At 57.6% G+C, this 57,671-nt stretch carries 52 protein-coding genes (1 of these 52 running past the window's edge); 30 read left to right on the forward strand and 22 right to left on the reverse strand.

The window, feature by feature from the left end:
• Positions 1-317 precede the first annotated feature (317 nt).
• The 3 genes from LU196_RS17445 (at position 318) to LU196_RS17455 (ending at position 1,886) form a co-directional block, all read left to right on the forward strand.
• Complete coding sequence (locus LU196_RS17445; RefSeq protein ID WP_232761186.1) at positions 318-533, forward strand: hypothetical protein; 216 nt, start codon at positions 318-320, stop codon at positions 531-533.
• Positions 534-771: 238 nt separating this feature from the next.
• A complete protein-coding gene (locus tag LU196_RS17450; protein WP_232761185.1) occupies positions 772-1,299 on the forward strand; it encodes a phenolic acid decarboxylase in 528 nt (175 codons plus the stop codon).
• Positions 1,300-1,691: 392 nt separating this feature from the next.
• Positions 1,692-1,886 carry a general stress protein gene (locus LU196_RS17455; RefSeq protein ID WP_232761184.1) on the forward strand — a complete coding sequence of 65 codons (195 nt, stop codon included), beginning with the start codon at positions 1,692-1,694 and terminating at the stop codon, positions 1,884-1,886.
• Positions 1,887-1,981: 95 nt separating this feature from the next.
• Here the strand turns inward: LU196_RS17455 and clcA are convergent, their stop codons facing one another.
• The 4 genes from clcA to LU196_RS17475 form a co-directional block, all read right to left on the reverse strand.
• Entirely contained in the window at positions 1,982-3,385 is a 1,404-nt protein-coding gene (gene clcA / locus LU196_RS17460) for a H(+)/Cl(-) exchange transporter ClcA (RefSeq protein WP_370641017.1), read from the reverse strand.
• A gap of 222 nt (positions 3,386-3,607) precedes the next feature.
• Entirely contained in the window at positions 3,608-4,006 is a 399-nt protein-coding gene (locus LU196_RS17465; protein ID WP_232778288.1) for an H-NS family nucleoid-associated regulatory protein, read from the reverse strand.
• 412 nt (positions 4,007-4,418) lie between these two features.
• Positions 4,419-5,528, reverse strand: coding sequence for an ABC transporter substrate-binding protein (locus LU196_RS17470; RefSeq protein WP_232761297.1), 1,110 nt, complete (start codon positions 5,526-5,528; stop codon positions 4,419-4,421).
• Between the two features lie 123 nt (positions 5,529-5,651).
• Complete coding sequence (locus tag LU196_RS17475) at positions 5,652-7,142, reverse strand: sensor domain-containing diguanylate cyclase (protein ID WP_232761296.1); 1,491 nt, start codon at positions 7,140-7,142, stop codon at positions 5,652-5,654.
• A 376-nt stretch (positions 7,143-7,518) separates the two neighbouring features.
• Here LU196_RS17475 and LU196_RS17480 point away from each other — a divergent pair, with 376 nt between their 5' ends.
• Both LU196_RS17480 and LU196_RS17485 read left to right on the forward strand, forming a co-directional pair.
• Positions 7,519-7,884: a hypothetical protein gene (locus LU196_RS17480; RefSeq protein WP_232761295.1), complete on the forward strand. Its 366-nt coding sequence runs from the start codon at positions 7,519-7,521 to the stop codon at positions 7,882-7,884.
• Positions 7,885-7,933: 49 nt separating this feature from the next.
• On the forward strand, positions 7,934-9,988 hold the full coding sequence (locus LU196_RS17485; RefSeq protein WP_255697919.1) for a pyrroloquinoline quinone-dependent dehydrogenase: 2,055 nt from the start codon (positions 7,934-7,936) through the stop codon (positions 9,986-9,988).
• An 82-nt stretch (positions 9,989-10,070) separates the two neighbouring features.
• On the opposite strand, the gene LU196_RS17490 is transcribed toward LU196_RS17485, so the two are convergent.
• The 3 genes from LU196_RS17490 to budA are packed head-to-tail and all read right to left on the reverse strand — an operon-like array spanning position 10,071 to position 13,345.
• Positions 10,071-10,844 carry a (S)-acetoin forming diacetyl reductase gene (locus LU196_RS17490; protein ID WP_232761293.1) on the reverse strand — a complete coding sequence of 258 codons (774 nt, stop codon included), beginning with the start codon at positions 10,842-10,844 and terminating at the stop codon, positions 10,071-10,073.
• Positions 10,845-10,868: 24 nt separating this feature from the next.
• The gene (gene alsS, locus LU196_RS17495; protein ID WP_232761292.1) at positions 10,869-12,548 is read right to left on the reverse strand and encodes an acetolactate synthase AlsS; all 1,680 of its coding nucleotides are present in this window, start codon (positions 12,546-12,548) and stop codon (positions 10,869-10,871) included.
• 14 nt (positions 12,549-12,562) lie between these two features.
• Positions 12,563-13,345, reverse strand: a complete 783-nt coding sequence (gene budA / locus LU196_RS17500; RefSeq protein WP_232761291.1) for an acetolactate decarboxylase — start codon at positions 13,343-13,345, stop codon at positions 12,563-12,565.
• Positions 13,346-13,449: 104 nt separating this feature from the next.
• On the opposite strand from budA, the gene LU196_RS17505 reads away from it, so the two are divergent.
• The 9 genes from LU196_RS17505 to LU196_RS17545 all read left to right on the forward strand — a co-directional run bounded on the left by LU196_RS17505 (position 13,450) and on the right by LU196_RS17545 (position 23,504).
• Positions 13,450-14,367 carry a LysR family transcriptional regulator gene (locus tag LU196_RS17505; RefSeq protein WP_232761290.1) on the forward strand — a complete coding sequence of 306 codons (918 nt, stop codon included), beginning with the start codon at positions 13,450-13,452 and terminating at the stop codon, positions 14,365-14,367.
• Positions 14,368-14,542: 175 nt separating this feature from the next.
• Positions 14,543-15,529: a DUF1852 domain-containing protein gene (locus tag LU196_RS17510; RefSeq protein WP_232761289.1), complete on the forward strand. Its 987-nt coding sequence runs from the start codon at positions 14,543-14,545 to the stop codon at positions 15,527-15,529.
• Positions 15,530-15,553: 24 nt separating this feature from the next.
• Positions 15,554-16,585 carry a methionine synthase gene (locus LU196_RS17515; RefSeq protein WP_232761288.1) on the forward strand — a complete coding sequence of 344 codons (1,032 nt, stop codon included), beginning with the start codon at positions 15,554-15,556 and terminating at the stop codon, positions 16,583-16,585.
• A 582-nt stretch (positions 16,586-17,167) separates the two neighbouring features.
• Positions 17,168-18,379: an SfnB family sulfur acquisition oxidoreductase gene (locus LU196_RS17520; RefSeq protein WP_232761287.1), complete on the forward strand. Its 1,212-nt coding sequence runs from the start codon at positions 17,168-17,170 to the stop codon at positions 18,377-18,379.
• Positions 18,380-18,388: 9 nt separating this feature from the next.
• The gene (locus LU196_RS17525) at positions 18,389-19,579 is read left to right on the forward strand and encodes an SfnB family sulfur acquisition oxidoreductase (protein WP_232761286.1); all 1,191 of its coding nucleotides are present in this window, start codon (positions 18,389-18,391) and stop codon (positions 19,577-19,579) included.
• The gene (locus LU196_RS17530; RefSeq protein ID WP_232761285.1) at positions 19,576-20,934 is read left to right on the forward strand and encodes an LLM class flavin-dependent oxidoreductase; all 1,359 of its coding nucleotides are present in this window, start codon (positions 19,576-19,578) and stop codon (positions 20,932-20,934) included. The genes LU196_RS17525 and LU196_RS17530 overlap by 4 nt, the downstream gene beginning before the upstream one ends.
• A gap of 26 nt (positions 20,935-20,960) precedes the next feature.
• Complete coding sequence (locus LU196_RS17535) at positions 20,961-21,767, forward strand: MetQ/NlpA family ABC transporter substrate-binding protein (protein WP_232761284.1); 807 nt, start codon at positions 20,961-20,963, stop codon at positions 21,765-21,767.
• 2 nt (positions 21,768-21,769) lie between these two features.
• Complete coding sequence (locus tag LU196_RS17540) at positions 21,770-22,870, forward strand: methionine ABC transporter ATP-binding protein (protein ID WP_232761283.1); 1,101 nt, start codon at positions 21,770-21,772, stop codon at positions 22,868-22,870.
• Positions 22,854-23,504 (forward strand): methionine ABC transporter permease, encoded by a 651-nt coding sequence (locus LU196_RS17545; protein WP_232761282.1) that lies wholly within the window; start codon positions 22,854-22,856, stop codon positions 23,502-23,504. The genes LU196_RS17540 and LU196_RS17545 overlap by 17 nt, the downstream gene beginning before the upstream one ends.
• Before the next feature lie 35 nt (positions 23,505-23,539).
• On the opposite strand, the gene LU196_RS17550 is transcribed toward LU196_RS17545, so the two are convergent.
• From LU196_RS17550 to ssuD, 5 genes are all read right to left on the reverse strand, one after another.
• Positions 23,540-24,757: an acyl-CoA dehydrogenase family protein gene (locus LU196_RS17550; protein WP_232761281.1), complete on the reverse strand. Its 1,218-nt coding sequence runs from the start codon at positions 24,755-24,757 to the stop codon at positions 23,540-23,542.
• The gene (locus tag LU196_RS17555) at positions 24,750-26,210 is read right to left on the reverse strand and encodes an MFS transporter (RefSeq protein ID WP_232761280.1); all 1,461 of its coding nucleotides are present in this window, start codon (positions 26,208-26,210) and stop codon (positions 24,750-24,752) included. The genes LU196_RS17550 and LU196_RS17555 overlap by 8 nt, the downstream gene beginning before the upstream one ends.
• A gap of 632 nt (positions 26,211-26,842) precedes the next feature.
• Positions 26,843-28,252: an LLM class flavin-dependent oxidoreductase gene (locus LU196_RS17560; RefSeq protein WP_232761279.1), complete on the reverse strand. Its 1,410-nt coding sequence runs from the start codon at positions 28,250-28,252 to the stop codon at positions 26,843-26,845.
• 68 nt (positions 28,253-28,320) lie between these two features.
• A complete protein-coding gene (locus LU196_RS17565; protein ID WP_232761278.1) occupies positions 28,321-29,733 on the reverse strand; it encodes an FAD/NAD(P)-binding protein in 1,413 nt (470 codons plus the stop codon).
• 34 nt (positions 29,734-29,767) lie between these two features.
• A complete protein-coding gene (gene ssuD / locus LU196_RS17570) occupies positions 29,768-30,925 on the reverse strand; it encodes an FMNH2-dependent alkanesulfonate monooxygenase (protein WP_232761277.1) in 1,158 nt (385 codons plus the stop codon).
• Between the two features lie 275 nt (positions 30,926-31,200).
• Here ssuD and LU196_RS17575 point away from each other — a divergent pair, with 275 nt between their 5' ends.
• Both LU196_RS17575 and LU196_RS17580 read left to right on the forward strand, forming a co-directional pair.
• Positions 31,201-33,090 (forward strand): sigma-54-dependent Fis family transcriptional regulator, encoded by a 1,890-nt coding sequence (locus LU196_RS17575; RefSeq protein WP_232761276.1) that lies wholly within the window; start codon positions 31,201-31,203, stop codon positions 33,088-33,090.
• Positions 33,091-33,184: 94 nt separating this feature from the next.
• Positions 33,185-34,132 carry a sulfonate ABC transporter substrate-binding protein gene (locus LU196_RS17580; protein ID WP_232761275.1) on the forward strand — a complete coding sequence of 316 codons (948 nt, stop codon included), beginning with the start codon at positions 33,185-33,187 and terminating at the stop codon, positions 34,130-34,132.
• 448 nt (positions 34,133-34,580) lie between these two features.
• On the opposite strand, the gene LU196_RS17585 is transcribed toward LU196_RS17580, so the two are convergent.
• From LU196_RS17585 to LU196_RS17595, 3 genes are all read right to left on the reverse strand, one after another.
• Positions 34,581-35,057: a DUF1348 family protein gene (locus LU196_RS17585; RefSeq protein WP_232761274.1), complete on the reverse strand. Its 477-nt coding sequence runs from the start codon at positions 35,055-35,057 to the stop codon at positions 34,581-34,583.
• Between the two features lie 64 nt (positions 35,058-35,121).
• A complete protein-coding gene (locus LU196_RS17590) occupies positions 35,122-35,688 on the reverse strand; it encodes a TetR/AcrR family transcriptional regulator (RefSeq protein WP_232761303.1) in 567 nt (188 codons plus the stop codon).
• A gap of 211 nt (positions 35,689-35,899) precedes the next feature.
• Entirely contained in the window at positions 35,900-36,910 is a 1,011-nt protein-coding gene (locus LU196_RS17595; RefSeq protein WP_232761273.1) for a GntR family transcriptional regulator, read from the reverse strand.
• 319 nt (positions 36,911-37,229) lie between these two features.
• Between LU196_RS17595 and LU196_RS17600 the strand changes: the two genes are divergently transcribed.
• Genes LU196_RS17600 through LU196_RS17635 form a run of 8 tightly spaced genes read left to right on the forward strand, consistent with a single transcriptional unit; the run spans position 37,230 to position 44,989 of the window.
• On the forward strand, positions 37,230-38,621 hold the full coding sequence (locus LU196_RS17600) for an amidase family protein (protein ID WP_232761272.1): 1,392 nt from the start codon (positions 37,230-37,232) through the stop codon (positions 38,619-38,621).
• Between the two features lie 12 nt (positions 38,622-38,633).
• Positions 38,634-39,515, forward strand: a complete 882-nt coding sequence (locus LU196_RS17605; RefSeq protein ID WP_232761271.1) for a polysaccharide deacetylase — start codon at positions 38,634-38,636, stop codon at positions 39,513-39,515.
• Between the two features lie 32 nt (positions 39,516-39,547).
• Positions 39,548-40,921 (forward strand): MFS transporter, encoded by a 1,374-nt coding sequence (locus LU196_RS17610; protein WP_232761270.1) that lies wholly within the window; start codon positions 39,548-39,550, stop codon positions 40,919-40,921.
• A gap of 9 nt (positions 40,922-40,930) precedes the next feature.
• On the forward strand, positions 40,931-41,704 hold the full coding sequence (locus tag LU196_RS17615) for an SDR family NAD(P)-dependent oxidoreductase (RefSeq protein WP_232761269.1): 774 nt from the start codon (positions 40,931-40,933) through the stop codon (positions 41,702-41,704).
• Positions 41,705-41,713: 9 nt separating this feature from the next.
• Complete coding sequence (locus LU196_RS17620; protein WP_232761268.1) at positions 41,714-42,460, forward strand: SDR family NAD(P)-dependent oxidoreductase; 747 nt, start codon at positions 41,714-41,716, stop codon at positions 42,458-42,460.
• Positions 42,461-42,470: 10 nt separating this feature from the next.
• Positions 42,471-42,767, forward strand: a complete 297-nt coding sequence (locus LU196_RS17625; RefSeq protein ID WP_232761267.1) for a hypothetical protein — start codon at positions 42,471-42,473, stop codon at positions 42,765-42,767.
• Positions 42,767-43,789 carry a GTP-binding protein gene (locus LU196_RS17630; RefSeq protein WP_232761266.1) on the forward strand — a complete coding sequence of 341 codons (1,023 nt, stop codon included), beginning with the start codon at positions 42,767-42,769 and terminating at the stop codon, positions 43,787-43,789. The genes LU196_RS17625 and LU196_RS17630 overlap by 1 nt, the downstream gene beginning before the upstream one ends.
• Positions 43,790-43,792: 3 nt before the next feature.
• Positions 43,793-44,989, forward strand: a complete 1,197-nt coding sequence (locus tag LU196_RS17635; RefSeq protein WP_232761265.1) for a PotD/PotF family extracellular solute-binding protein — start codon at positions 43,793-43,795, stop codon at positions 44,987-44,989.
• A 17-nt stretch (positions 44,990-45,006) separates the two neighbouring features.
• Here the strand turns inward: LU196_RS17635 and LU196_RS17640 are convergent, their stop codons facing one another.
• Complete coding sequence (locus LU196_RS17640) at positions 45,007-45,879, reverse strand: AraC family transcriptional regulator (protein ID WP_232761264.1); 873 nt, start codon at positions 45,877-45,879, stop codon at positions 45,007-45,009.
• Between the two features lie 149 nt (positions 45,880-46,028).
• On the opposite strand from LU196_RS17640, the gene LU196_RS17645 reads away from it, so the two are divergent.
• Complete coding sequence (locus LU196_RS17645) at positions 46,029-46,757, forward strand: SDR family oxidoreductase (protein ID WP_232761263.1); 729 nt, start codon at positions 46,029-46,031, stop codon at positions 46,755-46,757.
• A gap of 13 nt (positions 46,758-46,770) precedes the next feature.
• Here the strand turns inward: LU196_RS17645 and LU196_RS17650 are convergent, their stop codons facing one another.
• Positions 46,771-47,796: a tyrosine-type recombinase/integrase gene (locus tag LU196_RS17650; protein WP_232761262.1), complete on the reverse strand. Its 1,026-nt coding sequence runs from the start codon at positions 47,794-47,796 to the stop codon at positions 46,771-46,773.
• Between the two features lie 407 nt (positions 47,797-48,203).
• Here LU196_RS17650 and LU196_RS17655 point away from each other — a divergent pair, with 407 nt between their 5' ends.
• The 4 genes from LU196_RS17655 (at position 48,204) to paoC (ending at position 53,420) form a co-directional block, all read left to right on the forward strand.
• Positions 48,204-49,460: a hypothetical protein gene (locus LU196_RS17655; RefSeq protein ID WP_232761261.1), complete on the forward strand. Its 1,257-nt coding sequence runs from the start codon at positions 48,204-48,206 to the stop codon at positions 49,458-49,460.
• A gap of 233 nt (positions 49,461-49,693) precedes the next feature.
• The gene (paoA, locus tag LU196_RS17660; protein WP_232761260.1) at positions 49,694-50,272 is read left to right on the forward strand and encodes an aldehyde dehydrogenase iron-sulfur subunit PaoA; all 579 of its coding nucleotides are present in this window, start codon (positions 49,694-49,696) and stop codon (positions 50,270-50,272) included.
• The gene (locus LU196_RS17665; protein WP_232761259.1) at positions 50,269-51,225 is read left to right on the forward strand and encodes a xanthine dehydrogenase family protein subunit M; all 957 of its coding nucleotides are present in this window, start codon (positions 50,269-50,271) and stop codon (positions 51,223-51,225) included. The genes paoA and LU196_RS17665 overlap by 4 nt, the downstream gene beginning before the upstream one ends.
• Positions 51,222-53,420 (forward strand): aldehyde oxidoreductase molybdenum-binding subunit PaoC, encoded by a 2,199-nt coding sequence (paoC, locus tag LU196_RS17670; RefSeq protein ID WP_232761258.1) that lies wholly within the window; start codon positions 51,222-51,224, stop codon positions 53,418-53,420. Before LU196_RS17665 ends, paoC begins: the two co-directional genes overlap by 4 nt.
• Positions 53,421-53,454: 34 nt before the next feature.
• Here the strand turns inward: paoC and LU196_RS17675 are convergent, their stop codons facing one another.
• The 5 genes from LU196_RS17675 to uraH form a co-directional block, all read right to left on the reverse strand.
• Positions 53,455-54,030, reverse strand: a complete 576-nt coding sequence (locus LU196_RS17675; protein ID WP_232761257.1) for an NTP transferase domain-containing protein — start codon at positions 54,028-54,030, stop codon at positions 53,455-53,457.
• Positions 54,027-55,040 carry an XdhC family protein gene (locus LU196_RS17680; protein ID WP_232761256.1) on the reverse strand — a complete coding sequence of 338 codons (1,014 nt, stop codon included), beginning with the start codon at positions 55,038-55,040 and terminating at the stop codon, positions 54,027-54,029. Before LU196_RS17680 ends, LU196_RS17675 begins: the two co-directional genes overlap by 4 nt.
• Before the next feature lie 295 nt (positions 55,041-55,335).
• Complete coding sequence (locus tag LU196_RS17685; RefSeq protein WP_232761255.1) at positions 55,336-55,632, reverse strand: hypothetical protein; 297 nt, start codon at positions 55,630-55,632, stop codon at positions 55,336-55,338.
• Positions 55,633-55,700: 68 nt separating this feature from the next.
• The gene (locus LU196_RS17690; protein WP_232761254.1) at positions 55,701-56,186 is read right to left on the reverse strand and encodes an Hsp20 family protein; all 486 of its coding nucleotides are present in this window, start codon (positions 56,184-56,186) and stop codon (positions 55,701-55,703) included.
• A 261-nt stretch (positions 56,187-56,447) separates the two neighbouring features.
• Positions 56,448-56,861, reverse strand: coding sequence for a hydroxyisourate hydrolase (uraH, locus tag LU196_RS17695; protein WP_232761253.1), 414 nt, complete (start codon positions 56,859-56,861; stop codon positions 56,448-56,450).
• Positions 56,862-57,076: 215 nt separating this feature from the next.
• On the opposite strand from uraH, the gene LU196_RS17700 reads away from it, so the two are divergent.
• On the forward strand, positions 57,077-57,671 hold the 5' portion of the coding sequence (locus LU196_RS17700) for a LysR family transcriptional regulator (protein ID WP_232761252.1). The gene runs 338 nt beyond the window's last position; only the first 595 of its 933 coding nucleotides appear in the window; its start codon is at positions 57,077-57,079; the stop codon falls past the right edge of the window.

The following is a 57,671-nucleotide window of genomic DNA, read 5'->3' on the forward strand; positions in this document are numbered from 1 at the left end:
CGGGCCGGGCGGCGGCGGCTTTTCACAAGGGGCAATGTCGTTTATTCCTACACGCGTTTGGGGGAGGGGCTGGATTGTGCAGAATGGCATGGAGGTTTTACAACATCTCGTAATAGCTTGTTGTAACTAACAGCCTGATACCTGTCTCTGTGCTCACCCCCTCATAACGAACCGCTCCAGGAGGAATACGTGACTGATGACGCGATAAACCGTAACACGCCGTTACTAAGCATTTGCATTTATGCCTCCGTCCTTTCAGAGGCACCATTATTTGCTACGCTCAGCTCAATTTCACTCCGCTTAAGGAAGCGAACACAATGTTTAAATTTCCCGTTGTTGTAGCCGCAGCAACCGTGCTGCTGGTCATGAGCGCCCAGGTTGAAGCAAAAGGGTGCCTGAAAGGTGCGGTGGTGGGCGGTGTCGCGGGCCATATGGCACATCACGGCGTGGCGGGTGCAGCCGCAGGCTGTGCGGTGGGACATCACATGGCGAACAAAAAACAAAAAGAGCAAAACAGTAAGCAGCAGCAATAGCAGTAATGCTCGCTCGACCTGAGCCCGCTTTTTAGCTCAGGGCGAGCGATAAACGTCCCGCCTGTCCTTGATAACCTCTCTTTCCAAAGCCAATCTACTCCGTCTGCGAAACGGGTTCCCGCGATGAATTGCTATACTTTCTGGTGCCAAAACGTAACGGCAGCCCGCTTACTTGCGCGGCTCGGTATGAACGACCGCGTGCGTAATTTCTCACCTCTTTTCGATGGGGATATTAACCATGTCAGACAGTGATTATGTCGCGCAAACCCAGGATCTCACCTCTTTCGTCGGTATGCATTTTATCTACACCTATGCAAACGGCTGGAAATATGAATGGTATGCACGCAATGAAACCACTTGTGATTACCGTATTCATCAAGGCTTAGTCGGTGGGCGCTGGGTAACCCATCAAAAAATGCATGCCGTACAATTCGCGCCAGGTATTTTTCGCGCTGACTGGCATGAGCCAACCGGCACATGTGTCAGCCTGACGTTTGATATTGGTCAACGACATTTGCATGGCACGATTTTCTTTCCACAATGGATAGCTGGAGAAGGGCAGCATCCAGAAAAAACCATTTGCTATCAAAATGACTTTATCGAAGATATGCACCGCTTTCGCGACGAAGGACCGGCTTATCCCTACATCATTATTTCAGAGTTTGCTGAAATAACGCACATGACAAATCGGGGCGCCAATAATGATGACGTGATCAATGCAGCGCCGGGCCAATTGCCAAGTGATTTCTTCGAAACAGTTAAATAGCCGTGCGGTACAGCACTGCAAATAGACTGCAACTGAATATATTACCGCTGCGTTTATTAAGCTGTTAAGCGCAGCCGTAATATCCCGCCTGACATTTCCCGCACGGCAAAACTCCTCTCTTGTTTAAGACAGTATTCGCCCGTCATTGACCAGGAATACTCTTAATTTCTAACTTAATTAAACATGTACAAGGTGAAAAAATATGTACAAATATAATTTTATTGCCATTGCTTTATAAAGATAAATATTCTGTTATTTTCCCTTAATACCGGACCGTTCGTGCCTTTGTGGAAAATCGATGGCCATCTTGGCGGTGGATAAAGCCGTAATTCTGTACAACATTTAGCGCTGTAAGCGTTTTAATCTATTAACTTCAACGCGAGGAGAGAGAAATGAGCAATCGTCGAGGTGGCGCGGGAAATTTTGCAGAAAACCCAGAACGTGCGCGTGAAGCCGGCCGTAAAGGCGGCACGATAAGTGGTGGAAATTTTCGTAACAATCCCGAACGGGCGATCGAAGCGGGCCGCAAAGGCGGTAAAGTGAGCCGCAGAGTGAAGCCCACGGACAACAATGCGACCGCGGGTTAACATTCTGCACGATGCCGTGAGGTAATAATGCACTGCGCCCGGATGACGATACGCCGGGCGCGCCTGACAGTGCGGCACTGCCACTGAATTAAACATTAACGTGCGTCAGGCAATACCCGCTCAGGTAGCCCCTGTTTTGCCAACGTGCGCGCCAGCAGGGCCGAATAAAGCGGTTTACCGCCAAAGAACTGGGCAGTGAGTGTGGCACCCAAACAGGTAATGATCATCGGTAAAATCAGCTGATAGTTATCGGTCATCTCCAGCACCAGTACAATACCGGTCAACGGTGCCCTCACCGAGGCCGCAAACAGCGCCCCCATTCCCGCCACGGCGAAGGTCGCCGGATCCAGCTGCCAATCCGGAAAACAGCTATAACACAATTGCCCGTAGCACGTGCCTAATAGCGTTCCCAACGTCAACATCGGCGCGAAAATGCCGCCCGGTGCGCCCGATGAGAAACAGCACACTGTCACCAGCATCCGTAAGGCAAAAAGCAGGAATAATGTCTGCACGCCATACTGCCCAGAGGCAAAATCAGGGATCAACGCGATCCCCCCGCTGACCGCCTGCGGCACCACAGTACCCAGCAAACCGCACATCCCCGCCAGTATGCTGCCCCAGAGAACCCAGCGGCCCAACCGTCCCTTATGCAGCTGCATAAACTGGTCCTGCATCAGAAAAATCAGGCGATTAAACGCCACCCCAATAGCACCAAAGAGCGCGCCCAGCAGTAAATAGAGCCACAGCGTGACGGTCGGCGCGTTGCGAAGCTGGCCAATATGAATAATCGCCTCATCGCCGTTGCACAGGCGAAATACCACACTGGAGACAATGACGCCCACAAACACCGCTTTGATCGAGATAGGGTTATAGCGAAACTGCGGACGCATTTCCTCGATGATGAACAGGATCCCCGCCAGCGGTGCGTTAAAGGCCGCAGACAATCCGGCCGCCGCACCAGCGGCCAGCAGCGTATGCCGTGACTCAGCACTCCGTACGCGCAGCATATCGGCACACATTCCGCCAATATTTCCGCCAAGTTGCACCGTCGGCCCTTCACGCCCCAACACCATGCCGGATCCCAGCGCGCCCATGCCGCCGAAAAACTTCACCGGCAACACGCGCCACCAGCGGACCGGCCTTAGCCCCTCCAGCGCGCCTTCGATTTCCGGAATGCCAGAACCGCCCGCCTCAGGCGCAAAACGACGCACCAGAAAGTAACCAATAGCCCCCAGCACCGCAGCAGCGGCAAACGCGGTCACCGCGTGAAGAAGCAGGGATTCACCGACGCGATCGACTACGCTGCTGCGCATCTGACTCACCGCGTTAACGGCGCGATCAAAGGCAACGCCGACCACACCGGTGATCAACCCGACCATTGCCGCCATCATCAACAGCGTAACGGGCGTAGAGTCTCGGCGAAAAAGAGACTGCATAAGCAGAAAGCGTCCCGCCATCTGGCGCTGCAGAGGAGTGGATTTGTTGTTCACGCGTGACATCAGGATCCTTTCAACGTAACAAATGCGGCAATCGCATCATAAAGAGTGGGGCGTGCAGCATAGCGTGGATGAGCGCATTTATAACCGAATAATACGCAACTAAATTTTACGCACAGAGTACGGCGAGGAGGAGTAGGGAAAAAGCGGAGAACAGCAGGGATGTTGCGTAATATAAAACGCGGCGCCGATATTCCAGGCGCCGCGTTAACCGTATGCGAAAGGTTAGATCAGGAAATCATCAAGCGATTTACCGCCGTCGAGCGCAGCTTTAATTACCGCCGGTGTGCGACCCTGACCGGTCCACTGTTTTTCCTGCCCCTCTTCGACATATTTGTATTTTGCCGGACGCGGCGCGCGCTTTGCGCGCGCTTTACCGCTGCTTTGCAGTGCACCCAGCAGTTCATTCGGATCAATACCGTCCTGCATCAACAGCTCCCGGTATTTGGCCAATTTTTCTTCTTTTTCACGCACCGCGGCTTCGCTGGCGTTCACTTCTTCACGGCGCTCAGAAACAATGACGGAGAATTTTTCCAGCATTTCTTCCAGCTCAGCCAGCTGAACTTCACGCGCCTGCGCACGCAGTGTGCGAATATTATTTAATGCTTTAAGTGAATCACTCATTAACTTCTCCTGAAAAGGTTGTCGCAGAACGCTAAAGATAAATTTTTATACAAATTAAAAACGGTTTTCCTGGTGAGCGGAGTGATGATTAATCTCACTGAAATACAGTACATCACATCGCTATTCAATAATAAAGCGTGAAGCGCGCAGTTTTTAAGGGATTTTTATCGCGGGAACATAGCGCCTGTCGTGGCAGCCAGAAACGGGCCAGGTTAAATAGTCTTTTACCCTTGTGCGCCCCCGTTATGGAGACGACATAAGACAAGAATAAATTAGACATTTGACGAGACTGGATGGAGACGTTGCGCACTTAACGTTCGCATGCTGCCCGATTACGGGCGACATAAAATGACGATGCTCTCAACAACGAGCAGGGCATTGCCGGTTATTTCTTTCGGCAATGCCCGCCCCGTTATTGTTCTGATTGGAGCGAAATAGCGAATGTCCCGTTCGGGACAACCGGTAAATATTTCCTGTAGTAATCGAGGTAATTTTTTACCGGATCAACATCGGCAAATTGGGCCGGATAAAGCGACTTCGCAATAAACTGCACCATGGCAAAATCCGATAAGGTACGTGAAGCGCCTTGGTAAACAGCAAATACGCGGTGATTTTTTACCGCGGGGAAATCGCTCCAGCCTGGCCGTTGAGTAAATGCTGCGAGTTTAGCTTCCGCATCCGCTTTTTTTACACCAACGCCCATCGGCAGCGCAGAGGCGATGGCATTATCTTCTCTTCCTGAGAAGAACAGCACGTCGGGGCTGGATGCCAGCACTTTCTCCGGATTCAATTTTCCCCACCACTCAATATAGGGGGCAGCAATATTATCTCCCCCGGCCAGATCGAGCATGGCCCCCCACATATTTTTGCCGTAGGTAAAGGAGTACTCACCGGGCCCGCGATTGCCAAATTCAAAATAGACTTTGGGCTTGGCTTGGTGCGCTGCATTGACGCGTTTTTGCACGTCGGCGATGCTGGATTGATAAAAATCAGCCAGTTCATTTGCACGGGCATTATTACCGGTCAGCTGGCCAAAAATATGGGTTGATTTGACATGCTGTGCGACCGTCTGGGCATTGTAATCCACCACCACCACCGGAATATGAATTTTTTCCAGTTCGGCCACTTCGGCTTTTAGCGCAATATATTGCCAGTTAGCGAGGATCACCACATCTGGCTTCAGGCTAATCAGCTTCTCAATAGAGACATTGTGCAGGTCGACCTCGCCGATATCCGGAATATCCGCCAGAGAAGGGCGATGGTTAACGTACATATTCCAGTTTGCCGGCACCTTGCCGCGCCAGGCTTCACGTGAAATACCGACCACATGGTCGTAGGCCTTTTCACCGCCTACCGCCATATAATCTTCGAAATAGAAGCCCAGCACCGCGCGTTTAACCGGAACATCAACCTTCACGTCACGCCCAGCCGCATCATTGAGCGTAATAACCTCAGCGAAGACGGCTCCGCTGGTCAAGAGACAGCCTAATAACAGGACACCTTTCATCAGGTTGCGACCCATTTTATTCCCCTAAGTGAGCAAAAGAACCCCTGCAAGGCGAATAAGAATAATTGCCATTATCATTAAATGCCAGAGAATTCAGTGGGTCGCTCTAAAGACTATGACACGCAGCGCGATGATACTTCAGGTCGCTTCACAGGCACGATCGCGACCACTTCGCTTCGCCTGCTGGAGTGCCCGCTGAGCGGCTTTGATAAGCGTCTCCGCATCCGTCTCGTGACCTTCAGAAAACAGCGCGCTGCATCCCGCACTGATGGTGATAACGCCCGCAGGTAGGCCAGATGTCTCATGCGCGATACCCAACTCACGCACCGCAATGACCGCACGCTCGGCCACAATCATGGCTTCCGTTCGATCCGTATTGGGCATGATGAGGGCAAAGGCTTCCCCGCCGTAGCGCGCCACCACATCTCCCTGGTAGTGAACGCTCTCTTTTAACGCATGAGCGATATCTTGCAGGCACTCATCGGCGGCAACATGGCCGTAAGTCTCGTTGTAGAGTCGGAAATGATCGACATCAATCATCACCAGCGCCAGCGGGTCACCGCTTTTGTGCGATCGCAACAGCGCCTGCTCCAGCAGCGCGTCAAACTGGCGGCGGTTTGCGAGGCCCGTCAGGCCGTCGACCAGCGCCAGCGACTGCAGGGTGTGGTTGATACTGGTAAGCTCATCACGCACAAAGGTCAGCTCAATCTGACTCTTGGCGTTGGTGCCCACCTGGCGCAACACCATAATTCCCATGCCGGTAATGGCAAATAGCAGTGCCAGGTTCAACAGCACGTTAATCAGGTTGCTGGCCATCCAGTGCATGCGAATGGTATCGAGATCGTAGCCAGCGGTAACAATCAGTGGATAACGTTCCAGACGGGTGAAGCCAAATACCCGCACCACGCCGTCAAGCGTGGATCGCCACATGGCGTTGCCGCTGGACGATGCCTTGAGCTCCGTTTTAAACAGCGGACTGGCGGAGAGTACCCTTCCGATGTACGCATCCGGGAAGGGCCGCACGTAAAGCGCACTGGCATCCGCCAGAATGAGCCCCAGCGTGTCTTTATTGCCCAACGCAAAATAGCTGTAATACTGGCGAAAATAGTCCACGCGCACGGTGGCCAGCGCCACACCGGCAAAATTCCCTGCCGCATCGTTAAGCCGGACCGACACCGGGATCACCAGATCGCCCGTTGAACGGCTGCGTATCACTCGGCTGATCAGAAGGTTGGTGTCGTTATGCAGACGATGCCAAATGAAATAGTCGCGATCGGCGTTACTGGCATTGGTGGGAACAAAGTTGCCTGATGACGCGATCCAATGTCCCTGCGTGTCGTAAACAAACAAACCGTGCAGCTGCGGCAGCTTGCTTTGCTGCTCTTTCAGCTGGTGCAGAAATGCGGGCGTGGCCGCATAGTCATTTCCGCGCTGACGCAGCTGTCGAACGGCGTCAGCCAGGGTGATATCCACCTGCAAAAAGGCATCTTCTGCCTGCTTGGCTAACGAGACCGAAAGGTTGCGTGCATCATCCTTTTTCTCGCTGATGGTTTGTTGCCACGCGTTCCAGAGCGCCCAACCATTTATGGCAATCACAAACAGGCTGGTGAGCAGTAAAAACAGAGCCATGCTCTTGCCCAAAGGGGTCTTGAACAGCGTGAGGCCGCGGGCGCGCGGCGTAATTTTTCGCATAAGTTTCGGTTATGAGGGCAGGCAGCCGGAAATCATACATCAATTATGCGCATGGTCTAAGGTTATGACAGCGCCTATAGGACATTTTTCCCTTGCGGCGCCTCGCTTTGGCTGCCCGCCATGCGCCATCTGGCAGCCCAGGCTTCACGCGGCCCGTCGCTGAAAAGCGATTGCATGCGTCTTATCGATACTTCACGGCGTTTTCGCGTTGAACACGGCAAACGTGCTTCTACGCGCTCAACGCGCTCAACGCGCTCAACGCGCGCGCATGATTGCCGCTCTCTACGGCGTTTATTACAGGGGATAATTCAGTATGTTGCACACTTCAGCTTCTCGCCTGGGCAGCCTGCTGCTGCTGCTGGCGTCACTCGCGAGTGCTGGGCTCGCGCTCTATGCCTTGCTAACACCGTTAACCGGCGTAACCGGTACCCTCGGCGCGCTGGGCGTTGCCATCGCCAGCGTCGTCTTGGCGCTACTGACGTTTCTGGTGCGTCACACCGTGCACCGTGGTGCGCGCCGGTTCTGGATTATCGTCACGCTTTTTGTGCTGATCGGTATCGGATTTGCGGCCCTGCTACTGCATCAAGCCGTTATTACCGCTGCGATGGTGCTCGGTTTAGTGGGGTTAATTCTCCTCAGCCGCGGTACCACGCAATCAACACGCTACGTTAGAGTCTGAGGAGCCGCTCGTGTCACACATTCACATAACACCGCTGCTAAAATGCAGTATGACCGTTCTGGCGCTACTGATGACGCCGCTTACGTTACAGGCTCAGGATAACGCGACTGAAGCGTCGCAGGGCACCCAAGAGAAGCTTAATGTGGATGCCGCCGACCAACAATCACCGGGCACCACCCACACCACGGATGAAGCGACGTCTGGCGATACGGGGCAAGGCGCTGCCTCTGCCGCGCCTCCTGGCTCACCCTTGGTGCCGCAGAGCGCCACCTGGGACAGCTTTCACGGTCAGCTCAACGCACAAAAATACAGCCCCCTGAAGCAGATCACCGCAGAGAACGTCGGCAAGCTAAAAAAAGTGTGGGAGTTTCACACCGGCGACGTTTCAGATGGCGAAGGCGACACGCCTGCGACCGTCTGGTCGGCTACGCCTATTTTTGCCAATGAGACGATTTATATTGGAACACCTTTCGATCGGCTGATTGCGCTCGATCCCGGCACCGGCAAAGAGAAGTGGCACTACGACACAAAATCACCGCGCAAGGCACTGACGCAGCCGGTGCTGAAAAACCGCGGCGTTTCCTACTGGCAGGCTAAGCATCCGGTGGCTGGCGAAGCCTGTCAGAAAATCGTCTATATGGGCACGGTGGATGCCAAACTTTACGCACTTGATGCCGATTCCGGCAAACCGTGTGAACAATTCGCGGATGGCGGCGTGCTGAATGTTGATCAATGGAACACCGTGAATGCCAAATACCCGCTTTCACTGCTGCAGCCGCCTACCGTCGTCGGCGACCATCTGCTGATCGGCTGGGCAGGCAAAGACTGGGCCTACGCCGAAGCGCCTCCAGGCACGGTGTTCGCGATTAACGCCAAAACCGGGGAACGTGAATGGACATTCGAGGCTCTGCCCGCCGATATTCGCGCGCGTACCGGTACGGCCAACGTCTGGACGCATATGTCAGCAGACGAAGCAAACGGCCTGGTGTATCTGCCGGTTTCCTCACCGTCGCCTAACTATTGGGGCGGTAACCGCACCGCGCCTATCCCGCTGGCAACCTCAACCACCGCGCTGGATATCAACACCGGCAAGGTAGTGTGGTCGCGCCAGTGGGTGCACCATGACGTTTGGGATTACGATATCAACTCCGCGCCCACGCTGATGGATATCACCGTTAACGGCAAGCCGATCCCGGCGCTGATTCAGGCGACCAAGCAAGGCTTCCTGTTTGTGGTCAATCGCCTCACCGGCGAGGATGTATGGCCGATTGAGGAGCGGCCGGTGCCGCAGGGCGATGGTTCGGTACAGGGTGAAAAGCTTTCGCCTACCCAGCCGTTCCCAACCAAGCCCGCACCGCTGCTGGATCAGTCTAAAAAGCCGGCCATCTGGACACTGGCCGATATCGTGGGAGCCGGACAGTGTTCGCGCCTGTGGGACAAGCTGCGCTATGACGGCATGTACACGCCCCCTACCACGCAAGGCGAAGGGGCGTTGACCTATCCCGACAGCGCCGGCGGCGTACAGTGGGGCGGCGTGGCGTTTGACCCGCAGAGTCAAGTTGCCGTGGTCAATACGTCGCACATTGTTCAGTACGTGAAGCTCTACAGCCGTGAAGATTACGATAAGGCAGATAAAAACGCGGGTAACGAAAGCGGCTTTGCCCCACAGGAGGGCGCGCCTTACGGTCTGCGGCTGAATGTGGCCAATAACTGGCTTGGCATGCCGTGCTGGCAGCCGCCGTTTGGGGAGATTGTGGCGTTGGACATGCACACCGGTGACGTCAAGTGGCGTCGTCCGGTGGGTGCGTCGCAGCAGTACGGCTTCTTTATGCCGGAGAGCTGGGGATCGCCGACCATTGGCGGCCCGGCGGTCACAGCCGGTGGCGTGATCTTCATTGGCGCATCAATGGACGCCAAAGTGCGCGCCTATTCGTTGGCCAATGGCGAAGAGCTATGGTCGGATCAGGTTGAAGCGCCGGCCGTGGCTAACCCCTCGGTGTATGAGTACAAAGGCCGTCAATACGTCGCCTTTGTGGCCGGCGGCAATACCATTCTGAAGGATCAGGTAGGCGATCAGGTGGTAGTCTACGCACTGCCGCAATAAGCGTCTGACGCGGTTGCCGCGTCTGTTCTCCCCGCCGTCGCCAAAGACGATGGCGGGGAGAAAGGCCTAACACCCGCGTCACTTAATTAAAGACCATCCCGCCATCAATCAGCAGCGACTGTCCGGTCATGTAGTTCGAATCCGGCCCCGCGAGGAATGAAACACAGGCAGCAACGTCTTCCGGCTCTGATAACCGACCCAGCGTGATGCGTTCGGCAAACGCCTGGGTGCCATAGCCTGCGGGTTTCCCCGCCGCTGCCGAAATCTCCCGATCGATAGCCTGCCACATCGGCGTGTTCACAATGCCGGGGCAAAAGGCGTTCACTGTGATACCCTGCGCCGCCAGATCGCGCGCTGCCGTTTGCGTTAGCCCACGCACTGCGAATTTGCTGGAGCTGTAAACCGCCAGTTCAGGGTTGCCCACGTGTCCCGCCTGCGAGCAGGCGTTGATGATCTTGCCGCCGTGCTGTTCAGCGGCAAACGCGCGGATAGCGGCCTGCATGCCCCAGATCACGCCTTTGACGTTGACGTTATAGACCTTATCGACGGTCTCTTCGGTGATGGCCTCGATGGGCGTCGACGGCGCGATCCCCGCGTTATTGACGATGACGTCGAAGCCACCCAGCGCCTGGCGCGCCCGCTCTACGGCGTCGAACACGCGATCGCGCTGCGCCACATCCACCTGCAGCGCCACCGCCTTTCCGCCCGCCGTGATGATGCGGTCTGCGATCTGCTGTGCGGTCTCCGCATTATAATCGGCAACCGCCACGGCAAAGCCGTCCTGCGCGAGGCGAAGCGCAATCGCCGCGCCAATACCTTGTCCGGCACCGGTGACAAAAGCGACTCTGTTTTGCATGTTATTCTCCTTAACGACGTGAAATTACAGGATCTGGCTTAAATGAAGCTGGCTCATCAGGAGCGGGTTATCGCGGTAATCAACCGGCACCGCGACCACCGCCGGACCGTTAACATCCATGGCGCGACGCAGCGTCGGCTCCAGCTCCGCGGCGCTGTTGACGGCAAAGCCCGCCGCACCAAACGCTTCGGCATAGGCCTTGAAGTCCACCGGGCCAAATTGGACGCCGGAGACGCGCTGGTATTTTTTCTCTTCCTGAATCGCCACCATGTTGTAGGCGTTATCAACCCAGATAATGTGCAAAATATTGGCCCCAAGACGGACGGCGGTCTCCAGCTCCATGCTGGATTGCAAGAAGCCACCATCTCCGGACACCGACACCACTTTGCGCGTGGGATCCACCAGCCAGGCGCCAATGGCCCACGGCAGCGCGACGCCCATGGTCTGTTGCCCATTGGAGATCATGATTTGCCGTGCCCGGAAGCTATACAGATAGCGGGCTATCCAGATATGGAAGCTGCCCATGTCCACCGTCAGGCTCACATCGCTGTTCACGATATCCTGCATGGCGCGCACAATGCGCAGCGGATGCAGAGCAAACTGGTCCAGACTTGCCCCTTGCAGCGCAAGCAGTTGACGCTGTTGTTGGCGATCGTTGAGCACCGCGGCGCTCGCCTCGCTCAGCTGCAGCGGGCTGGTGACCCGGTCGGCGATCTTGCGCACCGTCTGCGCAATGTCTCCGACCAGTTCGGCATCGGGCAGATAGCGGTTATCGGTGTCGGCAGGCAGCACGTCAATGTGGACCAAAATGGCGCTGCCGCTATTCCACATCGCCGGCTCGTATTCCACCGGGCTGTAGCCGATGGTGATGATCAGATCGGCCTGCTGCAGTAAGCGATCGCCAGCCTGGTTATTAAACAGCCCTACGCGACCGGCAAAGCGGGAAAAGTGCTCCTGCCGCACCGCACCCGCCGCCTGATAGGTGCTGGTAACCGGGATCCGCGTTTTACTCAACAGCGCATGGATAGCCTCGCTGTTTTCCGGCTGGCTGGCCATTAACCCCAGCAGGATAACCGGGTTTTTCGCCCGGGCGATTTCACGGCTGACCGCGTCAATAAGCGCGTCCGGTGCGGCACCCAGCTGAATGTGTCCCGAGGTATGCAGTGGCGCGCCGGTGACGGGCTGATCGACAATGTCCTGCGGCAGGCTCACAAAGGCTGCGCCGCCGCGGCCGTTTTCCGCGTGTCGAAATGCGTTTGAAACGCACTCCGCCAGCGCTGGCGCATCCGTGACCTCAACGGCAAATTTGGTGACCGGACGAAACATCGCCACCGTGTCCAGACTCTGGTGAACCTGCTTCGCGCTGTCGGCCCGTTTCACCGCACCACCCAGCGCCACCAGCGGATCGCCCTCACTGGTAGCCGTGGCCATGCCGGTAACAAGGTTGGAGCAACCGGGTCCGGAGGTGACCAGCGCCACACCCGCCTTGCCCGTTAAACGGCCCACGGCGGCAGCCATAAACGCAGCGTTGGCCTCGTGGCGTACGGGAATAAGTTGAATAGGGGAGTCCACCAGGGAATCAAAGACTTTGTCGATTTTCGCGCCGGGAATGCCAAAGACATGCTCAACGCCTTGGGTTTCCAGCTGCGCCACTACCAGATCGGCACCGCTGTTCCAGCGCGTAGGGGTTTTTACTGTTTTCATCGCATCCTCTTCGGTTAGCTTTCAACGGCCCGGATCGCCTCATCCAGGTTATCCGGCGTCAGGTCGGCCTGCAGAAATTCACGGTCCTGTGGTAAATCCACCACCAGTTTGCTGATGGCACCAAAGGTCAGCGTGCCCTGCTCCAGGACGTAGTCCAGAATGTGGCCGCCCCCCTGGCGATCATCAGTAATAAAATGTTCGTGATAGCCCGCCACGTTAATTCCCTGCATGTACTGTGGCGTACGAAAGCCGATCAGTTCGCCGCTGCGCGACGTGAAATCAAACGTGGGCTGGTTGTTAATCACATCCGGCATCGCGCGGTAGGGCCGACACTGGCAGGGCACCGTACGGGTGCGTACGGCGGTGAAACGGCCGCTAATGCGTAACGCGCAGAACTGGTTATCCGAGGTGATTTGCGCGTCGATAACGCGGTGCACGTCCTCGCGAGAGGCGGTACGGTCAAAGCAAAACTGATGCTCGGGTGTAAAAAAGGTCATCACGGCAAACGGCGTTTTCTGGTTCGGGCTGGCAGGGCGGGCGCTGCCATCCGCGCGCAGCTGATAGACCTGGCGATCAAAGGCGATCAACTCGCCATCCAGCTGATTGAAGGTACCCAGCCCGAAATCGCCTTTTTGCAGCAGCTGCGCCACCGTGGTCGTGCCGTCATAAACGCCGTGGAGAAGCGCGCTCATTAAAGAGGTTTGATAGATAACCTTTTCTGCCGATTCATCCGCCAGTAGGGCGATTGTTTCCGTAAGCTGACCTTCACAAGAACAATCAGATACAAAATTACTCATGCGCTGCCTCACAAAAAAATAGTTAAGCCGTGTTAACCTTATAGTGAGCCAGCGAGCTCAAGGTATCCAATAGCAAACCCTGTTAACTTCGAGACGTTTTTGATATGGAACTGCGTCATCTGCGTTATTTTGTCGCCGTGGCCGAGACGCTGCATTTCACCCGCGCTGCAGAGATGCTGGGCATGTCTCAGCCGCCGCTCAGCCAGCAAATTCAGCGGCTTGAGCATGAAATCGGTACACCATTGTTAAAGCGCGAAACGCGCGGGGTCTCGCTGACGGAAGCCGGCAGCGCCTTTCTGCCAGATGCCCTGCAAATCGTGCAGCTTGCCGATCACGCGCTGGAGAAAGCGCGCGGTGTGGCGCGCGGCATGAGCGGGCAAATGTCGCTGGGCTTCGCCAGTTCAGTGGCGTTTGCCGCCCCGGTGTTTGACCTGATACAGCGGTTCAAAGCGCGCTATCCCGCCATGGTGCTGAGCACGCGCGAAGAGAATATGGCCCTGCTGATGCAGGATTTACGGGAAGGATTGCTCGATGCGGCGTTTATTCGCCTGCCCTGCGAGAGCAGCAATGCGTTCAACCTCCATGTGATCGCCACCGAACGCATGCTGATTGCGCTGCCTGCCGGGCATCCGCTGAGCGGACAGCGCAGCGTTGCGTTAAGCGCGCTGGCCGGAGAGGCGCTGGTGATGTTTCCCCGCGATGTGGCGCCCAGCTTGTATGAATTGATCGTCAGTACCTGCCTGCGGGCCGGGTTTGACACCGCACGGATACAACAAGCCCCGCAGATCGGTTCCTCATTGGGGATGGTGGGTGCAGGGGGCGGCGTGGCGCTGGTGCCCCACTCAATGGCCTGCGTGAACAATCCTCACGTGGTGTTCTGTGAGATAGAAAATAACACGCTGTTTACGGATATCGCCTTTGCGTGGCGTTATTCGCATCCGGCCCGCACGGTCATGCACATGCTGAGCGTCATCCGCGAAAAGCGTCCCACCCCAGATGCCACAAGGGCTGCGGACGGATAAACATCCAGACTTCCAAATAAACATGAATTTCCTTCATGTTCGGTGAAATTAAATCACTGTTTTTCCCACTGCGTTACGGGCATAACGTAGTCATACCCGCCGACAACACACGAGATAAACCGGCTGCTTCACGCAAAACCAGCGCGTTTAGATCAATATTAGGATACCGATTGCCATGAACAACGAATTGACCTTTGCGGTAAAAAGCCTGCGTTTCGATGAGAACTACAATCCCTCAGAGAACACACGTATCACCACCAACTTTGCCAATTTGGCGCGCGGCGATAAGCGCCAGGAGAATTTACGCAATGCGCTGGTGATGATGAATAACCGCTTTAATTCGCTGGCCCAGTGGGATAACCCTAAAAGCGATCGGTATGCTGTTGAGCTGGATATCATCTCGGTGGTGTTGAACATTGCGCATGACGGACGCCAGGACGCTTTTCCCGCCATTGAAATCCTGAAAACCACCATTGTGGATACCCTGTCCGGGCAGCGCAGCGAAGGTATTGTGGGCAATAATTTCTCTTCCTACGTGCGTGATTACGATTTCAGCGTGCTGCTGCCGGAGCACAATCAGCAGCAGACCCACTTCAGCCTGCCTGAAAACTTTGGCGACCTGCACGGAAACATTTTCAAAGCGTTCCTGAAATCGGATGCCTACAAACAGCAGTTCAGCAAAGCGCCGGTGATCTGCCTGAGCGTCTCCAGCAAGAATACCTATCACCGCACCACCAATATCCACCCGGTATTAGGAGTTGAGTATCTGCAGGAGGACGCGCGTTCGTTAACCGATTACTACTTCGGCAAAATGGGCCTGGAAGTGCGTTATTTCATGCCGCCCAACAGCGCCGCTCCGCTGGCGTTCTACTTCATGGGCGATCTGCTGCGCGATTACAGCGATCTTGAACTGATCGGCACCATCGCTACCATGGAAACGTTCCAGAAGATCTACCGCCCAGAGATCTACAATGCTAACTCACCAGCAGGGCAATGCTACCAGCCAAGCCTGACGCAGCAAGATTACTCCCTGACGCGCATCGTTTATGACCGCGAAGAGCGCAGCCTGCTGGCCGTTGAACAAGGAAAATTTACCGAGGCGAATTTCATTAAGCCTTACCAAACGATCCTGGAAGCCTGGTCTGCACAGTCTGCTCTGTAATTTATTTTAAAAAGGTTATTTGTGATGAAAAAGTTATTACCTACGTCAACGTCCGGCAGCTTACCGAAACCCTCCTGGCTGGCTCAGCCGGAAACGCTGTGGTCGCCGTGGAAACTGCAGGATGGCGAGCTGGTGGATGGCAAACGGGATGCGCTGCGCCTGTGTCTGGACGATCAGCTGCGCGCCGGGATCGACATTGTCAGCGATGGCGAACAGACCCGCCAGCATTTCGTCACCACCTTTATTGAACACCTCGACGGCGTGGATTTTGAAAAGCGTGAGATCGTCAAAATTCGTAACCGCTACGAGGCAAGCGTGCCAAGCGTCGTGGGCGACGTGGCGCGTCAGAAGCCCGTCTTCGTGGACGACGCAAAATTTCTGCGTCAGCTCACAGACCAGCCCATTAAATGGGCGCTGCCGGGCCCGATGACCATGATCGACACGCTGTACGACGGCCATTACAAAAGCCGCGAAAAACTGGCGTGGAAGTTTGCTGAAATCCTGAACCAGGAAGCCAAAGAGCTTGAAGCCGCTGGCGTAGACATCATTCAGTTCGATGAGCCGGCGTTTAACGTGTTCTTCGACGAAGTGAACGACTGGGGTATTGCCGCGCTGGAAAAGGCGGTAGAAGGGCTAAAATGCGAAACCGCGGTGCATATCTGCTACGGCTATGGCATTAAAGCCAACACCGACTGGAAAAAAACGCTGGGCTCCGAGTGGCGCCAGTATGAAGAGATTTTCCCCAAGCTGCAGAAATCCGCCATTGATATCGTGTCGCTGGAGTGCCAGAACTCCCGCGTGCCAATGGAGCTGATTGAACTGATTCGCGGTAAAAAAGTGATGGTCGGGGCGATCGATGTTGCCACCCACGCCATCGAAACGCCGGAGCAGGTCGCCGAGACGCTGCGCAAAGCCCTGCAGTTCGTGGATGCCGATAAACTTTATCCGTGCACTAACTGCGGCATGACGCCATTACCGCGCCACGTGGCCAACGGTAAACTCAACGCCCTGAGCGCCGGCGCAGAGATTGTGCGTCGCGAACTGCTGGCGAAGTAAGCGCCGTCTTATCCGGCTGAGCCGCTCGAGAACCTGACCGCGTGTATGAAGCCGGAACGTCACACAGCGATCCGCCACCTTCCGCCAATTGCGGAGGGTGGCGCACCTGTTCCGAAAACATAGCGGCCCGCCAGGAGCCTGTGAACATGTCATAGGCGGGTGAAGGGCAGCTATGCTGGACAGCCGCGAAGAGGGGATTCCGCCTCGCAAACTACGGTGACAGCCCTTTATTTATTCACATGTCATTCTATCCCCGAAGAATTGAATAAAAGCCGCGGGCGCTTATCTTAATATCCCCCCCTAAAATTGGAAACCTGATCATTTTTTAATTTCAGATGTCAGGACTTTATTCACTTATTCATCATACCTTCGGTTATTTAACCCACTAGTGATGCCAGCAAATTTTTTTCAAAAAAATCCTAATTTAAATAATGAATGAGCTTTGCATGCATTGTTATAACTCCCTCTATTTACTTACTTCTTTCCAACTGATTAATATCGCTTTACAGATGTTAATTAATGTCATGCCCTCGATGCCCGTCAAAAACATTTGATGCCTTTTCTATATTTAACGGAAGCAAAATGAATCCATTTTCAAGCGCCCCTGAAACACACCGCGCGGCAGTCATAACCCAAAGCGATCGGGCTATTGACGCTGCGCGTTCACTGGCTGAACAAGCAAAACCGGGTGCGATGATTCGTGACCAGCAGCGGATCTATCCCCGCGCGCTGCTTGACCAATTTACGCGGCTTGGATTGGGCAGCATTAGCGTTCCACGCCGCTTCGGCGGTGGCGGGCTGGGTTATCAAACCGTGGCGGACGTGTTCCGTATTATTTCCGCCAGCGATCCCTCGCTTGGCCAAATTCCACAAAATCATTTTGGTTTGATTCAGTTCATTCTCGGCGAAGGGAATGAGCAACAGCAGCTTCAATTGCTGCAAGCCATCGTCAGCGGCAAACGGCTCGGCAATGGTGGTCCCGAAAAAAATACGCGTCATACGCGGGACATCAAGGCGCGGCTAGTCAGCCAGGGGCAGGAGAAACGATTAAGCGGTGAGAAGTTCTATTCCACCGGGGCGTTATTTGCAGACATTTTGGTTACCACTGCACTCGAAGAGAATGATCGGCCAGCGATGGCATTTATTCCCTTGCCCGCGGACGGCGTAGAGATCATCGATGACTGGTCTGGCATGGGACAACGCACCACAGCCAGCGGCACGGTAAAACTTGATCGCGTAGCCGTTGATGCAGCCTTAATTATCCCCTTGCCGCCGTCTGAAAAACCGTCCTTACGGGGTCCGGTGTCACAGCTCATTCAGGCGGCAATTGATGCCGGGATCGCTCAGGGTGCGCTGGACGATGCGCTTGAGTTCGTCCGCAGTAGCTCACGACCGTGGGTGGACGCGGGCGTAGCGCGCAACGCAGACGATCCCTACATCCTCGCTGATATTGGCCGCATCAGTACCGAACTGAGCGCCGCCAATGCGCTGCTGAAACGGGCGGCAAAAGTGCTGGATTCCATTGATCCACATGCACTGACCGCTGAAAACAGCGCAGAGGCTTCTATTGCCGTGGCGGAAGCCAAAGTGCTGACCACCGACATCGCGTTACGCGCCAGTGAAAAGCTGCTGGAATGGGGCGGAAGTCGCGCCACGCTGCTGCAGCACGGGCTGGATCGCCACTGGCGCAATGCGCGTACTCACACCTTGCACGATCCGGTGCGTTGGAAAACCCATGCGATCGGCAACTACTACCTCAATGCGATCTGCCCTGCGCGTCATGCATGGATTTAAGGAGAAAGGATGAGTCAGGTTCAGCCGAAACAGCCCGCAGCGCCTCTCCGCAGCGAGCAACAGGCGCTGGCGGTTGCCACGCAACTGGCCCAGCATTTCCGTGACGGTGCCGCAGCACGCGATCGTGAGCGTCAGCTGCCACATCTGCCTTTGCAGCAGTTTTTTCAGTCTGGATTGGGCGCGATTACCGTGCCGCAGGCGTATGGCGGCATCGCGGTTTCGACCGCCACCCTCGCCGCCGTGATGAGCCTGATCAGCGAAGCGGATGCAGCGATTGGGCAGGTTCCGCAAAATCACTACTATGCGCTGGAAGTCTTACGGGTCAACGGCAGCGAATCGCAGAAACATCGGCTATATCGCGAAGTGCTAGAGGGCGTCCATTTGGGCAATGCACTGGCGGAGTTTACGTCCCGAGCTGCACACCAGCGCAGTACGCAGATCAATGGAAACGTGCTTAATGGTCAAAAATTTTATGCCACCGGCGCGCTGTTTGCCGATCGTATTCCTACGGCGGCGCGGGATGAAGAGGGCAAAGAGCAATTGGTATTTGTGCCGCGTCATCAAAAGGGGGTCACGGTTATTGATGATTGGAGCGGATTTGGTCAGCGTACCACCGGCAGCGGCAGCGTATTATTTGAGAATGTGGTCGTAGATGCAGACGATATCGTGCCCTTCCAAACCGCGTTTGAGCGGCCAACCCCCGTCGGGCCTTTTGCACAAATCATGCATGCCGCTATCGATCAGGGCATTGGGCGCGCTGCGTTTAACGACATGCTCGATTTTCTACGCCAGCGTGCCCGGCCGTGGCCAGACAGCAACGTGACGCGCGCCAGCGACGATCCTTTAACGCTTGATCGCACCGGCCGTCTGGCTGCGCGGCTGCGCGCCGGCGAAGCGTTGCTGGAAGAGGCCGCCGCAGCGGTCGATGCTGCGCAACAGCAGCCTGACGCCGCGACGGTCGCGCGGGCCTCCGTTGATGTGGCCAAAGCGCGCGCATGGACCACCGAAGTATCGCTGGAAGCGGCTAATCTGCTGTTTGAATTGAGCGGGACGCGCGCCAGCCTGCGGGAATACAACCTGGATAGGCATTGGCGTAACGCACGAACGCATACCCTGCACGATCCGGTGCGCTGGAAATACCCCTTAATAGGTAACTACCTGATTAATGGAATTTTGCCACCGCGCAGGGGCACGGTATGAGTCAGAAACAGGTACTGCTCAATGCCTTCAACATGAATTGTGTCGGTCACATTCATCATGGGATGTGGACACACCCCGAGGATCGCTCAACGGAGTTCAATACCCTGAGCTACTGGACTGACCTGGCGCGCCTGTTGGAGCGTGGCTTGTTCGATGGCGTGTTTATCGCTGATATCCTGGGCGTGTATGATGTTTATCAGCAGGGAATTGCGCTAACCGCGCGCGAGTCGATTCAGCTGCCGGTCAACGATCCGCTGATGTTGGTGTCGGCCATGGCGAGCGTAACGCAACATCTGGGCTTCGCGGTGACTGCGAATCTCAGCTATGAGGCACCGTTTCCCTTTGCCCGTCGCTTCTCAACCCTGGATCATCTCACGCAGGGGCGGATCGGCTGGAATGTGGTCACCGGCTACCTGGACAGCGCGGCCCGGGCGATGGGCAACAAACAGCTGTTGGGGCACGATCAGCGTTACGATCAGGCTGACGAGTTTCTCGACGTCAGTTACCAGCTTTGGGAAGGCAGCTGGCAGGATGACGCGCTGGTTGTTGATCGTCCGAATCGGCGCTATGCCGATGCCACGAAAATTCATCCGGTCAGCCATCACGGTGAATATTATCAGGTCGAAGGGTATCACCTCAGTAGCCCGTCCCCTCAACGCACCCCGTTGCTGTTCCAGGCCGGGACCTCAGCACGCGGCATTCAGTTTGCTGCGCGCCACGCCGAGTGCACCTTCGTGAATGCAGGCACCCCGGCTGCGCTGCGTCAGCAGACACAGCGCCTGCGTCAGGCCGCGGTAGCGGCGGGCCGCCATGCAGATGATTTGCGCATTTTTATGGGCGTCGGCGTGATCGTCGCCCCCACCGAACAGGAAGCGCAGGAGAAGCATCGCAGCTACCTTGAATATGCCAGCCCAGAAGCCGGTTTAGCCCATTTTTCCAGCTCTATTGGCCTTGACCTTGCCGCCTTCGATCTCGATGAACCCATTATCAGCGGTGAAACCCGCGCCATTGAATCGGTCAGTAAGGCCTACAGCGGCTGGACCCGCCGTCGCCTGCTCGAGCAGCATGCGATGGGCAGCCGTTATCCCCTGATTATCGGCAACCCTGCGCAAGTCGCTGACGCGCTGCTGCACTGGATGGACGAAGGCGACATCGATGGCTTCAACCTGACCCGCATTCTGAACCCACAAAGTTACCGCGATTTTATCGATCTGGTTGTCCCCGAACTTCAGCAGCGCGGACGCTACAAAACGGCTTATCAGCCCGGCTCACTGCGCAACAAAATATTTCAGCAGGATCGCCTGCCCGATCGTCATCCGGCGGCACGCTGGCGTCATTCCACCGCACTGCGTTAATTTATTTAACCTCAAGGAACTCCCTCATGGCACCAATAACAACATTACGCGCCGCGCTGAGCGGCGTGCTGCTGACCCTCAGTACCGTCGCCGCAGCGGACTATTCCGGCCCGCTCAAGGTAGGCACCACTGCCGCGTTTGCGCCGCCGCTGGAGACCGCCGTGGCGGAAGCGAAGAAGCAGGGACTGGCGGTTGAGCTGGTCGAATTTACCGACTGGACCGCGCCTAACGTCAGCGTGGAGAATGGCGATATTGATGTTAATTTATTCCAGCATAAGCCTTTTCTGGAGAATGCTAATCAGTCAGGTGGCTTTCATTTGGTTGCCTACGCGCCAGCCATCATCAACAACATCGGGCTTTACTCCAAAAAGCACAGTGCCCTCAATCAGGTTCCCGAAGGGGGCACCGTCGCCATTGCCAACGATCCGATCAATGGCGCGCGCGGATTATTGCTGCTGCAGAAGGCGGGGCTGATTACGCTGAAACCGGGTGCGGGACTGAAATCAACCGTTGATGACATCGTCAGCAACCCAAAAAAACTGAACATTATCGAGGTGGAAGCAGTACAGCTTTCACGCTCGCTGGAAGAGGTCGACCTGGCGCAGGGGTACCCACATTATCTGCGTCTGGCGAAAACGATCGATCCCAATCACGCGTTGTTGTTCGACGGGCTGGAACACCCGGAATATGTGATTCAGTTTGTGATCCGTCAGGGACATCAGGATGATCCGCGTCTGGCAAAATTTGTCGATATCTATCAGCACTCCCCGGTGGTCCGCGCCAGTCTCGACAATTTCTATGGCAAACTCTATCAGCCAGGCTGGAGCCAGTAATCATGGTCAGCCTGAGCATCCCTGACGCTTCGGTGTGGCCCGATGCCGCTGCGAATCCCACCAGCGGCGCCTCACACGTCATCATTGAAGCATTAAGTAAACGCTATGCCGGTCAGCCTGTGGATGCACTGCGTAATATTAATCTCGGGATCCGGCGCGGAGAAATTTTCGGCATCATTGGCCGCAGCGGTGCGGGCAAATCCACGCTCATCCGCTGCCTTAACCGGTTGGAAGAGCCCACTGGCGGACGTATTGTCATCGACGGCACCGATATCAGCGCGCTAACGGCACGGCAGCTGGTGGAATGGCGACGCAGTACGGGTATGATCTTCCAGCACTTCAATCTGCTCTCAGCCAAAACCGTAAGGCAGAATATCGAGTTGCCGCTCAAAGTCGCAGGTGTGCCTGCCGCTGCGCGGGCGCGGAAGGTGGATGAATTATTGGCGCTAGTGGGACTGGAGGCGTGGCAGCACGCGTGGCCTGCGCAGCTCTCCGGTGGACAGAAACAGCGCGTTGGCATCGCCCGCGCGCTGGTCCACGATCCGGAACTGCTGCTGTGCGATGAAGCCACCTCAGCACTTGATCCCGAAACCACGCGTGCCATTCTGGCGCTGCTGAAAAAAATTAATCAGCAGCGCCACATTACCATCGTGCTGATCACGCACGAAATGGATGTCGTACATGACCTTTGCCACAACGTGGCGGTCATCGATCAGGGTGAGATCATTGAGCGCGGCCCGGTTTGGCAGGTTTATAGCGATCCACAGCAGGAAACTACGCGTCAGCTGCTTAACCCCAATCATCATGCTCTGCCGGCATCGGTTGCCACACGCCTTACTGCCTACCGGCAACATCATCAATCTCGTCTGTTGGTGCGCTTGCGCTACACCGGGCAGGGCAGCAAGCCAGATATTGGCGCGCTGGGCGCACGAATAACGGGTGAAATAACCCTGATTTATAGTGCAATTGAGTGGGTTGACAATAAACCTACCGGCCAGTTGTTGCTCCTGCTGGATGACCACTATGAGGCGCAATCTGTGACAACTCAACTGGCGAATATCGCCGATAAACTGGAGGTATTAGGTTATGTCACCGGCGATTAACCGTTTATGGGCGGCGTTATGGGATACCCTGATGATGGTAGGCGTCTCCTCTGCGCTCGCACTCGCGCTGGGCTTACCGATGGCGGTGATCTTGGTGGTCAGTGGACGCGGCGATCTTTTTCCCAGTCCGTTACTCAATCGGGTTCTGGGCTGGGTAGTCAACCTCTTTCGCTCCATTCCCTTTTTGATCCTGATGGTGGCGTTAATTCCCTTTACGCGCTGGATTGTGGGGACCACCTATGGCGTATGGGCCGCCGTCGTACCGCTCACGTTGGCAGCCACCCCGTTTTTTGCCCGTATTGCGGAGGTCAGCCTGCGTGAAGTTGATAAAGGGCTGACCGAAGCAGCGCAGGCCATGGGATTTCATCGCTGGCACATTATCTGGCATGTGCTGCTGCCGGAGGCGCGGCCTGGCATCGTTAGCGGTTTTACCATCACGCTGGTGACGATGATCAACGCGTCAGCGATGGCCGGCGCCATTGGGGCCGGGGGATTGGGGGATCTGGCCTATCGTTATGGTTATCAGCGGTTTGATATGCAGGTCATGGTGACAGTGATCGTGGTCTTGGTTGTACTGGTGACGCTGCTTCAGTGGTGTGGCGATCGGCTGTCGCGTCGCCTGAACCATCGCTAAACGCGTGAGGCCGGGTTCTTCCGGCCTGACTGTTTTTATGCCCCATCGCCATTGCCAATCTGCCAGATAAACGTCGGCTCTTTGCCGTTTACTTCCCAGTCACCGACATTGCGGATTTTATAGATCACCGGGTTGTGCGACGACACCGTACGGGCGTTGCGCCAGTGTCGATCCAAGGCCTTGCTGACGCGGGTGTCGGAAGCGCCCAGCGCATTGAATAATTCCGTGGCGGCACGAGTAACTAACTCAACCGCGACCACCTGCGCGCGGGCGGACTCCACCTCTGCCTGAACGTTCCCCGCGTGAAGCGCTGCTTCATTCGCACCGCTCTGTTGCAGTTCAAATGCACGTTGCAGTGAGTGGGTCGCACGAGCAACGGCGGCTTCAGCGGCCCAGGCCCAGCTGCTGATCTGACCGACCACCTGCAAAACCTGCACATCCTGCTTAACCTGAGGCGCATTGCCGTGGCTGTAAATCCGTTTACGCTGCGCGGCCCCTTTTGACACATCGCGCACCACCGCCCGACCTATACCCGCCAGGGTGGCCAGTAACACATGCTGATAAAAAGCGGTTTGATAGCGGAAGCGCTCACTGAAATCATAAACGTGCGGCTGCTCCACACGGGCATGATTAAAGCGTGTGGTACCACTGCCGGTCAGCCGCTGCCCGAAACCCTCCCAGTCGTCATCACGTTCCACCTCGTTCTGGTGCGTGTGCACAAGTGCGATGACGTCACGACCGTTGTCAGTGCGCCGTGCATAGACATCAATCCAGTCCGCATAGAGCGTGCCGGTGCTGTAAAACTTCTCACCGCTGATCCGCCATTCTCCCTCGGCGGGTGAGACATGGGTGTTGACCTCACCCAGTTTAACCGACCCGATCTCGCTCCAGCCGCTGCCTACCAGCTCGCCATCCACAAAACGGCGGAACCAGCGCCGCCGATCCTCACTCTCCGGCTGATTCAGGCGATCCTCGATAAAAGCAAAGTGTGCACGCAGTGCCTGGGGCAAGTTCGAATCCGCCTCAGCCAGATCGGTCAACAACGCAAACAGCTGTGGCAGCGAGACGCCGAACCCGCCTTGCTCTTCAGGAATGCGCAGCGTTCCGAACCGGGCTTCTTTGAGCCAGCGGATCGGCTCATGCAACAGCGTGCGCTCGGTTTCACGTGCGGCAGCCTCTTTTGCAATACGCGTAAAAAGCGGTCTGAAATGGTCACGCAGTGCAGCAAATTCAGTCGAGTTTAATTCAGACATGCTCGTCTCCTGTTACAGGGTGTTCATCGATGTCCTGCTGGGTCGGCTCAAACCGGATAAGCAACAGGAAAATAATCGGAATAAGGGCGGCGAGAGAGACGATCCAGAACATATTGGTGCCATAACGGGCCTGTAAAATTGGCAGGATGAACAGTGCCAGCGCACTGCCAATTCCAGAGAGCGAGCGACTAAAGCCGACACCGGTTGCGCGAATATGGGTTGGGTAGGAGAGCGCAGGATAGATCATCAGCTGCGCCCCCGGGCCAAAACCTTCAGCGAACAGCCAAAGGCCCAGCATCAATACGGCAATTACCACGCCAACCGTCGCCTGCGGATGACCTATCAGCGCCAATGAGATCAGGGCGATAAACTGCAGCGCAAACCCGGCGATGGCCACATATCTTGAGGGGTACTTCCATGCCAGCCGCATCCCGAGTAGACCGCCGGTAAAAGCAAACAGCGCATTCAACCCCAGCGAAGCCGAGATGGTTTCGAATACGCCTGCACCTAGGAACTGCGCAAGGATAGAGGGCAGGAAGAAAGCGATGGCAGTATATTCGAACGCAATACAAACATTCATCACCGCACTGACGAGGGTGCGTTCCCGGTAAGGCTTCTGAAACAGCACGCGGAAACGCACTTTCGGTGTCGCTTTCACAGCAACGGTTTCAACTGACTGCTCTTCATGCGCCACAATGCCATAGGAGTCACGCAGGATCCTTACCGCTCCGCTCAGATCGCCCTGATTAGCGGCCCACAGCGGTGACTCATTCATGAACTTACTGCGTACCGCGATAATGAGCAGGGCAGGTACAGCGCCAAAGAGTAGCGATGCGCGCCATAGCCAGTCGATGTGTTCAGCTGGCAGCAGGAAATAGAGCGCAAAAATAATAAAGAAGCAGGCAGATGACGCGGCGTACCACATCGGGCACCAAGCCGCGAGGCGTGACGCTTTGTTGCCTTTTCCTGAGAATTTAGAGAACTCCGCCAGATAGGCCATGGCAACTGGCAGATCGATCCCGACCCCAACGCCCATCAGAAAACGCGCGCCAATCAACACCCATACGTTGGGTGCCAGACCCGCAGCGATAGCAGAGACCACAAAGAACAGCATGTCCGCCATAAACACTGAGTAGCGGCCATACTTGTCGGTGAGCCAGCCGCCGACCAGATTCCCGACGATGGTGCCAATCATAATCGACGAGGTCACCAGTCCGGTCAGCACCGGGGTTAAGCCGAACGTTTTTACCACATCGTCAATACCATAGGAGAGCGTGGTAAGATCGTAGGCATCAAGAAACACACCGCCCAGCGCCAGGAAAATAATCCAGCGCGCGTAACTATTTTTCTCTGTATAACTGTTGATCAGCCGGGCCACATCACTCACCGAACGAACCGGTGTGGAGTGGGGTGGCGGGACGCTCAGGGTGTTGTCAATCTCTAATGTACTCATCGTATCCTCGTTATTCTGTTCAGCAGGTAACGAGGTTTTTATAGGTATTCCAGAGACAGTAAACAACGAACAAATATGAATAAAGATTTTATATAATTCAATATCTTAAATTAAATTCCAGACACACAAAAGACCGGATGAATAGCGAAATTCACCCGGTTCGGGTTAGTGCAGATCGGTTTATTACGCTGCGGAAACCGGTACCAGCGCACCTTTCATCAGCGGCTCCTGCGTGTCTCTCAGCCCCTGTTTTAGTCGGGGATCGGCGAAGGTTTTTTTAGCCGGACAATATCAGCCTGCCGTCCGCACTCTGCGCGACGGCGTCAGCGGCTCGCCGCACCACCTCCATTTCGTCGTGGATAACCCAAATTGATCGCGCAGGGTTTCTGTCACGTCAGCATGGCGCGGGTGGCCTCCTGAGTCCGAACGAGGCCTTGTGGACCAGCAACGCCGAGGGCCTGCTCGCGCGATAGCCACACGCTGGCGCTGGCCGCCCGAGAATTGGGAAGGACAAAAGCCCGCCAAGCTGACGCTTTCCAGCCGCGCCCCAACGTGGCGTGTAATCGCCTCAGGCACCATCCCCAGCCACGCCAGCGGCACCTTTTTCCAGGCACTCAGCCCCGTAATCTTTATCATGAGGCCTCCACGCTTTCTGTCCATTGCTCCGCGCCTGAGTGACGGCGATAACTGGCACCGGGATGCGGCGCTTCCAGCCGTGGTCCCTGTCCGAACAATTTCTCACGCAGCGTGCCGGACTGATAGTTCTGTTTGTAGACGCCGCGCTTTTGCAGTTCTGGCACCAGCAGTTCCACCACATCGGTAAAGGTTTCATGCGTTACGGCGTAGGCGAGGTTAAACCCATCGACGTCAGTTTCGTCAACCCAGCTCTGCAACTCATCGGCCACGGTTTCCGCGCTGCCCACCAGTAGCGGGCCAAATCCACCAATGCCCACCCAGTCAGCCAGACCTTGCACCGTCCACTGACGGTTGGGATCGGCTGTGGAGAAGGTCTCGACGGCTGACTGAATGGCATTGGTATGCAGATGCTTCAGGATCTGATCTGGCTGGTACTGCCCGAAATCGATACCGGTCCAGCCCGAGATGAGCGCCAGCGCGCCTTCGTAACTGACATAGCGTTTATACTCCTGCCATTTGGCCTGCGCCGCCAGGTCAGTTTCGCCCACAATTACCGTCTGCAGGTTGAATATCAGTATGGATCGCGGGTCGCGTCCCGCTTCAGCGGCCCTGCGGCGAATATCCGCCACGGTTTTCTTCAGCAGCACTTTCGACGGTGCGGCGACGAAGACACATTCAGCATGCTCCGCCGCAAAGGCTTTACCGCGACTGGAGGCACCGGCCTGGTATAGCACCGGCGTACGCTGCGGCGACGGCTCGCAAAGATGAATGCCCGGTACCTGGAAAAACGTTCCCTGATGGTTAATGGGATGGATTTTATGCGGGTCGCTGAAAATATGCCGTTCACGATCGCGCAGGACCGCGCCGTCTTCCCAGCTTCCTTCGAGCAGTTTATAAATGACCTGCAGATACTCATCGGCATAGTCGTAGCGTGCATCGTGGTCGGTCTGGCTCCGCTGGCCAATATTGCGGGCGCCGCTTTCCAAATAGGAGGTGACAATATTCCAGCCAATGCGACCTTTGGTCAGATGATCCAGGGTTGAGATCCGCCGCGCAAATGGGTAGGGGTGTTCAAACGACAGCGAGGCGGTCAGGCCGAAGCCCAGATGTTCGGTTACCAACGCCATCGGCGTAATCAACGCCAACGGATCGTTTACCGGCACCTGCGTTGCCTGACGGATTGCTGCATGATTATTACCGTTGAGCACGTCGTAAACACCCAGCACGTCAGCAATAAACAGTCCGTCAAACTTACCGCGCTCCAGCAGGCGCGCTAAATCGGTCCAATACGCCAGGTCTTTGTACTGCCAGGAGCGGTCGCGGGGATGGGCCCACAAGCCGGGTGACTGATGACCGACGCAGTTCATATCGAATGCATTCAGGCGAATTTCACGTTGCGATGACATAGCGACTCCAGAGCGGATGCGGCAATCGCTTGCCGCCCACGTTTAGATAAAAGTTGGTGAGGATGGGATTAGTGCGTCAGCGAGCCCGGACATCGCTCTCTGAGGGAAGCGGGCGTGGCGCTGAGCAGCTGCCGTGCGATCGACTCAGCGTGCTCCGCGACCTGCGGTAATCCCATCAGCTCGCCAAAATGTCCCCGCGCAGCAGGCCCGGCCACATAAAGATGGGCATTCACCTCGCCCCGAGCATTAACCGTCTGCGACAGCGCGTTAACGTAAATGCCCAGCGCCAGTGGATCGGGCTGAATGACGCCATCAGCGTGCAGCTGGCGTAGAAGCGCATTGCTTTTGAGCAGCGCGTTGTGCGCCGGTCCGGTGCAGGTAATCACGCTATCCACCACCCGTATCTCCTGATGCGCACCACGCAGGCGCAGCGTCAGTCGGATAGCGTTTCCCATGGGTTCAGCGGCGATCAAATGCGCCGCCCGCAGCGACAGTTGCCCGCTGGCCTGTAGCTGAGTTATCACCCGGCTAACCTGCGGTGCAATCCGGTAGCGGTGGACATCCCACCAAGGGCGGAGATGCCGCAGAAAACGTTGCTGCTCATGCCGCGGTAAGCTCTGCCAGATACGCTGTCCATTACGCCGAACATCATCAAGCACAAGCTGCCAGGGCAGATCCAGCGCTGCCGCCTGTTTAACTTCCTGACGCACCCGATGTAGCCAGCCGCGTGCGGTAGCGGGCTGGGGCTCGCTGTAATCCAGGGCATACGTTTCTTTGCTGCCACCCAAATTGGCGCGCGGCAGCTGACCACGACGGGAGAATACGGTCATTTTTCCGCGGTGCTTTTGGCGATGCAGCGACGCCACGACATCGGACATGGTCAGGCCTGAACCCATAATCGCAACCCGATCGTCAGGAGCGACCTGCGCCAGCGCATCGCGCTGCCAGGGATTCGCAATCAACCCCGGATGGCCCTGTAGCGGCCTGAGTGGCGCAGGCAGATCCGGCGGAGGATGGCTGATCGCCAGCACCACCTGATCGGCATAAATTTGCTGACCGGAGGCCGTACTCACTACGCCATTCTTAAAGGCAACCGCACTGTCACAGAGATGACGCAGTTTCACCGGTGAACGCTGCTGACAATGAACGAACTGTGCATTGACCCAACGGGCAAACACACCGCGCTGCGGGTAAACATGACCGTCACGCCACAGCGCCTCCGGATCGTCCCCGAAGTGAGGCGATGCCCGATAGTCGCGATCAAAAGCCCCTTCTTCATCACCGGCAAGCTGCATTTTGGCAGCCGGCACATTGATGCGGTGAGCCGGATCGGTCGTGCCGTATGCCACGCCCTGCGCAAGTTGCGCCCGGGGTTCAATCACCGTCACCTGCAATCCCGTCTGACCCGCGCGGGCCAGGTGGATGGCCAGTGCGGTGCCGGTGAACCCGCCGCCGATAATGACAATCTGCTGTCGTGACATACGAGAACCTTTTCTCCTGTTAGCGTGCGCTGGTCTATTTAGCTGGGCGACGATCGCCGCCAATGGTTTCACCAAACGGACCGGTGTTTACGCTGCGCTGTTTCTTCTCGGCATTGGCCGCCAGAGGTAACAGCGGCATCACCAGCTCTGCAAAGCGGTGCGCCTCTTCGAGGTGCGGATAGCCGGAGAAGATAAAGTTCTCGATACCCAGTGCCTGATACTCACGGATGCGATCGGCAACCTGCTGCGGGTTGCCCACCAGCGCGGTGCCTGCGCCACCGCGCACCAGTCCCACCCCCGCCCACAGATTAGGGCCTATGCGCAGGCTCTCGCGGGATCCCTGGTGCAGTGCGCTCATCCGCGCCTGCCCGGCTGAATCCATACGGGCAAAAATCTTCTGCGCAGCGGCGATCGTCTCTTCATCCAGATGTGAAATCAGCCGATCGGCTGCCGCCCAGGCTTCCTCCTCGGTTTCACGCACGATCACATGCAACCGGATACCGTAGGAAAGGGTACGCCCCTGTTTCTGCGCCCGCTGGCGGACCACAGCCAGTTTTTCAGCGACCTGTTCGACCGGTTCTCCCCAGGTCAGGTAGGTGTCGATCTGGCTGGCTGCAACGTCGATAGCCGCATCCGAGGAACCGCCAAAATAGAGTGGCGGGCCGTTTTCCTGCACCGTGGGAAACAGGATTTCAGCACCCTCAACGCGGATATGTTCGCCGTGGAAGTCGACCTTTTCGCCTTGCAACAGGCGCGAATAGACCTCAAGAAACTCTTTGGTAACCTGGTAGCGTTCTGCATGACTTAAAAAGATGCCATCGCCTTTGTTCTCCACCGGATCGCCTCCGGTCACCACGTTAATCAGCAACCGTCCGCCTGAGAGGCGGTCAAGCGTCGCCGCCATGCGTGCCGCAAGGCTTGGCGGTTGCAGCCCCGGGCGTACGGCCACTAAGTAGCGCAAATTTTTGGTGATCGGTGCCAGCGCAGAGGCGACCAGCCATGAGTCTTCACAGCTTTTACCGGTTGGGATCAGCACGCCGTAGTAGCCCAAATTATCTGCTGCCAGCGCAACCTGCTGCAAGTAAGGGAGATCCACCGCTCTACCGCCTTCAGTGGTGCCCAGATAGCGCCCATCACCGTGGGTGGGCAGAAACCAGAAAAGGTGCAGGTTTTCCTGTGTGGCAAGGCTCATTAGCAGATTCCTTTATAACGATATTTAAATTTAATACATAGACATTAAACCTTTGGTTATATATCCCTGAGCAGGAACCGTGCCACCTTTCAAATTTCTATTTTTACATTAAATTCAAAAGGATAAGAATCACCCTGCCTTGACACCATTGCCGCATTGGCAACAACCCACGTTACAGGCTGCTGCATGGGCAACACTTCGGCACCGCTTGCCTCTCGTTTATACGACTGACGCGCGGTATCGTCATGACTCTTTCGTCGACCGGAAAAAACAGGATGCAGATGGCTATTCCCGAGTTGATTGATCCCGCATCGCGCGCATTTAAAAGCATACTGGATCAGCTCGCCCCCACCGAGGCGACCGTGTTGATTATCGGTGAAACCGGCACGGGCAAAGAGGTGATGGCGCGCTATCTGCATCACCACAGCACGCGCCGCCGCCAGCCTTTCCTGGCCGTCAACTGCGGTGCACTCACCGAAAGCCTGGCGGAGTCAGAACTCTTTGGTCATGAGAAAGGGGCGTTTACCGGTGCACAGAATCGGCATCGCGGCTGGTTTGAAGCCGCAGAGGGTGGCACCCTGCTGCTGGATGAGGTGGGTGAGCTGAGTCTATCGCTGCAAGTGAAGCTGCTGCGCGTTCTGCAGGAGCGCGAGATCACACGCGTGGGATCCTCCAGGGCAATAAAAGTAAATGTGCGGGTGATTGCGGCGACTAATCGGGATCTGGCTGTAGCGATTGGCGAGCGGCGATTTCGGGAAGACCTCTATTACCGGCTGAATGTGGCCAGCGTTACACTGCCGCCGCTGCGCGAGCGCTGCGAAGATATCCCGGTGCTGGCCAGTCACTTCCTGCAACTCTATGCGCGCCGTCTTGGTCGCCCTCAGCTTCGCCTGAGTGATGAGGCCATGAGGGTGTTGATGCACTACAGCTGGCCGGGCAACATCCGTGAACTGGAGAATACACTTCATAACGCCGTGTTGCTTAGCCAGACCTCACTGATTACGCCACAGCAGCTACGGTTAAGCCCACTTGCGGGGAGCGATCTGACGCAGGGAGAGGAGGCGCTCGATCAGTTTCTACGCCAACAGATGCAGCAGAGTGACACGCCGCTCTATCACCGGGTAATTACCGCTCTGGTAAAAAATGCGCTGGAACTCACGCAGGGAAATCAGTTGCAGGCAGCCGCGCTGTTGGGCATTAGCCGTCATACGCTGCGCACCCAACTGGGGCATCTGGGCGTGATTAAACCCCGCCGCAGCTCACTGCGTCAGCGCGATGCCTCTCAGACTGCACTCCCCGAACAGGAGCGGGAACTGCGCATCGGTTATCAGAAATTTGGTAACTTAGGCATTCTGAAAGCGCGTCAGTTACTCGAGCAGCAACTGGCCGATCGGGGCGTCAGCGTGTTATGGAGTGAGTTTCCCGCCGGTCCGCAGCTTCTGCATGCGCTGAGCCATCAGGAAATTGATTTCGGCACCACTGGCGAAGTGCCGCCGCTGTTTGCCCAAGCCAATAACAGCCCGATGCTTTATATCGCCTGGGAGCCCGCCGCACCGCAGAGCGTGGCACTCGTGGTTCCAAACAGCAGCCCGATTCAGCAGATACGCGATCTTAAAGGAAAGCGTATCGCCGTTAATCGGGGGTCTAACGTTCATTATCTGCTGCTGCAGATCCTGGATGAAGCGGGTTTATCCCTGGATGAAGTACGTATTGTCTACGCACCGCCCAAATATCCCCTTACGCCGAGCGATCTCCATGCTGTGGATGCCTGGATGATGTGGGATCCTCTGCTCAGTGATGCAGAGAACAGCGGTCAATTCCGGATCATTGCTGACGGCACCGGAAGGGTTAATAACCACCAGTTCTACCTTGCTGAACGCGAGTTTGCCGCGCGTTCAAGCGATCTCATGCACACTCTGCTGGCTGCGCTGGAGCAAACTGGCCGCTACATTGATGCGCACCGCGCTGAAGCGGCAGGGCTGCTCTCGACTGAACTTGGCATCGCCCCCAAGTCGCTGATGCATGCTCTGGCCCGGCGCAACCATCAGCCTCAGAGAATGAACCTGAACATCATCCGCGAACAGCAGATTATCGCTGATCGCTTCTATGCGCTGGGACTGTTTAATCGGGCTATCCGGGTTCGCGAGTCGGTCTGGCAGCCATAGTTTTTTTTCAGCTAAGCATCGAACTTTTCAGCGATAAACGCTTCTTTCTGCATTTGTTATGTTGCGCTGACTACACCAGACTCAGGAATGGGAAATGAAAAAAGTATTACTCAGCGCATTAATTATTGCCGCTCAGGCGGGCATTGCGTTCAACCTTCAGGCAGCAGAAAAACCCGACACGATCGCCATCGGTTTTCAAAAAGCCAATATCTTCGCGTTACTAAAATATCGTGGCACGCTGGATGAGGAATTCAAGAAGCAGGGCATCGCGGTTCACTGGATTGAATTTCCCGCCGGGCCGCAGATGCTGGAAGGGCTAAACATCGGCAGTATCGATCTCGCTGCAACCGGCGACGCGCCACCGACATTTGCGCAGGCAGCTCAGGCCGATCTGGTGTATTTGGCGCACTCGCCGGCTAACCCGAAAACCGAGGCCATTGTGGTTCCCGCGGACTCGCCGATCAAAAACGTGGCGGATCTGAAGGGTAAGCGCGTCGCACTGAATAAGGGCTCTGACGTTAACTATCTGCTGGTCACCGCACTTGAGCAGGCCGGACTGAGTTACAAAGACATTACGCCGGTCTATCTGCCACCCGCCGATGCGCGTGCCGCTTTCCAACGCGGTGCGGTGGATGCCTGGGTCATTTGGGATCCTTATTACGCGGAAGTGGAAACCCACGCGCATGCGCGTCTGATCAAAAATGCAGAAGGGCTGGTGCCACATTACACCTTCTACCTCGCCAGTCGTAAATTTGCAGAGGGCTATCCGCAGATCGCCAGCAAGGTGGTGGCTGAACTGAGCTCGCTCAGCGTCTGGGCCAATCAGCATCAGGACGAGGCAGCAAAAATCATGTCCACCTCAACCGGTCTGCCGCAGCCTATCTGGCAGCGCGCGCTGGCAAGAATGCCGTTTGGTGCTGAGCGAATGACGCCTGAGGTGTTCACGCAGCAACAGGCTCTGGCAGATACATTTACCCGGATTGGTCTGTTGCCGGTGAAGGTTGATATCCGTAGCGCTACCTGGTCGCAAGATAAGAAGTAAGACCGGCATGGCCACAGACCTCTTGGCCAATCATCACAAAGGGCTCGTTCTGGTCACTCTCGGCGAGTCCTGCCGAATCAACGACTTATTCCGCGGCGGTCGGCGTTAGGGCATACGCCTGATACAGGCCTGCCGGGAACCCAGCTCATCGCCTACGATTTACTTCAATAAGAATGGCCAGAGGCAGAAAAGCAAATTTAACATAATGAATGTTATACGCATTATTAAACCCGCAATCCGTTATGCGAAAGCCGTTTGGCAACCGTTACAGGTTTAGAATCTCTCCATACCCATGCCGTTCTGCCATGTGTCCTATGGACGCACAATTATCGCCTTACGCCGCAGGCGTTCAGGCCCAAAAGCCACTTCCCGTGAACCGTGATTGGGTCATGGCGTAGTCAGCAACCTTCATTTCAAATAGGAGAGTTTCGCAGCGTGGCGGGTAAATTCACAGTCCCAACGCTGACAGACCGGGATGATCGTCCGGGCGGCGGCCCAGCGGCCAGTGGAACTTGCGCTCGCTCTCTTTGATCGGCATGTCATTGATACACGCGTAACGATGATGCATCAGCCCGTCCGCGCCGAATTCCCAGTTTTCGTTACCGTAAGAGCGGAACCAGTTACCGGCGTCATCGCGCCACTCGTAGGCATAGCGCACGGCGATGCGCTCTCCGTCAAACGCCCACAGCTCTTTAATCAGGCGGTATTCGAGCTCTTTCTTCCACTTGCGATCGAGAAACGCTCTGGCTTCGTCGCGGTTGGTCGCGAACTCAGTGCGGTTACGCCATTGGGTGTCCAGAGAATAAGCCAGCGAGACCTTGTCGGCATCGCGGCTGTTCCAGCCGTCTTCAGCGAGCCTGACTTTTTCAATCGCTGACTCGCGGGTAAACGGCGGGAGCGGCGGACGGATGTGTGATTCAGACATGAGGGTGCCTCCAGTGTAATTGGATAAGGTTCAGTGTGGTTTTCGTCGGTGGAACGCAGGCCCGTTACGGGACCTGTTTGAGTAACAGCCGGGCAATGTCCTGCGCATCGTCGGCCGCACTACGATCGCCCATCACCCGTGACATGGTGATGGCGCCTTCGATCAGTAAGAGCAACTGTCTTGCCAGGGTGGACGATTGCGCAATATTCAGCTGGCCGGTAAGTTCAAGGGCATAATCCAGTAACTTCTGTTTATGCAACCGGGCAATCTGCCGGACCGGATCGGCACTGTCGCCCACCTCTCCCGCGGTGTTGATGAATGCGCATCCGCGGTAGCCCTCTGATTCAAACCAGCCTTTCAGCACCGTAAACATGTTCAGGATGCGCGCCTGCGGCGTATCCGCTTTGTCGCATTCAGCCCTGAACCACGCCATCCAGCGTACATCACGCGCATTCAGCGCGGCGGCCGTCACTTCGTCCTTGTTTGCGAAATAGCGGTAGATACTTTTCCGTGCCACGCCAGAGGTCTTCACCAGCAGGTCCATGCCGGTCGCGTGAATGCCGTTCTGGTAAATGAGCTGTTCAGCGGTGTCGAGAATTTTCTCTCGGGTGTTTGTCGTGGTTTTGTTCATGGGACAAAGGTAGAACGATCGTTCTCCTTGTTCAAGCATTTTTTTAGTTATCTTTCATTGCACACGTTAATATTTTTATAAATGCATTAAAAATCAATAACTAATTTTATTTATTAGCGTAGCACGACGCGAGCGCGCTCTTCCCTGATAGCGAAACAGGGGGAGATCTCGGTTTCCCGGTGTGAAGCGGATGCCTAACGGGCGTTCACCCTTACTGCGCTTCCATAAACGCTGGCAAGGCGGGCACGGGCAGCACGGAGATCACTTTAAGCCTCTGCAGCGTGCGGAGCTGGGCGCGTTCGAGGTGATCGCGCAGGCAGGCCGCCGCCAGGGACGCGTTGCCTTTCAGCAGCATCTCGTACACCAGCGCGTGCTCCTCTAACAGGGCGTTTTCAACCGGAATGGCCAGCAAGTCGTAAAAAATACGCGTCACAATAAACGGCGACTGATTCTGCCGGAGAATTTGCATCATCAGTTTGTTTCCGGCGGGCTCAAGGCAGCGCACGTGCAAATTCTCTTCCAGCTGCTCCAGCTGCGCCGCACTGAGATGTAGGCCTTTCGACTTATGCACATTGTCCAGCGCGGCGGTGAGCCATGTTGCATCAAGCTGCGGGGCCGCTTTACACAGTGCGGTGGGTTCAAGGCTGGCGCGAATTTCGAAGTGGTCGGCGATTTCACGCGCCGTAAGCGGACCGGTAAGCCACTGCGAATAAGGCTCTTTAGTCACCAACCCCTTGTCGCGCAGGCGCATCAGGCTCTCCCGGATCACCGCGCGGCTAATGTGGTAATGCTGTGCCGCCTTGTGTTCATCCACCTGGTAGCGGCCAAAAACCATGGCGGTGGAGAGCACCTCTTGCAGATTCTCCAGCACTTTTTCCCCGCTGCTGCGGGTATCAACCGGCTCCTGCCGATCGTGAAGTCCAAACAGCTCGCGCGTCAGCGCGATACGCAGCGGCTCCACATCCTCCGCCTCCTGCGCCACGATAAAACCGCGACCTTCAAAGCGGGCGATAAGCCCCTCTTCGTGCAACAGGCTTAAGGCGCGACGCACAGGGACACGGCTGGTACCAAACAGCTGCGCCAGCGGTCCTTCCAGCAGCACCAGACCTTGCGGAATTGTCTGCTGGAGCAAAACGTTGCGTAAAAATTGACGAATAGCTTCATAGCGCGCAGTGCCGCTTTCATCCGTTGACGCGGGGGCATTTGGCGTTCGCATGGTCATGGGTAGCATCCTGTTTTCCTCGCGTAACAGTAACATATTTCAGTGCTAAAAGTCCGATGCTCTGCTCGGCACCCTGTTGGTGCACGGCCTGCACAATAACGGATCATAAATAATAAAATACATTTAAAAAACATCACTGCTCGATACCCTTGCCGTTAGTGCAACCGTGACAACACCCAATCAAATCACTGATAAATAATCAATAAATTAAAATATATTCGTTAAGATCACATTTTAATGACTTTTTTATGAAGGATCTGGCATCCCGCTTGCTACCTTTAAATGGATTTTATAATCAAATATCCATTTAAGGGAAACCATGCGCGCTGAAATCATTCGTCAGCAGTTCCAGCACGGCCAGCTTGACGCCTGCGCACTCGCCGCTCTGTTCGCGCGGGGTGAGATCACCCCGCTTGCATTCACCGAAGCGTGCCTCGCGGCAGCGCAGCGGGCATCGGCCATTTTTATTACGCTGACGCCTGAGCGGGCACGCGAAGAGGCGGCGGCGGCAACCCTGCGCTGGCAGTGCGGCGCCCCCTTAAGCGTGTTTGATGGCGTTCCGGTGGCGTGGAAGGATCTGTTCGATGTCGCGCACACCCGCACCACCGCCGGGTCGGCGCTCCGCCAGCATGCGCCGTTCGCTGGCGTCGACGCACCGCTGGTGGCTCGCGCCGCCCGGGCGGGCATGGTGACGCTGGGTAAAACCAATCTGAGCGAATTCGCCTTTTCAGGTCTGGGGCTGAACCCGACGTTTGGCACACCGTGGCTACGCACGCCAGCAGGCAGTGAACGCGCCCCGGGCGGCTCGTCGAGCGGCGCCGCGCGCGCCATTGCAGAGGGGTTGGTCTGTATCGCGCTCGGCACCGACACGGGCGGCTCGGTGCGCATCCCCGCCGCCTTTAGCGGCGTCGTCGGCTACCGCGCCAGCCGCGGGCGCTACGAGGATGGCGGCGTGTTTCCCTTGGCCGCCTCGCTGGATACGCTGGGCCCGCTCTGCCGCAGCGTGCGCGACGCGCAGACGCTGGACGCGATATTGTGCGGCTCTGCAGAGCCGCCATTGGGGGCCCCCCATTTTGTGGCCGATACCGCCCTACTGGATCAGTGCGATGCGCCCGTGCGGGAAAACGGATATCGCGCTCTGGCGCAGCTGGAAGCCGCAGGCTTTCGCATCGCCTACCGTGCCGTGAAGGCGATGCACAACGCGCTGGCGTGGATTGCGGATAATGGCTGGCCCGGCGCGGTTGAAGCGTTTCAACTGCACGCTGACGCGCTCGCCTCACCGCAGGCGGAAAAAATGGATCCCTTCGTTCGTCAGCGCTTGATCGATTCCGGGCGCCTCAGCCCCACCGTACTGTCGACATTTTTACAGCATCGTATGCAGTGGCAGCGCGCCCTCGCGAACGAGTTAGCCGGAGCCGTGCTCATTACGCCGACGGTTGCCCACACGGCCCCCCTGCTGTCACCGCTGCATGACGCGGAGACATTCGCCCAAACCAACCGCGCCACGCTGCGTTTAACCATGCCGGGCAGCCTGCTGGACATGCCTGGCGTCGCCCTGCCGAGCGGCGGCGCAGATACCGGTCTGTTCACCAGCCTGCTGTTCTCGTTGCCGTCCGGGGAAGATGCCCGTCTGCTGGCGGCGGCCAATGCGGCGGCGGCGGTACTGATGCCGGGCAATCCTGCCCAATGTGACTCTGTTACCCAACCCTGAAGGACATGAAATATGGCTAAAGACATTCTTTGCGCATTTGGCGTAGACGTAGATGCCGTTGCCGGCTGGTTAGGCTCCTACGGTGGCGAAGACTCACCGGATGACATTTCCCGCGGCCTTTTTGCGGGTGAAGTCGGCGCACCGCGCCTGCTGAAAATGTTCGCGGAACAGCAATTACGCACCACCTGGTTTATTCCCGGCCACTCCATTGAGACGTTCCCGGCGCAAATGAAAGCCGTCGTTGACGCGGGGCACGAGATTGGCATTCACGGCTACAGCCATGAAAACCCGATTGCCATGACGCCCGTGCAGGAGGAAGCGGTGCTGGATCGCAGCATTGAGCTGGTGACGCAGCTGGCAGGTAAACGCCCCACTGGCTATGTTGCGCCCTGGTGGGAATTTAGCAACGTCACCAACGAGTTACTGCTGAAAAAAGGCATCAAGTATGACCACAGCCTGATGCACAACGACTTTCACCCCTACTACGTCCGCGTGGGCGATAGCTGGACCAAAATCGATTACAGCCAGCACCCCGATGCGTGGATGAAACCGCTGCAGCGCGGCGCGGAGACCGATTTAGTCGAGATCCCCGCAAACTGGTATCTCGACGATCTGCCGCCGATGATGTTCATCAAGAAATCGCCCAACAGCCACGGTTTCGTCAATCCCCGCCATCTGGAAGAGATATGGCGCGATCAGTTCGACTGGGTGTACCGCGAAAACGACTACGCGGTGTTCACCATGACCATTCACCCCGACGTCTCTGGACGCCCCCAGGTGCTGCTGATGCTGGAGCGTCTGATCCAGTACATTCGCAGTCACGAAGGGGTGCGCTTCGTCACCTTCGACGAAATTGCGGATGACTACAAAGCGCGCCATCCGCGCTCGGCATAACGCCCCTTAACCCCCGACAGAGTGATAGCGCTATGAGCATCTTCAAGAAAACGTCTGTAAACGGCTGGCAGCCGCAGCAGTTGACCATCAAGGATGTGAAATTTGCCACCTGGATCGCTTTTTTTGCCTGGGTCTTTGCTGTGTACGATTTCATTCTTTTCGGCACGCTGCTGCCGGAAATCGGCGGCCATTTTGGCTGGAGTGAAGTGGAGCAGGCGGAGATTGCCACGTGGGTTGCCGTGGGCGGCGCGGTGATCGCCCTGGCCATCGGTCCGCTGGTGGATCGCCTCGGTCGGCGTATGGGGATCGTCATCACGGTCGGGGGCGCAGCACTCTGTTCCCTGCTGACCGCCATTGGCGGCGCGGGCGGTAAAGGCGCCTTGACCGCCATTCGCTCGGTGGCGGGACTTGGCTATGCCGAACAAACGGTCAACGCCACCTATTTATCTGAGCTGTACACGGCGCTGGACGATCCCAAACTCAACAAGCGCAAAGGCTTTGTCTACAGCCTGGTGCAGGGCGGCTGGCCGGTGGGTGCCTTGGTGGCCTCTGCCCTGACCGCCGTGCTAATGCCGCTGATTGGCTGGCAGGGCAGTTTTATTTTTGCCGCGCTGCCCTCGCTGATCATCGCCGTGCTGGCGTTGAAATTAAAAGAGACGCCGCAGTTTCAGGTGCAAAAGAAGATCCAGCAGCTGCGTGAACAGGGCAATACACAGGATGCGCGTCAGGTCGCGGCAGACTATCAGGTCGCCTACGAAGAGCAGGCGCGCAGCGGTCTGGCCGCTGCGTTTCGCGGCCCTGCGCTGCGCGCGACCTTGGTGCTGGGCGGTGCGTTCCTGATTAACTGGTTTGCCATTCAGATATTTAGCGTTCTCGGGACCACGGTCATCACCAAAACCCACGCGGTCTCCTTTGATAACTCGTTGCTGATTCTGATCCTGTCGAACCTGGTCGGCTATGGCGGTTATCTGGCGCACGGCTGGCTGGGCGATCGCATCGGCCGCCGCAATACCATTGCGTTCGGTTGGATGCTGGGCGGCGTGGCCTTTGCCGGCATGCTCTATTGCCCGGATAACTTCACCACCATCGTTGCCCTGTACAGCGTTGGCCTGTTCTTCCTGATCGGCCCCTATGCGGCGGCGCTGTTTTTTATCAGTGAAAGCTTCCCGACATCCATCCGTGCCACAGCAGGCGCGCTGATTGCGGCGATGGGGCCGGTGGGCGCCGTGGTGGCCAGTCTCGGTACCACCAGCGTCCTGAGTCACGGCGGACACTGGCAGGATGCAGCCCTGTGGTTTGGCGCGGTGCCCTGCTTTATCTCCGGCATCATCATGCTGTTCGCCCGCGCGGGTGCACACCCCAGCGTGGACGTGAATCCGCCCGTGAAAACACAGCCACAGGCCTAAGGAGTTTTTATGCCATCTGTATCGACGCACCCGGTTGCCGCCATCAGCGGCGCCGCCAGCGGCATTGGACTGGCGCTGGCGACGCTTTATGCCCAGCGCGGTGTTCGCGTGATCGCCGGCTATTACCCAGCCGACCCGCACGATCCGGCCAAAGCGGCCGCGCACATTGAGGCCGCAGGCGGAGAAGCGCACTGGTTGCCGCTGGATGTCGCCTCTACGCCATCCGTGGACGCGTTCATCGCTGCGGGACTCGCCCACTTCGGCCGCCTCGATTACGCCGTCGCTAACGCCGGTATTCTGCGGCGCGCGGCCATAGAAGAGATGAGTGATACGCGCTGGGAAGCGATGTTAAACGTCGATCTCAGCGGCGTGATGCGCCTGTTTCGCGCGGCCGCACCGCATCTTGGCGCGGGTGCGAGCCTGGTCGCCGTCTCATCCATCGCGGGCGGCGTCTATGGCTGGCAGGACCATGCGCACTACGCTGCAGCAAAAGCCGCGGTGCCCGGCCTGTGCCGCTCTCTGGCGGTAGAGCTTGCCGCACGCGGCATCCGCTGCAATGCGGTGATCCCCGGGCTGATTGAGACGCCGCAGTCGCTCGACGCCGAAAATTCGCTTGGCCCGGCGGGATTAGCGCAGGCCGCTACCGGCATTCCGCTGGGGCGCGTTGGCCGCGCGGACGAAGTGGCCCGCGTCATCGCCTTTCTCACCAGTGAAGAGAGCAGTTATCTCACGGGACAGAGTGTGATTGTGGATGGCGGTCTGACCGTGCGCTGGCCGGAATAGGAGGAAGGCATGCAACTGCAACATAAACGCTGTGTGATCACCGGCGCCGCCAGCGGTATCGGCGCCGCCATTGCGCACCGGTTTGCACAAGAAGGTGCACGGCTGGTACTCACCGATCGCGATGAAGCCAAACTGGCTAACACCGTCGCCCACTGTCAGCAGCAGGGCGCGGTATGCCTGGCCGTGGTCGCCGACGTCGGTGAGGTCACAGGTGCCACCGCCGCGGTGGACCGCTGTCTCGAGGCGTTCGGCGGCATTGATGTGCTGGTGAATAACGCCGGCATGCTCACGCAGGCGCGCTGTGAGGACATTACGCTTGCCATGTGGGACACCATCATGGCGGTTGATCTGCGCAGCGTGTTTCTCGCCACACAGCGCGCGCTGCCCGCCATGCTGGCCCAGCGCTGGGGGCGCGTGATCAATGTGGCCTCCCAGTTGGGCATTAAAGGCGGCGCAGAGCTGTGCCATTACGCCGCGGCGAAAGCGGGCGTCATCGGTTTCACCAAATCCCTGGCGCTGGAAGTCTCTGCCCATAACGTTCTGGTGAATGCGATCGCGCCCGGACCCATTGAAACGCCGCTTATCGACGGTCTTAATCCGGCATGGAAGGCGGCGAAAGCCGCTGAACTGCCGCTGGGCCGCTTTGGCCGCGCGGAAGAGGTTGCACCCGTTGCCCTGCTGCTGGCAAGCGAACCGGGCGGCAATTTATTTGTGGGCCAGACGCTGGGCCCCAACTCAGGCGACGTGATGCCCTAAGGAGGCGCGTGTGTGCGGAATATGTGGACTCCTCGATGCCGGCCCGCAGTGGAGCGATCCGCTGGGGCAGGATGTGCCGCGTCGCCAGCTGCGCCTGCAGCAGCTGGCGCTGCTCAATCGCGTGTTGAAACCCTGGCGGCTCACCCTCAGCGAGTTTCACCAAAGCTGGCTGCTGTGCAGCCCCACCGGCCAGCAAACGCTGGTCAATTCGCTGGACGTGCTGTGGACAGAAGCGGAAACCATGCTGCGCCGTCCGCTTGATCCCCTTGATGAACAGTGGCTGGCTGCGCTGGCGCAGGAAACCTAATGTCCTATGAAGAAAAACTGCCGCTGCACGTGCTGAGCGGGTTTCTCGGCAGCGGCAAAACCACGCTGCTCAAGCACTGGCTGACGCAGCAAAATCTGGACGATGTTGCGCTGCTGGTGAACGAATTTGGTGAAGTAGGTATCGATCACCATCTGCTCAACGAAGTGGCACCGGATACGGTGCTATTGCCCAGCGGCTGCGTTTGCTGTCAGATTCGTGGCGAGTTAAAAAGCGCGCTGCTTGATCTCTATGAACGGCGCGCGCGCGGTCAACTGCCGCCGTTCACGCAGGTGATCCTCGAAACCACTGGCCTTGCCGATCCTGCGCCGATTCTCTCGACCCTGCTGCACGACCGCCAGCTGCAGCACCACTTTATCCAAGGCACGCTGGTCACGCTGGTGGATGCCGAACACGCCCATTTTCAGGCGGAGACGCAGCCGGAATGGCTGGCACAGGTTACAGCCGCCGATAAACTGCTGGTCAGCAAAGGCGATCGCGTGACGGCGGCGCAGACGCAGGCCCTGCGCCAGTGGCTGGCGCAGCTCAATCCGCTGGCGGAACTCAGCGAAACCACGCAGATGCGCGAGGCGCCACATCGGCTCTTCGCGCTGGCGATCGTACGCGGTTCACGCGCGCAGCGTTTTCGCTGGTTGGGTGCCTGTGCCCGCGACGATTTTGCCTTGCAGGCCAGTACACATCACACGCCCCATCCGATGACGCAAACCTGCGTGATCACCCTGCAGACGTCGGTGAACTGGCCCGCTTTTGCCATCTGGCTTTCGCTGCTGTTACATTGCCACGGCAAAGCCGTGTTACGCATGAAAGGCATCCTGCGCGTGCGCGACAGCGCAGCGCCGATTGTCATCCACGGGGTGCAGCACACGCTGCACCCGCCGGTGCATCTTCAGGATTGGCCTGGCGAACTGGAAAGCTCTAAGCTGGTGTTTATTTTGCGTGGCCTGGAGGCTGACCGCCTGCTGCAGGCATTTCACCGCTTTATGCAGCCCCTTGAGGAGCCTTGATCCATGAATTCTGCCGCGAAGGTCAATAATCAACTCACGCTGCGCGTGCTGGGTACCTCCGTTACGCTGCTTGAGCTGTTGCGCGTGCGCGCCGAGCAGGACTTGGGCATTAAAATCGAGTACCTGCTGCACAGCGTTGAGGATGCGCAGCGGATCGCCGTGATGCATCCGGAACGTTATGATCTCTATGACCAGTGGTTTCATAACATCGATTTTGTCTGGCCTGCGCGCGCGATCCAGCCGCTGGAGCTCAAACGGCTGCGCTACTGGGATGAAGTCAACGCACTGGCCAAGCGCGGCACCTTACGTCCTGACGGGGCGCTGGCCGACGGCAGCGTGCCGATTAAACGCCTTTACGTGCAGCGCGATCTCTCACTGTCGAGTCAGCCCAGCGATCGCATTAGCATGCTGCCGCTGACCCATAATGCCGACAGCTTCGCCTACCACGTGGATCGCTTGCCCACGATACTGCGCGACCAGCCTGAGAGTTGGGGCTGGCTGGTTGATGAGGCACTCAGCGGCCACGTCGCGCTGCAAGAGGATGCGGCGATGGGCGGCCTGGATGCCGCGCTGGCGATGCAGGGCGCTGGCCTGGCGCGATTCAATAACGTCGGCAACCTGACGCTGGAGGAGATCGATCTCCTGACCCAGGGGGTCGCGCGCCTGAATCGTCAGGGGCATTTCGCCGCCTTCTGGTCTTCCCAAGAGCAGGCGTGCGAATTAATCGATAATCGTCAGGTGGAACTGCAAAGCCTGTGGGCGCCGATCTATTTTCGCCACCATTTTCACCAGCGCGGCTACAAAATGGCGCATCCGCGCGAGGGCTACCGCGCATGGTATGGTGGGCTGTCGCTCTCCCGCTGTGCTACCGGAAAAATCAAGGATGCCGCCTACGACTACCTCAACTGGTGGCAATCAGGCTGGCCAGGCGCGGTGATGGCGCGTCAGGGTTACTACATCTCAAATCCGGCGCGCAGCCGCCCTCACCTCTCTGCGGCAGAGTGGGATTTCTGGTACGACGGCCAGCCTGCTGCCGAGATGCTGTTTGACGCCTGGGATGCGCCGCTGATCCCGGCGGGAGAAACGCGCGATGGCGGAAGCTATACCCAGCGAATGAGCCATATTGCCGTGTGGAACGCGGTGATGGACGAGCACAACTATCTGACCCGACGCTGGCAGGACGCACTCGCGCGAAGATAACCACCGCCGCGTTGCGGCTAGAGGGCGCTGCGTTTGACATCACGGGCCGGTGGGCAGCCAAACAGGCGCGTATATTCCCGCGTAAACTGCGTCAGACTTTCATACCCGACCGCTGCCGCCACGGCGGCTACATTGCCCGGCTGACGAAACAACCGATCGCGCGCGGCATAAAGTCGAAGATGCTTCTGATACTGCAGCGGTGAGAAGCCGGTGCTGGCTTTGAAGCGACGATGAAACACGGAAAGACTCATCGTGGCTCGTTGCGCCAGCGCCGCCATGCACACCGGCGTTGCGTAATGGATTTTGAGCCAGTCAACCGCCGTGCGTATTGACGCAAAATAGCCGCAGGTATCCGCCATCTGACGCAACAGCGGGCCCTGCGGCCCTTGTAACACGCGATAGACAATTTCGCGCTCCAGCAGCGGCGCCATAATCGTTACGTCTTCGGGCCGCGCCTGCAGCTGCAACAGCCGTAGCCAGGCATCCAACTGCGCCTCACTGGCTTCCGCAATAGCCACGCCGTGCACCGCAGGCGTTGCAGTGGCTTCAGGCAGGTCAGCGATCAGGGCGCGGATCACCGCGAGATCAAACGTCAAACGTACCGCCAGATAAGGCGCAGCCTCGCTGGCGTACCCTATGCGGCCGCTTGCCGGCAGGTCAATGGCAGCAACAAACGTATGCCCGGCGCGATAGCTCACCACCTGTGATCCCATACGCAGCTGTTTTTCGCCCTGTAGGATCAGGCTAATAAACGGTGGGTAGACTTCCGACGGCAGTGTCAGCGGTTGTACCACCTTGTAGACGTCGAGCCGCGACAGCAGCTTTTCTTCTGCGGAATGTTCTGCCCAACGCTGCGCCCACAGTCGCAGCCTCTCCAGTGACTCAGTCATTGTCGCGTTCTTATCGTCGCCCACCCACAATGAGCAGAATCAGGCAAATTTTAGACACAATCCACGGCGCGCTGCAACGGCGCTCGCGCTACGCTGAAGATGTCTGGGGCCATGCGGCCTCCCTCTTATTCACTCACGTGAGAGAACCCATGAAAATCAAAGACGCAGTGATTGTGATCACTGGCGCTTCCTCGGGCATTGGCGCAGCAACGGCCCGTGCCGCCGTCCGCGCAGGTGCTAAGGTGGCGGTATTGGCCCGTCGGGAAGCGCGGCTGACCGCGCTTGGGCAGGAATTGAACAATGCGTTACCGCTCCGTTGTGATGTTACCTGCCCTGACGACGTCGCGCGCGCCGTTCGCCGCACGCTCGAGCACTTTGGCCGCATCGACGCGCTCATTAACAACGCCGGACAGGGTCTGCACGCCAACATTGAGGCGATCGCGGATGATGCGTTCACCGCCCTGCTGGACCTGAATCTGGTGGCGCCGCTGCGGATGATGCAGGCGGTGATCCCCGTTATGCGCCAGCAGGGCACAGGCAGCATTATTCACATCAGTTCAGGCGCAACTTTAGGCACCTATGCGGGATCGGCCGCGTATACCAGCGCCAAAGCGGGGCTGAATATGCTGTCGCGCGTCGCACGCCTCGAGCTGGCACCGGCGGGGATTGTCGTTTCCACACTCTATCCGTTTGTGACGCAGACTGAATTTTACCAGGCCGTGAAAGCCGGTCAGGCGGAGGCCAGCGCGCAGGAGCAAGCCATCGCGGCGATTGCCCATACGCCGGAACAGGTGGCAGAGGCGCTGCTCGCGCTGCTGGAGAGCGGTGAGGCAGAACGCGATCTGGTGCCTGAGGCTTACGGTGGAAGCCAGCGATAAAGGCCTCAGACAGTCAAGCATAGCGCGCCATCAGATCCACCATCGCGCCCGCGTGGGCATCAACGTGGCGAATATAGCGCATCAGCGTTTCGGGTTTTTTCCATGTGCCTTCCTGCATGATCTGCGCGGTGCTGTATTGGTTCTTTGCCATGTCCATCGCGGCGCCCACGCGCGTGCTGTGTCCACTCCAGCCGCGGTAGCGATTTTTGTTGGCCTGCGCCGCATGCGGCCCGGCCTCACGCCACGCGCGAGCAAAAATATCTTCCAGCGCCCGGGTCGACAGCGGTTTATCCGTTACGACCAGCGCGCGATTGCTGCGGTGCACGGGCGCGAAGAGAAACGCATCGGGCATTTGCATCAGGCCAGAGGCATTCAGCCACGCAGTCAGGCGCTCAGAGGAGAGCGCACCCAGCCCTTTAATCAGACCGCCGGTCATCACCAGGGTTTTGGTCCAGCCGACGTCCAGCACGATGCGCCCGTCGGCGGCGCGCGTCACATCGCGCACGCGCAGTCGGCCTAACTCACTGACGCGCAGCAGCGTTGCGTAAGCGACATGCAAAAAAGCCAGATCGCGCGCGTGCTGCAAGCGCGGCGAACTCGCCCATCGGGCATCCAGCGTCAGCAGATCGCCAATGCGAAACGGGATCGCCTGGCCGGCGCGCTCCCCTGCCAGCACCGCGTTGCGGTTGATCTTCTTCATTACACGAAACACCAGCGGCGACACGTTGGGCGGCGTCAGGCCTGCGTTACGGTGTAACATTGAGATAAGTGCCGCATGGGTACTGACGGTGGATGAGGCGCGTCCACTGCTCTGCAAAAACAGAAGATATTCACGCAGATCGTTGGGTGACATCGGTAACAATGACCGATCTCGCTCGCGCGCCCAGCGCGCAGCAATGCGCATCACGCTCATCAGCTGCGCCCAGGTATTGACAGAGAACGCCTCTTTGTCGCGCACGAAGGCATGCAGTTGAGCGCGTATCGCGCTGTCATCCTCAACCGAAAAAGTCAGATCGTTAAACGGGGTCAGGTGGCTCATCACGTCGTATCCGCAGGTTAAGCTTCAGGCGATGCTATGCAAATTCTGGCGATCACGTTGGGGGATACCTCGTCAGATTTCACGTAGCGCTGCCTGCTTTTTGTTCAAGGACGGGAGAAAAGAGGCCAGTTTGTCCAGTATAGCGGGATCGCGGTGAGGATCCTAGCTTCATATAAGTACAATTATATGAAGTTACAGATGGCAAGATAGCGTTGAACACTGACGGTTTAAGAGAGAACAAAAAAATTGAAGGCGAAGATTTACTCGGAGCAGGCTCTTACTGAGCATGTTTCGGCGTTCAGCAAAAAAAGCTGCGGCGACGCGCAGGGCGTTATTTGATAGTTAATTGAAATTAAGGGTGGAAAAATTAACGGTTCGTCGTTGTAAAAAGTTTTTAAGGAAAAAATATGCCTGTTAACGCAGTAAGGACGCCGACATCACCGCCAATAGTGATGACAAAAGAGCACTTAAAAAAAGCGAAGAAGACGCTTTCAGCCGAAATTAACCGCGTTTATAACACGCAAAAAAAACTTTCCTCGGCCATTGAGAAAGACTGGCGGGAAATGAGCAGAATACGAGTGATTATCCAGGAGATCACCGCCATTTCCAATGCGCGTGAAGAAAATCCGTTATTGAGATTCAAAAATGGTCATTTTAAAAATGGCGCGAGGCATAATCTCATTAAAGAGCACCTTTATCACCATCGATATGCTTACGAGCGGCGCGCTGCGGCATACAATGTAGGTTCAACCGTGCCTGAAATCACTGCACGTGAAGCCCTGGATACGTATCAGTACACACTTGCCTCTCTGGAACAGCGAATTGATCATTCACTGTTAGAAATCAATGTATTAGATGAAAGATTTGACACCCTAATTCTTCAGGAGGCGGCGCTTGAAAAGGCGCTTAATAAGATTACGCCCCTTCCCAACAACCGACAAAAAGTCGCCACTCAGAAAGGAAACATAAAAATATCGGATGCGGAAGTGAAAGCTATTGAAAAGAAAATAGAGCTGTTTGATATTATTTATCAATCTTCCGCAGGCTGCACGGGAATAAATCACTGGTTGCGTCAGCAGCGCGATGGCTTATCTGGCGATGCGGAAAAAGCCGGAAAAAAGTTGGCCAGCAAAGTTATCAGCGAATATAAAAAAAGTCACGGCGAGGGGATCTTTGTGAAAAACATGATTTCCGAATTTGACATTAAATTCCATGCTTCCGATATTCTTAGCAATCTACCGTCTTATCAGGAAATGCTTCACCGCCCCAAGGGGAAATTAATCCAAACGTTCCGCGGTGAACGTATGACGCTCACGGGTATAGATGAATTAGCGGCGCGATTCAAAACGGAGCCGCAAGCGGTTTATCAACTGGGTCAGTTTTATTCCACTACGGCCAGGCCCGCGTTTGCAGAAAGCCTGGCGTCCGCTGACGGCCCGGAAAACCGTGCTGGCGTGATATTTACACTAAAAGGAAACAGCGGTCATCCTGTTATCGTCGGTCACGGCTTTGACTATCATGCCGACAGGGAGCACGAAATCCTTTACTCGCCGCTGGCTTGTTTCTGCGTCACAGATATGACGTTTGATGGCAGGCATCACCGTGTGGGCCTGCAGGAGATGAAGCGGGAAACGGTCTCCGAACCTTACCCGATGCCCCATTGAGCCTGCTGCTCTCACCGTTTCCTCCCTGAGGTATTCCTTCGGGCATTAAACACGGCTGGAAGAGGCCCGCCACATGCCCGAAGCAGACGCGTTCAGACCTTTCGGCCATCAGGTGTTCTCAGCCAAATCCTGAACCGCCTCCCAATTACCCCTACGCCGTCTATGCTTAATGTTTCCTAAAACAACGATAACCTGGGGTGCGCAGGCACCCTCTTTTTGATCTGGAGGCGGGTATGAGCACCCCACATGACACCCCTATGTTGCAGGATGCTGAAAAGCCGCCTGAATCAGCACCGCACACCCTGCCGGTGACGCTCAACGTCAACGGCCAGGCGCACAGCCTTCACGTTGACAGCCGCACCACGCTGCTGGACGCGCTGCGTGAGCATCTGCATTTGACCGGCACCAAAAAAGGCTGTGACCACGGCCAGTGCGGGGCCTGTACCGTGATGGTCAATGGCCGCCGCGTCAATGCCTGCCTGACCCTTGCGGTGATGCAGGACGGGGTAGAGATCACCACCATTGAGGGCGTAGGCACGCCGGAGGATCTGCATCCGCTGCAGGCCGCGTTTATTAAGCACGACGGCTATCAGTGCGGTTACTGTACGCCGGGTCAAGTTTGTTCTTCGCTGGCGGTGTTAGCGGAGATCAAAGCGGGCATTCCCAGCCACGTCTCGGGAGATTTGCTGGCGGCGCCAGCCCTTTCGCCGGAGGAGATCCGCGAGCGCATGAGCGGCAACATCTGCCGCTGCGGCGCTTACGCCAACATCCTGGACGCCATTGAAGACTATGCGGGAGGCCAGACATCGTGAAAGCCTTCACTTATGAGAAAGCCGGCTCGCCGCAGGAAGCGGCCCGTTGCGCCCAGCAAACGCCCGGCGCGAAATTTATCGCCGGCGGCACCAATCTGCTGGATTTAATGAAGCTGGAGATCGAAACGCCGCTGCACCTTATCGACGTAAACGGCCTGGCGCTGGACGCCGTTGAAACCACGCCGGACGGCGGCCTGCGCATCGGCGCGCTGGTGCGTAACACCGATCTGGCTGCGGACATGCGCGTGCGGCGTGACTACGCGGTGCTGTCGCGGGCGCTTCTCGCGGGGGCGTCAGGTCAGCTGCGCAACCAGGCCACGACGGCCGGGAATCTGCTGCAGCGCACCCGCTGCCCGTATTTTTATGATACCCACCAGCCCTGCAACAAGCGCACACCCGGCAGCGGCTGTGCAGCACGTGACGGCTACAGCCGCCAGCTGGCGGTGGTGGCAGCCAGCGAACACTGCATCGCCACCCACCCCAGCGACATGGCCGTCGCGATGCGGCTGCTGGACGCCACGGTAGAAACCGTGCGGCCGGATGGCAGCGAACGGGCGATCCCCCTCGCCGAATTTTATCGTGTGCCCGGTGATACGCCGCATCTGGAAACGGTGCTGGAAGCGGGCGAATTTATCATCGCGGTGGTGCTGCCACCGCCGTTAGGTGGCACGCATATCTACCGCAAGGTGCGCGATCGCGCCTCTTATGCCTTTGCACTGATTTCGGTGGCCGCCGTGGTGCAGCCTGACGGCACTGGTCGCGTTGCCTTGGGCGGCGTGGCGCATCAGCCCTGGCGGCGCGAGGCCGCAGATGAGGCAATGGCGCAAGGCTCAGGGCCGGTGTTTGATGCCCTGTTCCACGACGCGGATCCCACCGAACGCAACGCATTTAAGCTCGTGCTGACGAAGCGTACGCTCGCCTCCGTCCTGGCAGAAGGGAGAGCCACACCATGAAGTTCGATAAACCCGCGGGTTCCAATCCCATTGACCGCCAGCGTTACGTCGGTCAACCGCGCGACCGCATCGATGGGCCGCTAAAAACCACTGGCAGCGCGCCTTACGCGTATGAACGCCATCGTGAAGCGCCCGACGCCGTCTATGGCTACCCGGTGATGAGCCCGATCGCAAAAGGCAAACTTATCGCGGTGGAAATCGACGCCGCTGCAAGCGCGCCGGGCGTGCTCGCCGTGATCACCGCCGTTAATGCAGGCAAGCTGGAAATCGGCGACATGAACACCGCCCGCTTGCTGGCGGAATACCACATCGAGCATTACCATCAGGCCGTGGCGCTGGTGGTAGCCGAAACCTTTGAGCAGGCGCGCGCGGCGGCTCAGCGGGTGACGGTGCGCTGCGAGAGCGAACCGGGCGCGTATGACCTCGCTGAAGCGCAACCGACCGTGACTCAGGCACCGGAAGACACGCCGGACAAAGCAGTCGGTGATGTTGAGCAGGCGCTGCGCGCAGCCAGCGTGACGCTGGATGCGATCTACACGACCCCCGATCAGAGCCATATGGCCATGGAGCCGCATGCGTCCACCGCCCTGTGGCAGGAGGACGCACTGACAGTGTGGACATCTAATCAGATGATCAACTGGGGCCGCAACGACCTGGCAAAAACGCTGAATATTCCGCCGGAAAAAGTTCGCTTGATCTCGTCCTATATCGGCGGTGGATTTGGCGGCAAACTGTTCCTGCGCAGTGATGCCCTGCTGGCCGCACTCGGTGCGCGCGTCGTGAAAAAACCCGTGAAAGTGATGCTGCCGCGCCCAATGATCCCCAATAACACCACGCACCGCCCGGCAACGCGTCAGCATATCCGTATCGGAACCGACACCGAAGGCCATATCACCGCTATCTCGCACCTGAGTTGGTCGGGTAATCTGCCTGGCGGCACACCGGAGACCGCGGTGCAGCAAACGGAGCTGCTCTATGCGGGCGCCAACCGTCTTACCGGACTGCGCCTTGCAACATTGGATCTCCCCGAGGGCAACGCGATGCGTGCGCCGGGGGAAGCGCCCGGCCTGATGGCGCTGGAGATCGCCATGGATGAAATCGCCGAGAAAGTGGGCATGGATCCGGTGGCGTTTCGCATTCTGAATGACACGCAGGTCGATCCTGCCGACCCGCAACGCCCCTTCTCACGACGGCAGCTGGTGGAATGTCTGCGTACTGGCAGCGAAGCGTTTGGCTGGCAGCAGCGGCAGGCGCAACCCGCGCAGGTCAGAGACGGGCGCTGGTTAGTGGGCATGGGGATGGCCGCCGGTTTCCGTAATAACCTGCTCTCGCCCTCCGGCGCGCGCGTAAGGCTGGATGCGTCGGGCACCGTGACGGTCGAAACAGACATGACCGACATCGGCACCGGCAGCTATACCATCATTGCGCAAACGGCGGCGGAGATGCTGGGCGTGCCGCTGGAGCAGGTCCGCGTTCGCTTAGGTGACTCTGACTTCCCGGTGTCCGCAGGATCCGGCGGTCAATGGGGGGCGAACACCTCCACCGCTGGCGTGTACGCGGCGTGCGTGAAACTGCGCGAACAGGTAGCGCAGGCGCTCGGCATGAATGCGGCTGACGCCGAGTTTGTTGATGGCGAGGTTCGCGCCGCAGGGCTTAGCCGTCCGCTCACCGACGCCGTCGTCAACGGGCCGCTGGTTGCCGAAGACACCATCGCGTTTGGCGATCTGGATGAACGCTATCAGCAGTCTACCTTTGCCGGGCATTTCGCCGAGGTCGCGGTAGATATCGCCACGGGTGAAGTCCGGGTGCGCCGCATGCTGGCGGTCTGTGCGGCAGGGCGCATCCTCAATCCGAAAACAGCACGCAGCCAGGTGATCGGCGCCATGACGATGGGACTAGGCGGTGCGCTGATGGAGGAACTGGCGGTTGACACCGAGCGCGGCTTTTTCGTCAATCACGACATGGCGACGTATGAAGTACCGGTGCACGCCGACGTACCGCGCCAGGAGGTCATTTTCCTGGATGACACCGACCCAATCTCCTCGCCGATGAAGGCCAAAGGCGTGGGCGAGTTAGGACTGTGCGGCGTGGGTGCGGCGATTGTGAATGCCATTTACAACGCCACGGGTGTGCGCATCAGAGACTATCCGGTAACGCTGGATAAACTGCTGGCCGGACTACCGGAAACGGCCTGAGCCTGAGTGGCGCCGTCTGCCATAGCGGCGCCGCTTATTCTCGCGTTAGCGCCGCAATGGTCCGCAGATCGTCTGGGGTGTCTACATCCCACCGACAGCCGCTGTCGTGCAGGTCGACGCGGCGCAACGCAGACGTGTGCAGCAGGGCCCGTGCGCCGGTGTCCCCGCGTAAGGCGCGCAGCGGCAAAAAGTAGGATCGATCAAATCCCACCGGATGGGCCGGTTCGCCATCGACCACGGCGCGCGCCATGGGCGCGGAGCGCAGCGCTTCGCTGACCGCAAGGTAACTGGCAGGCGCAATCAGCGGCATGTCACCTAACGCAATAAGCCAACCATCATAGTCCGGCACCGCCCCAACGGCAGCGGCGATGGAATCACCCAAGCCGCCGCTGGTGCAGGTCAAGATGCAGGGCGGCGGCAGCAGAGCGTGAATGGTGTGGTCCTCGGGACGTGTCATCACAAACACATCAAGACCGGTGGCGACGGCGCGTGCTAGCGTGTGTTGCAGTATTGGCTTGCCCCAAAGCAGCGCGGTCAGCTTGTGGCCCTGACCGCAGTGACGATAGCGCTCGCTCAGACCGGCGGCCATGATCAGGATAGCGTGTTTCATGCCAAGCCCGCGCAGGGCACGGCGACGGCGCCCGCCTCTGAGCCGCTCACCATGCCATTTTTATGGCGCACGATATCTGCCATGATCGACAGGGCGATCTCCGCCGGGGTTTTGCTGCCGATCGCCAGCCCCACCGGCGCATGAATACGCTGCAGTTGCGCGGGCGTGACGTCACCAAAAGCCACCAGACGCTCGCGGCGTTTCTGGCTATTGCGTACCGATCCCATCGCGCCGAGGTAAAACGCGGGCAGATGCACGGCCTCCATCATGGTTAAATCGTCAATGCGCGGGTCGTGGGTCAGCGACAGAATAGCCGTGCCTGCGTGACAACCGTGCTCCTCTAAATAGCGGGCCGGAAAGACTTCCAGTAAGGTGATACCCTCGCTGAGCCCAGGCGCAAGCGTCAGGCGCGCGTCGGGTCGATGCTCACACACCAGCGTTTCAAAACCTAACGTCAGGGCAAAGTTGGCGCAAAATACGGCCACGCTGGAGAGACCGCACACGATTAATCGCGGCGGCGTGGCCAGCGTCAACGTAATGGCATTCCCGCAGACTTCGGTCAGCGTCTTTCCGCTGTAGCCAACCGGTGTCAGAGACGTGCAGGCCTCAGGCAGGGTGACGCGCTTGACCAGCGCGGTAGCCTGTGTAAAGGCGTCAATCAGCGTCGTCAAATAGGCCTGACTCTGCGCATCTGGCGGTAGCTTCTCCACCAGAATCAACAAGCTTCCGCCGCAGGGCAGCGCCTGGTCAGGCGCGTAGCCGCCTTCGCCGTAGCGGATAAGCTGGCTGGGTGCAGTAAACGCCTGGGCCTGGATGCGTTCGATAAAACTTTCTTCCACGCAGCCACCGGACAGCGAGCCGCTGTAGCGACCGTCTGCGCGGATCACCATCATGGCGCCCGGCGGTCGCGGCGATGATCCGAAGGTGCTGATAACGGTGCAAAGCCAGACGGTGTGCGCGTGTAACCACTGGCGCCCGGCATTGAGCACCTGCAAATCCAGATTGTGCATCGGATCTCCTGCAGAAAAAGGGAAGCGGCGGTTTCAGGACAATCCCTGAGCGTCAGCAAGTGAGTGTAGTACAGCCTGACGCGCCAGCGCAGGATGATACCGTCGGAGGAAGCCCCCGCAGTGCGCTCCAGACAAACGGGGTCAACGCGCGCCATGCGGGGGGCCGGCCTAGCGATCAATATTGCGCAGTAACTCGGCTGTGAGCGCCGGCACCGTGGCCGCAAACGAGGCATTGACCCAAAGTGCGGTGAACATAAGCCCTCCTCTTGGTGGCATAAACGTCATGCGTACCGACTCAGGCAGCCAGCGACACGCGCGGGGGCGTGAGCTGCTGCTGAAGCAGCCGTAATAGTAACCGGATGCGCCGCTCCGTGCGCTCGGGCGAATCGGGCGGCAAATGGTAGCGCAAGCTGCTCTGCCCCCCTTTCACACTGTTGAAGCGCACGACCACCTCGGGCATCACGCCGCCCGGCACTCGCTGCCAGCGGATGTTCACGGTGGAGCCCGGCAGATTTAGCGTGGCCTTCATCACCGTCTCCGCCGTCAGGGACGGCGTAAGAAGGGATAAGGAAGAAACCGTAACAGCAGACATCGTGACCTCCTTCATGTTCAACACAGTGCAAAGAGAGGCTTAGGGGCCTCTCTTTGTACGGGGACGCATTATCCAGCTTGTTGATGCTCAATCGCCTCGGTCGTTTGATGCGCGATCGGGATACGACGGGGTTTTTCGCTCTCGGGCACCTCCAGGCGCAAATCTACGCGCAGCAGCCCATCCTGCAGCCGGGCCTGCGTGACCTGCATATGCTCGGGCACGCTGTAGCTGAGATGGAAGTCAGATCGTACAATGCCGCGATGGATCCAGCCGCCGGATGCCTGTTCCGTCTCGCTGTCGCTGTGCGCTTTTCGTCCACTGACAGAGAGCCGGCCGCCCGCCACTTCGACTTCCAGTTCGTGCTCCTGCCAGCCAGGAACGCTCACGGTCAGCGCGTAGTGTTCGTCATCCAGTTGTTTGAGATCGTAAGAAGGGGTAGCTGAAACCGGGACATCGCCCGTAAGTTGGCTGAACAAGCGATCGATACGGCTGATACGATCGGACAGCACATTGTCGGCAAGTGAGGAAACGAGGGGAAACGTATTTAATTTCATGGTGATAACCTCCTGAATTAATCAAACATTCAAAAGCTCATCGCCGCAGTTTTTTCTGCGCGCTTACAAATATAATTTCAATTTTTTCTGTTTCAAGCCGCGTTGATATTTTTTTATCGTGCTCCTTGCGTGGCGCCGTCAGCGGGTTGCCGCAGCGCCTTTTCGCGTTATCCGAGTGCCAGGCTGCTCGCGCTCAGTCATGCGCCCGACCGGCCATGTCGGACGGGCGGGCACAAACGAGGGTGCTTGCTGCGCGCAACATCAGTTGCCGCGATAGGTTGAATAACCAAACGGGCTAAGCAGCAGCGGAATGTGGTAATGGTCGCCAGATTTCTCGAGGGTGAACTCGACGGGAATCTGCGGGAAAAAGGTTTTTTCACCGGTGCGCGCATAATAGTCGCCAGTCTTGAACACCACGCGATAGCTGCCCGACACGACCGGCTTGTCTGCCGGGTAGAGCGCGCTGATACGGCCATTGCTGTCAGTCACGCCGGTTGCCAGCTTGGTCCATTTGTCATTCTGTTGCTGATCGAGTTCGACCGTAATGCCCGCCGTTGGCACGCCCGTTTGCAGATTGAGTACGTGCACGCTGAGCGGGTTTTTCACGGGTGCCGCGTAAGCGGTTGTGGCCGTCGCGATGGCCAGCAGAGCCAGCACAGAAGAGGCAATTTTCATTAGTTTCTCCGTTGTTTACGTGAGGGATGACGCAATCTTAGGCGCTCTCTTCTCCGGTGCGCTGTTTCTGTAAAAATCTCTGAAATTTCCGAGACCTGTCTGCTTGCGATTTGGAAAGCACTGCCGCGCGGTGGCTAGTGTTACCGCGCGCTTTCTGCTAAAACTGGCCGCTGATCCTCCTGAATAAAAAAACCGACATCGCCGCGGGAGTGGACATGATTCGTCTTGAAGATGTGACGCTGTTTGTGCGCGCGGCCGCGCTGGGCAGTTTTTCTCGTGCCGCGCGTGAGGCGGATATTCTTCCGGGCCAGGTCAGCGCGGCGGTCGGTCGCCTGGAGCGTGATTTGAATCGCCGCCTGTTTGCCCGCTCAACGCGCAGCCTGCGTTTGACGGCAGAAGGCGAAACCTGGCTGCCTTACGCGCAGGAGATGCTCGCGCTGCTGCAGGCCGGCACCGCGCAGCTTCAGGCCACCGGTGACGCAATGCAAGGCGAGCTAAAAATGGCGATCCCGTCAGACATAGGGCGCAATGTGATCCTGCCCGTGCTGACCGATTTTTGTGAGCAGTACCCGAAGATTTCACTGCGTGTTGCGCTATCCGATCGGCTAAGCGACGTGTTTCGCGATCCGGTGGATGTGGCGATTCGCTACGGTGCCCTTGAAAACAGCCGCTATGTGGCGCTGCCGCTGGCGGAAGACAATCGCCGCGTGCTGGTTGCCGCCCCGGCGTATTTACAGCGTCACGGCACGCCGGCTCAGCTGGATGATCTGCGGCAGCACGCCTGCCTGCTGTATAGCCTCAACGATCAGG

The sequence above is a fragment of the Pantoea sp. Mb-10 genome (assembly GCF_021272205.1).
In the GTDB taxonomy this organism is placed as follows: domain Bacteria; phylum Pseudomonadota; class Gammaproteobacteria; order Enterobacterales; family Enterobacteriaceae; genus Pantoea.

Excerpts from the sequence above, each read along its gene's own strand:
- LU196_RS17465 (WP_232778288.1), bottom strand. The coding sequence starts at position 4,006 with ATGAGTGATTCACTTAAAGCATTAAATAATATTCGCACACTGCGTGCG.
- LU196_RS17555 (WP_232761280.1), bottom strand. The coding sequence starts at position 26,210 with ATGAGTACATTAGAGATTGACAACACCCTGAGCGTCCCGCCACCCCAC.
- LU196_RS17585 (WP_232761274.1), bottom strand. The coding sequence starts at position 35,057 with ATGTCTGAATCACACATCCGTCCGCCGCTCCCGCCGTTTACCCGCGAG.
- paoA (WP_232761260.1), top strand. The coding sequence starts at position 49,694 with ATGAGCACCCCACATGACACCCCTATGTTGCAGGATGCTGAAAAGCCG.
- LU196_RS17545 (WP_232761282.1), top strand. The coding sequence starts at position 22,854 with ATGTCACCGGCGATTAACCGTTTATGGGCGGCGTTATGGGATACCCTG.
- LU196_RS17565 (WP_232761278.1), bottom strand. The coding sequence starts at position 29,733 with ATGTCACGACAGCAGATTGTCATTATCGGCGGCGGGTTCACCGGCACC.
- LU196_RS17605 (WP_232761271.1), top strand. The coding sequence starts at position 38,634 with ATGGCTAAAGACATTCTTTGCGCATTTGGCGTAGACGTAGATGCCGTT.
- LU196_RS17510 (WP_232761289.1), top strand. The coding sequence starts at position 14,543 with ATGAACAACGAATTGACCTTTGCGGTAAAAAGCCTGCGTTTCGATGAG.
- LU196_RS17650 (WP_232761262.1), bottom strand. The coding sequence starts at position 47,796 with ATGAGCCACCTGACCCCGTTTAACGATCTGACTTTTTCGGTTGAGGAT.
- LU196_RS17630 (WP_232761266.1), top strand. The coding sequence starts at position 42,767 with ATGTCCTATGAAGAAAAACTGCCGCTGCACGTGCTGAGCGGGTTTCTC.
- LU196_RS17635 (WP_232761265.1), top strand. The coding sequence starts at position 43,793 with ATGAATTCTGCCGCGAAGGTCAATAATCAACTCACGCTGCGCGTGCTG.
- LU196_RS17560 (WP_232761279.1), bottom strand. The coding sequence starts at position 28,252 with ATGTCATCGCAACGTGAAATTCGCCTGAATGCATTCGATATGAACTGC.
- LU196_RS17530 (WP_232761285.1), top strand. The coding sequence starts at position 19,576 with ATGAGTCAGAAACAGGTACTGCTCAATGCCTTCAACATGAATTGTGTC.
- LU196_RS17520 (WP_232761287.1), top strand. The coding sequence starts at position 17,168 with ATGAATCCATTTTCAAGCGCCCCTGAAACACACCGCGCGGCAGTCATA.
- LU196_RS17590 (WP_232761303.1), bottom strand. The coding sequence starts at position 35,688 with ATGAACAAAACCACGACAAACACCCGAGAGAAAATTCTCGACACCGCT.
- LU196_RS17610 (WP_232761270.1), top strand. The coding sequence starts at position 39,548 with ATGAGCATCTTCAAGAAAACGTCTGTAAACGGCTGGCAGCCGCAGCAG.
- LU196_RS17675 (WP_232761257.1), bottom strand. The coding sequence starts at position 54,030 with ATGAAACACGCTATCCTGATCATGGCCGCCGGTCTGAGCGAGCGCTAT.
- LU196_RS17615 (WP_232761269.1), top strand. The coding sequence starts at position 40,931 with ATGCCATCTGTATCGACGCACCCGGTTGCCGCCATCAGCGGCGCCGCC.
- LU196_RS17575 (WP_232761276.1), top strand. The coding sequence starts at position 31,201 with ATGCAGATGGCTATTCCCGAGTTGATTGATCCCGCATCGCGCGCATTT.
- LU196_RS17505 (WP_232761290.1), top strand. The coding sequence starts at position 13,450 with ATGGAACTGCGTCATCTGCGTTATTTTGTCGCCGTGGCCGAGACGCTG.
- LU196_RS17690 (WP_232761254.1), bottom strand. The coding sequence starts at position 56,186 with ATGAAATTAAATACGTTTCCCCTCGTTTCCTCACTTGCCGACAATGTG.
- LU196_RS17515 (WP_232761288.1), top strand. The coding sequence starts at position 15,554 with ATGAAAAAGTTATTACCTACGTCAACGTCCGGCAGCTTACCGAAACCC.
- LU196_RS17685 (WP_232761255.1), bottom strand. The coding sequence starts at position 55,632 with ATGTCTGCTGTTACGGTTTCTTCCTTATCCCTTCTTACGCCGTCCCTG.
- LU196_RS17470 (WP_232761297.1), bottom strand. The coding sequence starts at position 5,528 with ATGGGTCGCAACCTGATGAAAGGTGTCCTGTTATTAGGCTGTCTCTTG.
- LU196_RS17490 (WP_232761293.1), bottom strand. The coding sequence starts at position 10,844 with ATGCAAAACAGAGTCGCTTTTGTCACCGGTGCCGGACAAGGTATTGGC.
- clcA (WP_370641017.1), bottom strand. The coding sequence starts at position 3,385 with ATGTCACGCGTGAACAACAAATCCACTCCTCTGCAGCGCCAGATGGCG.
- paoC (WP_232761258.1), top strand. The coding sequence starts at position 51,222 with ATGAAGTTCGATAAACCCGCGGGTTCCAATCCCATTGACCGCCAGCGT.
- uraH (WP_232761253.1), bottom strand. The coding sequence starts at position 56,861 with ATGAAAATTGCCTCTTCTGTGCTGGCTCTGCTGGCCATCGCGACGGCC.
- LU196_RS17655 (WP_232761261.1), top strand. The coding sequence starts at position 48,204 with ATGCCTGTTAACGCAGTAAGGACGCCGACATCACCGCCAATAGTGATG.
- budA (WP_232761291.1), bottom strand. The coding sequence starts at position 13,345 with ATGAGTAATTTTGTATCTGATTGTTCTTGTGAAGGTCAGCTTACGGAA.
- LU196_RS17550 (WP_232761281.1), bottom strand. The coding sequence starts at position 24,757 with ATGTCTGAATTAAACTCGACTGAATTTGCTGCACTGCGTGACCATTTC.
- LU196_RS17540 (WP_232761283.1), top strand. The coding sequence starts at position 21,770 with ATGGTCAGCCTGAGCATCCCTGACGCTTCGGTGTGGCCCGATGCCGCT.
- LU196_RS17450 (WP_232761185.1), top strand. The coding sequence starts at position 772 with ATGTCAGACAGTGATTATGTCGCGCAAACCCAGGATCTCACCTCTTTC.
- LU196_RS17485 (WP_255697919.1), top strand. The coding sequence starts at position 7,934 with ATGACCGTTCTGGCGCTACTGATGACGCCGCTTACGTTACAGGCTCAG.
- LU196_RS17620 (WP_232761268.1), top strand. The coding sequence starts at position 41,714 with ATGCAACTGCAACATAAACGCTGTGTGATCACCGGCGCCGCCAGCGGT.
- LU196_RS17645 (WP_232761263.1), top strand. The coding sequence starts at position 46,029 with ATGAAAATCAAAGACGCAGTGATTGTGATCACTGGCGCTTCCTCGGGC.
- LU196_RS17455 (WP_232761184.1), top strand. The coding sequence starts at position 1,692 with ATGAGCAATCGTCGAGGTGGCGCGGGAAATTTTGCAGAAAACCCAGAA.
- LU196_RS17445 (WP_232761186.1), top strand. The coding sequence starts at position 318 with ATGTTTAAATTTCCCGTTGTTGTAGCCGCAGCAACCGTGCTGCTGGTC.
- LU196_RS17535 (WP_232761284.1), top strand. The coding sequence starts at position 20,961 with ATGGCACCAATAACAACATTACGCGCCGCGCTGAGCGGCGTGCTGCTG.
- alsS (WP_232761292.1), bottom strand. The coding sequence starts at position 12,548 with ATGAAAACAGTAAAAACCCCTACGCGCTGGAACAGCGGTGCCGATCTG.
- LU196_RS17475 (WP_232761296.1), bottom strand. The coding sequence starts at position 7,142 with ATGGCTCTGTTTTTACTGCTCACCAGCCTGTTTGTGATTGCCATAAAT.
- LU196_RS17680 (WP_232761256.1), bottom strand. The coding sequence starts at position 55,040 with ATGCACAATCTGGATTTGCAGGTGCTCAATGCCGGGCGCCAGTGGTTA.
- LU196_RS17640 (WP_232761264.1), bottom strand. The coding sequence starts at position 45,879 with ATGACTGAGTCACTGGAGAGGCTGCGACTGTGGGCGCAGCGTTGGGCA.
- LU196_RS17595 (WP_232761273.1), bottom strand. The coding sequence starts at position 36,910 with ATGACCATGCGAACGCCAAATGCCCCCGCGTCAACGGATGAAAGCGGC.
- LU196_RS17525 (WP_232761286.1), top strand. The coding sequence starts at position 18,389 with ATGAGTCAGGTTCAGCCGAAACAGCCCGCAGCGCCTCTCCGCAGCGAG.
- LU196_RS17480 (WP_232761295.1), top strand. The coding sequence starts at position 7,519 with ATGTTGCACACTTCAGCTTCTCGCCTGGGCAGCCTGCTGCTGCTGCTG.
- ssuD (WP_232761277.1), bottom strand. The coding sequence starts at position 30,925 with ATGAGCCTTGCCACACAGGAAAACCTGCACCTTTTCTGGTTTCTGCCC.
- LU196_RS17580 (WP_232761275.1), top strand. The coding sequence starts at position 33,185 with ATGAAAAAAGTATTACTCAGCGCATTAATTATTGCCGCTCAGGCGGGC.
- LU196_RS17600 (WP_232761272.1), top strand. The coding sequence starts at position 37,230 with ATGCGCGCTGAAATCATTCGTCAGCAGTTCCAGCACGGCCAGCTTGAC.